The 56,124-nt window shown below is 65.5% G+C and carries 57 protein-coding genes and 1 tRNA gene (2 of these 58 only partly in view); 33 read left to right on the top strand and 25 right to left on the bottom strand.

Translation table 11 applies throughout. The features are described 5' to 3' along the window. The 4 genes from secA to DVS29_RS20200 form a co-directional block, all read left to right on the top strand. Positions 1-507, top strand: partial view of a preprotein translocase subunit SecA gene (secA, locus tag DVS29_RS20215; protein WP_118182257.1) — the end only. It extends 2,301 nt beyond the left edge of the window; the window shows 507 of its 2,808 coding nt (coding positions 2,302-2,808); the start codon falls outside the window, past its left edge; its stop codon occupies positions 505-507. A 202-nt stretch (positions 508-709) separates the two neighbouring features. Continuing rightward, complete coding sequence (argJ, locus tag DVS29_RS20210) at positions 710-1,951, top strand: bifunctional glutamate N-acetyltransferase/amino-acid acetyltransferase ArgJ (RefSeq protein WP_118182256.1); 1,242 nt, start codon at positions 710-712, stop codon at positions 1,949-1,951. Positions 1,952-2,039: 88 nt separating this feature from the next. Next, positions 2,040-2,909, top strand: a complete 870-nt coding sequence (locus tag DVS29_RS20205) for an ATP-binding protein (protein WP_118182255.1) — start codon at positions 2,040-2,042, stop codon at positions 2,907-2,909. Further along, positions 2,906-3,343, top strand: a complete 438-nt coding sequence (locus tag DVS29_RS20200; RefSeq protein WP_118182254.1) for an NUDIX domain-containing protein — start codon at positions 2,906-2,908, stop codon at positions 3,341-3,343. The genes DVS29_RS20205 and DVS29_RS20200 overlap by 4 nt, the downstream gene beginning before the upstream one ends. 80 nt (positions 3,344-3,423) lie before the next feature. On the opposite strand, the gene yacG is transcribed toward DVS29_RS20200, so the two are convergent. The 7 genes from yacG to DVS29_RS20165 form a co-directional block, all read right to left on the bottom strand. After that, the gene (gene yacG, locus DVS29_RS20195; protein ID WP_118182253.1) at positions 3,424-3,624 is read right to left on the bottom strand and encodes a DNA gyrase inhibitor YacG; all 201 of its coding nucleotides are present in this window, start codon (positions 3,622-3,624) and stop codon (positions 3,424-3,426) included. Between the two features lie 42 nt (positions 3,625-3,666). Beyond that, entirely contained in the window at positions 3,667-4,422 is a 756-nt protein-coding gene (zapD, locus tag DVS29_RS20190; RefSeq protein ID WP_118182252.1) for a cell division protein ZapD, read from the bottom strand. A gap of 316 nt (positions 4,423-4,738) precedes the next feature. Continuing rightward, positions 4,739-5,356 carry a dephospho-CoA kinase gene (gene coaE, locus DVS29_RS20185; protein ID WP_118182251.1) on the bottom strand — a complete coding sequence of 206 codons (618 nt, stop codon included), beginning with the start codon at positions 5,354-5,356 and terminating at the stop codon, positions 4,739-4,741. Positions 5,357-5,359: 3 nt separating this feature from the next. After that, the gene (locus DVS29_RS20180) at positions 5,360-6,283 is read right to left on the bottom strand and encodes a prepilin peptidase (RefSeq protein WP_118182250.1); all 924 of its coding nucleotides are present in this window, start codon (positions 6,281-6,283) and stop codon (positions 5,360-5,362) included. A 489-nt stretch (positions 6,284-6,772) separates the two neighbouring features. Beyond that, on the bottom strand, positions 6,773-8,080 hold the full coding sequence (locus DVS29_RS20175) for an HlyC/CorC family transporter (RefSeq protein WP_118182249.1): 1,308 nt from the start codon (positions 8,078-8,080) through the stop codon (positions 6,773-6,775). A gap of 384 nt (positions 8,081-8,464) precedes the next feature. Continuing rightward, positions 8,465-8,541, bottom strand: a tRNA-Pro gene (locus DVS29_RS20170). Positions 8,542-8,573: 32 nt separating this feature from the next. Beyond that, a complete protein-coding gene (locus DVS29_RS20165; protein ID WP_118182248.1) occupies positions 8,574-9,566 on the bottom strand; it encodes a polyprenyl synthetase family protein in 993 nt (330 codons plus the stop codon). 250 nt (positions 9,567-9,816) lie between these two features. On the opposite strand from DVS29_RS20165, the gene rplU reads away from it, so the two are divergent. The 4 genes from rplU (at position 9,817) to proB (ending at position 12,937) form a co-directional block, all read left to right on the top strand. After that, positions 9,817-10,128, top strand: coding sequence for a 50S ribosomal protein L21 (gene rplU, locus DVS29_RS20160; RefSeq protein WP_004194344.1), 312 nt, complete (start codon positions 9,817-9,819; stop codon positions 10,126-10,128). Between the two features lie 26 nt (positions 10,129-10,154). Then, on the top strand, positions 10,155-10,418 hold the full coding sequence (gene rpmA, locus DVS29_RS20155) for a 50S ribosomal protein L27 (protein WP_118182247.1): 264 nt from the start codon (positions 10,155-10,157) through the stop codon (positions 10,416-10,418). A 201-nt stretch (positions 10,419-10,619) separates the two neighbouring features. Then, positions 10,620-11,738 (top strand): Obg family GTPase CgtA, encoded by a 1,119-nt coding sequence (gene cgtA, locus DVS29_RS20150; RefSeq protein WP_118182246.1) that lies wholly within the window; start codon positions 10,620-10,622, stop codon positions 11,736-11,738. An 80-nt stretch (positions 11,739-11,818) separates the two neighbouring features. Next, a complete protein-coding gene (gene proB / locus DVS29_RS20145) occupies positions 11,819-12,937 on the top strand; it encodes a glutamate 5-kinase (RefSeq protein WP_118182245.1) in 1,119 nt (372 codons plus the stop codon). Between the two features lie 107 nt (positions 12,938-13,044). Here proB and DVS29_RS20140 read toward each other — a convergent pair whose 3' ends face one another. Both DVS29_RS20140 and DVS29_RS20135 read right to left on the bottom strand, forming a co-directional pair. Beyond that, on the bottom strand, positions 13,045-13,602 hold the full coding sequence (locus DVS29_RS20140) for a CNP1-like family protein (protein WP_118182292.1): 558 nt from the start codon (positions 13,600-13,602) through the stop codon (positions 13,045-13,047). 107 nt (positions 13,603-13,709) lie between these two features. After that, positions 13,710-14,393 (bottom strand): RNA pyrophosphohydrolase, encoded by a 684-nt coding sequence (locus DVS29_RS20135; protein ID WP_118182244.1) that lies wholly within the window; start codon positions 14,391-14,393, stop codon positions 13,710-13,712. Between the two features lie 231 nt (positions 14,394-14,624). Between DVS29_RS20135 and DVS29_RS20130 the strand changes: the two genes are divergently transcribed. Both DVS29_RS20130 and DVS29_RS20125 read left to right on the top strand, forming a co-directional pair. Beyond that, positions 14,625-16,361, top strand: a complete 1,737-nt coding sequence (locus DVS29_RS20130) for a proline--tRNA ligase (protein WP_118182243.1) — start codon at positions 14,625-14,627, stop codon at positions 16,359-16,361. An 11-nt stretch (positions 16,362-16,372) separates the two neighbouring features. Next, a complete protein-coding gene (locus DVS29_RS20125; RefSeq protein WP_118182242.1) occupies positions 16,373-16,972 on the top strand; it encodes a MarC family protein in 600 nt (199 codons plus the stop codon). A gap of 134 nt (positions 16,973-17,106) precedes the next feature. On the opposite strand, the gene DVS29_RS20120 is transcribed toward DVS29_RS20125, so the two are convergent. Both DVS29_RS20120 and ffh read right to left on the bottom strand, forming a co-directional pair. Further along, a complete protein-coding gene (locus DVS29_RS20120; protein WP_118182241.1) occupies positions 17,107-17,658 on the bottom strand; it encodes a hypoxanthine-guanine phosphoribosyltransferase in 552 nt (183 codons plus the stop codon). Between the two features lie 116 nt (positions 17,659-17,774). Next, positions 17,775-19,142, bottom strand: a complete 1,368-nt coding sequence (ffh, locus tag DVS29_RS20115) for a signal recognition particle protein (protein WP_118182240.1) — start codon at positions 19,140-19,142, stop codon at positions 17,775-17,777. A 79-nt stretch (positions 19,143-19,221) separates the two neighbouring features. On the opposite strand from ffh, the gene DVS29_RS20110 reads away from it, so the two are divergent. The 7 genes from DVS29_RS20110 (at position 19,222) to DVS29_RS20080 (ending at position 27,455) form a co-directional block, all read left to right on the top strand. Then, complete coding sequence (locus DVS29_RS20110; protein ID WP_118182239.1) at positions 19,222-20,157, top strand: cytochrome C assembly family protein; 936 nt, start codon at positions 19,222-19,224, stop codon at positions 20,155-20,157. Between the two features lie 5 nt (positions 20,158-20,162). Beyond that, on the top strand, positions 20,163-20,492 hold the full coding sequence (locus DVS29_RS20105; RefSeq protein WP_118182238.1) for a PP0621 family protein: 330 nt from the start codon (positions 20,163-20,165) through the stop codon (positions 20,490-20,492). After that, entirely contained in the window at positions 20,489-21,091 is a 603-nt protein-coding gene (gene ampD, locus DVS29_RS20100; protein ID WP_118182237.1) for a 1,6-anhydro-N-acetylmuramyl-L-alanine amidase AmpD, read from the top strand. Before DVS29_RS20105 ends, ampD begins: the two co-directional genes overlap by 4 nt. 493 nt (positions 21,092-21,584) lie before the next feature. After that, positions 21,585-24,617: a ribonucleoside-diphosphate reductase subunit alpha gene (locus DVS29_RS20095; RefSeq protein ID WP_118182236.1), complete on the top strand. Its 3,033-nt coding sequence runs from the start codon at positions 21,585-21,587 to the stop codon at positions 24,615-24,617. Between the two features lie 547 nt (positions 24,618-25,164). Further along, positions 25,165-26,436, top strand: coding sequence for a ribonucleotide-diphosphate reductase subunit beta (locus DVS29_RS20090; protein WP_118182291.1), 1,272 nt, complete (start codon positions 25,165-25,167; stop codon positions 26,434-26,436). A 96-nt stretch (positions 26,437-26,532) separates the two neighbouring features. Then, the gene (locus tag DVS29_RS37875) at positions 26,533-26,868 is read left to right on the top strand and encodes a hypothetical protein (RefSeq protein WP_118182235.1); all 336 of its coding nucleotides are present in this window, start codon (positions 26,533-26,535) and stop codon (positions 26,866-26,868) included. Between the two features lie 20 nt (positions 26,869-26,888). Further along, on the top strand, positions 26,889-27,455 hold the full coding sequence (locus tag DVS29_RS20080) for a histone H1-like DNA-binding protein (RefSeq protein ID WP_118182234.1): 567 nt from the start codon (positions 26,889-26,891) through the stop codon (positions 27,453-27,455). Positions 27,456-27,662: 207 nt separating this feature from the next. Here the strand turns inward: DVS29_RS20080 and DVS29_RS20075 are convergent, their stop codons facing one another. The 10 genes from DVS29_RS20075 to DVS29_RS20025 form a co-directional block, all read right to left on the bottom strand. Continuing rightward, positions 27,663-28,142 carry an outer membrane lipoprotein gene (locus DVS29_RS20075; RefSeq protein WP_118182233.1) on the bottom strand — a complete coding sequence of 160 codons (480 nt, stop codon included), beginning with the start codon at positions 28,140-28,142 and terminating at the stop codon, positions 27,663-27,665. A 19-nt stretch (positions 28,143-28,161) separates the two neighbouring features. Beyond that, a complete protein-coding gene (locus tag DVS29_RS20070; RefSeq protein WP_118182232.1) occupies positions 28,162-29,103 on the bottom strand; it encodes a carbohydrate kinase family protein in 942 nt (313 codons plus the stop codon). 193 nt (positions 29,104-29,296) lie between these two features. Beyond that, on the bottom strand, positions 29,297-29,797 hold the full coding sequence (gene tpx / locus DVS29_RS20065; RefSeq protein ID WP_118182231.1) for a thiol peroxidase: 501 nt from the start codon (positions 29,795-29,797) through the stop codon (positions 29,297-29,299). 71 nt (positions 29,798-29,868) lie between these two features. Further along, positions 29,869-31,875 (bottom strand): zinc-ribbon and DUF3426 domain-containing protein, encoded by a 2,007-nt coding sequence (locus tag DVS29_RS38250; protein ID WP_338069335.1) that lies wholly within the window; start codon positions 31,873-31,875, stop codon positions 29,869-29,871. A 45-nt stretch (positions 31,876-31,920) separates the two neighbouring features. After that, the gene (gene prmA / locus DVS29_RS20050) at positions 31,921-32,823 is read right to left on the bottom strand and encodes a 50S ribosomal protein L11 methyltransferase (protein ID WP_118182230.1); all 903 of its coding nucleotides are present in this window, start codon (positions 32,821-32,823) and stop codon (positions 31,921-31,923) included. A gap of 14 nt (positions 32,824-32,837) precedes the next feature. Continuing rightward, a complete protein-coding gene (gene accC, locus DVS29_RS20045) occupies positions 32,838-34,205 on the bottom strand; it encodes an acetyl-CoA carboxylase biotin carboxylase subunit (protein ID WP_118182229.1) in 1,368 nt (455 codons plus the stop codon). A 118-nt stretch (positions 34,206-34,323) separates the two neighbouring features. Further along, positions 34,324-34,794 carry an acetyl-CoA carboxylase biotin carboxyl carrier protein gene (gene accB / locus DVS29_RS20040; RefSeq protein ID WP_118182228.1) on the bottom strand — a complete coding sequence of 157 codons (471 nt, stop codon included), beginning with the start codon at positions 34,792-34,794 and terminating at the stop codon, positions 34,324-34,326. Positions 34,795-34,867: 73 nt separating this feature from the next. Next, positions 34,868-35,323, bottom strand: a complete 456-nt coding sequence (gene aroQ / locus DVS29_RS20035) for a type II 3-dehydroquinate dehydratase (RefSeq protein WP_118182227.1) — start codon at positions 35,321-35,323, stop codon at positions 34,868-34,870. A 193-nt stretch (positions 35,324-35,516) separates the two neighbouring features. After that, positions 35,517-36,065, bottom strand: coding sequence for a TlpA family protein disulfide reductase (locus tag DVS29_RS20030; protein WP_118182226.1), 549 nt, complete (start codon positions 36,063-36,065; stop codon positions 35,517-35,519). An 8-nt stretch (positions 36,066-36,073) separates the two neighbouring features. Then, positions 36,074-36,736: a UDP-N-acetylmuramate--alanine ligase gene (locus tag DVS29_RS20025; RefSeq protein ID WP_118182225.1), complete on the bottom strand. Its 663-nt coding sequence runs from the start codon at positions 36,734-36,736 to the stop codon at positions 36,074-36,076. A gap of 247 nt (positions 36,737-36,983) precedes the next feature. Between DVS29_RS20025 and mpl the strand changes: the two genes are divergently transcribed. The 5 genes from mpl to mtgA all read left to right on the top strand — a co-directional run bounded on the left by mpl (position 36,984) and on the right by mtgA (position 42,891). Continuing rightward, positions 36,984-38,390 carry a UDP-N-acetylmuramate:L-alanyl-gamma-D-glutamyl-meso-diaminopimelate ligase gene (gene mpl / locus DVS29_RS20020; RefSeq protein ID WP_118182224.1) on the top strand — a complete coding sequence of 469 codons (1,407 nt, stop codon included), beginning with the start codon at positions 36,984-36,986 and terminating at the stop codon, positions 38,388-38,390. Continuing rightward, positions 38,387-38,995 carry a YqiA/YcfP family alpha/beta fold hydrolase gene (locus DVS29_RS20015; protein ID WP_118182223.1) on the top strand — a complete coding sequence of 203 codons (609 nt, stop codon included), beginning with the start codon at positions 38,387-38,389 and terminating at the stop codon, positions 38,993-38,995. Before mpl ends, DVS29_RS20015 begins: the two co-directional genes overlap by 4 nt. 119 nt (positions 38,996-39,114) lie before the next feature. Then, a complete protein-coding gene (locus tag DVS29_RS20010; RefSeq protein ID WP_118182222.1) occupies positions 39,115-41,232 on the top strand; it encodes a ribonuclease catalytic domain-containing protein in 2,118 nt (705 codons plus the stop codon). Next, positions 41,229-42,107 carry a shikimate dehydrogenase gene (gene aroE, locus DVS29_RS20005; protein WP_118182221.1) on the top strand — a complete coding sequence of 293 codons (879 nt, stop codon included), beginning with the start codon at positions 41,229-41,231 and terminating at the stop codon, positions 42,105-42,107. The genes DVS29_RS20010 and aroE overlap by 4 nt, the downstream gene beginning before the upstream one ends. A 52-nt stretch (positions 42,108-42,159) precedes the next feature. Beyond that, positions 42,160-42,891 (top strand): monofunctional biosynthetic peptidoglycan transglycosylase, encoded by a 732-nt coding sequence (gene mtgA / locus DVS29_RS20000; protein WP_118182289.1) that lies wholly within the window; start codon positions 42,160-42,162, stop codon positions 42,889-42,891. A gap of 11 nt (positions 42,892-42,902) precedes the next feature. Here mtgA and DVS29_RS36940 read toward each other — a convergent pair whose 3' ends face one another. Next, complete coding sequence (locus DVS29_RS36940; RefSeq protein ID WP_124800667.1) at positions 42,903-43,184, bottom strand: hypothetical protein; 282 nt, start codon at positions 43,182-43,184, stop codon at positions 42,903-42,905. Positions 43,185-43,467: 283 nt separating this feature from the next. Here DVS29_RS36940 and DVS29_RS19995 point away from each other — a divergent pair, with 283 nt between their 5' ends. The 11 genes from DVS29_RS19995 to pyrF all read left to right on the top strand — a co-directional run bounded on the left by DVS29_RS19995 (position 43,468) and on the right by pyrF (position 54,773). Beyond that, positions 43,468-44,397 carry an IclR family transcriptional regulator gene (locus DVS29_RS19995; protein ID WP_118182220.1) on the top strand — a complete coding sequence of 310 codons (930 nt, stop codon included), beginning with the start codon at positions 43,468-43,470 and terminating at the stop codon, positions 44,395-44,397. 11 nt (positions 44,398-44,408) lie between these two features. Then, positions 44,409-45,476 carry a 2-dehydro-3-deoxygalactonokinase gene (locus tag DVS29_RS19990; RefSeq protein ID WP_240655702.1) on the top strand — a complete coding sequence of 356 codons (1,068 nt, stop codon included), beginning with the start codon at positions 44,409-44,411 and terminating at the stop codon, positions 45,474-45,476. Between the two features lie 81 nt (positions 45,477-45,557). Continuing rightward, positions 45,558-46,235, top strand: a complete 678-nt coding sequence (locus tag DVS29_RS19985; RefSeq protein ID WP_118182218.1) for a 2-dehydro-3-deoxy-6-phosphogalactonate aldolase — start codon at positions 45,558-45,560, stop codon at positions 46,233-46,235. Beyond that, on the top strand, positions 46,232-47,011 hold the full coding sequence (locus DVS29_RS19980) for an SDR family oxidoreductase (RefSeq protein ID WP_118182217.1): 780 nt from the start codon (positions 46,232-46,234) through the stop codon (positions 47,009-47,011). The genes DVS29_RS19985 and DVS29_RS19980 overlap by 4 nt, the downstream gene beginning before the upstream one ends. A gap of 147 nt (positions 47,012-47,158) precedes the next feature. Then, a complete protein-coding gene (locus DVS29_RS19975) occupies positions 47,159-48,157 on the top strand; it encodes an arabinose ABC transporter substrate-binding protein (RefSeq protein WP_118182216.1) in 999 nt (332 codons plus the stop codon). A gap of 116 nt (positions 48,158-48,273) precedes the next feature. Further along, complete coding sequence (araG, locus tag DVS29_RS19970; RefSeq protein ID WP_118182288.1) at positions 48,274-49,788, top strand: L-arabinose ABC transporter ATP-binding protein AraG; 1,515 nt, start codon at positions 48,274-48,276, stop codon at positions 49,786-49,788. A gap of 42 nt (positions 49,789-49,830) precedes the next feature. Continuing rightward, positions 49,831-50,847: an L-arabinose ABC transporter permease AraH gene (araH, locus tag DVS29_RS19965; protein WP_118182215.1), complete on the top strand. Its 1,017-nt coding sequence runs from the start codon at positions 49,831-49,833 to the stop codon at positions 50,845-50,847. 92 nt (positions 50,848-50,939) lie between these two features. Beyond that, positions 50,940-51,740 carry an SDR family NAD(P)-dependent oxidoreductase gene (locus DVS29_RS19960; RefSeq protein ID WP_118182214.1) on the top strand — a complete coding sequence of 267 codons (801 nt, stop codon included), beginning with the start codon at positions 50,940-50,942 and terminating at the stop codon, positions 51,738-51,740. Further along, positions 51,737-52,636, top strand: coding sequence for an SMP-30/gluconolactonase/LRE family protein (locus DVS29_RS19955; RefSeq protein ID WP_118182213.1), 900 nt, complete (start codon positions 51,737-51,739; stop codon positions 52,634-52,636). The genes DVS29_RS19960 and DVS29_RS19955 overlap by 4 nt, the downstream gene beginning before the upstream one ends. Before the next feature lie 183 nt (positions 52,637-52,819). Then, positions 52,820-53,872 (top strand): aldose 1-epimerase, encoded by a 1,053-nt coding sequence (locus DVS29_RS19950; protein ID WP_118182212.1) that lies wholly within the window; start codon positions 52,820-52,822, stop codon positions 53,870-53,872. A gap of 85 nt (positions 53,873-53,957) precedes the next feature. Further along, complete coding sequence (gene pyrF / locus DVS29_RS19945) at positions 53,958-54,773, top strand: orotidine-5'-phosphate decarboxylase (RefSeq protein WP_118182211.1); 816 nt, start codon at positions 53,958-53,960, stop codon at positions 54,771-54,773. A gap of 63 nt (positions 54,774-54,836) precedes the next feature. Here the strand turns inward: pyrF and DVS29_RS19940 are convergent, their stop codons facing one another. The 3 genes from DVS29_RS19940 to DVS29_RS19930 all read right to left on the bottom strand — a co-directional run. Continuing rightward, the gene (locus DVS29_RS19940; RefSeq protein WP_240655700.1) at positions 54,837-55,397 is read right to left on the bottom strand and encodes a cupin domain-containing protein; all 561 of its coding nucleotides are present in this window, start codon (positions 55,395-55,397) and stop codon (positions 54,837-54,839) included. A 7-nt stretch (positions 55,398-55,404) separates the two neighbouring features. Further along, complete coding sequence (locus DVS29_RS19935; RefSeq protein WP_118182210.1) at positions 55,405-55,905, bottom strand: CinA family protein; 501 nt, start codon at positions 55,903-55,905, stop codon at positions 55,405-55,407. 88 nt (positions 55,906-55,993) lie between these two features. Then, positions 55,994-56,124, bottom strand: the final stretch of a protein-coding gene (locus DVS29_RS19930; RefSeq protein WP_118182209.1) for a phosphatidylglycerophosphatase A family protein. Its footprint extends 421 nt past the window's final position; only the last 131 of its 552 coding nucleotides appear in the window; its start codon lies beyond the right edge, outside the window; the stop codon is at positions 55,994-55,996.

Genomic DNA, 56,124 nt, shown 5'->3' with positions numbered 1-56,124 from the left:
TCGTTCAGCGCGTGGGAACGCTCGGTGATGCTGCAGACGCTCGATCGCAGCTGGCGCGAACACCTCGCCGCGCTCGACCATCTGCGTCAGGGCATCCACCTGCGCGGCTACGCACAGAAGAACCCGAAGCAGGAGTACAAGCGCGAGGCGTTCGAACTGTTCGCCGCGATGCTCGATGCCGTGAAGCTCGACGTCACGCGCATCGTGATGAACGTGCAGGTCCAGTCGCAGGAGCAGCTCGAGGCGGCGGCCGAGCAGATGGAAGAGCAGGGCAGCCAGCTGGAGCACGTCGAATTCCGCCACGCCGATTACGCCGATGCGGCCGCGGTGGCGACGCCGGTCGCGGTGGATGCGGCGGCGGCGATGGTCGGCGATGCGATGCGCGGCCACGCGGGCGGCGGCGCGGCGGCAGGGCTCGCGAACGACGTGCCGAAGGTCGGCCGCAACGACCCGTGCCCGTGCGGCAGCGGCAAGAAGTACAAGCAGTGTCACGGCAAGATCGCCTGACGGTGCGATAGTGACGGCGGCGCGCGTGAGGCGCGCCGCGTCGTTTCGCACGCGTCTTCATGCGGCTCGAGTCCGCCGCGCCACGAGCGCGCTTCGTCCGCATCCTCTCGCCTGACCGTCCGGCCTGCCAGCCGAACGGTCAGTTTTCATTCCCGGTGCCGGTTCTCCTGCCGGTGTCGCTCATCTCGACAGGTCGCGAACCATGGCTGTCAACTTTCCCTCGATCGATCCCGTCCAACTGCATCCGGTCGCCGGCGTCACGCTCGGCTGGGCCGAAGCGAACATCCGCAAGCCGAACCGCAAGGACGTGCTCGTCATTGCCGTCGACGAAGGCGCGACGGTCGCGGGCGTGTTCACGTCGAACCGCTTCTGCGCGGCGCCCGTCACGGTGTGCCGCGAGCACCTCGAGCGCGTGCGCGGCGGCGGCAAGGGCATCCGGGCGCTGGTCGTGAACACGGGCAACGCGAACGCCGGCACCGGCGAGCCGGGTCTCGCCGCGGCCCGCGAGACCTGCGATGAACTCGCGCGCCTGGCCGGCATCGCGCCCGGGCAGGTGCTGCCGTTCTCGACGGGCGTGATCCTTGAACCGCTGCCGGTCGACCGCCTGAAGGCCGGGCTGCCCGCCGCGCTCGCAAACCTGAAGGCTGCGCACTGGCACGAAGCCGCGCAGTCGATCATGACCACCGACACGCTGCCGAAGGCCGTGTCGCGCCAGGTGACGATCGACGGCCATACGGTCACGCTGTCCGGCATCAGCAAGGGCGCGGGCATGATCAAGCCGAACATGGCGACGATGCTAGGCTTCCTCGCGCTCGATGCGACGGTTGCGCAGCCGGTGCTCGACGAACTCGTGAAGCACGTTGCCGATCGCTCGTTCAACTGCATCACGATCGACGGCGATACATCGACCAACGACTCGTTCATCCTGATCGCATCGGGCAAGTCGAGCCTGCCCGCGATCACGTCCACTTCATCGCCGGCCTATGCGGCGCTGCGCGACGCCGTCACCGAAACCGCGCAGACGCTTGCGCAGCTGATCGTGCGCGACGGCGAGGGCGCGACCAAGTTCATGACGGTGCACGTCGAAGCCGGTTCGAGCGTCGCCGAGTGCCGCCAGATCGCGTACGCGATCGGCCACTCGCCGCTTGTGAAGACCGCGTTCTACGCGTCGGACCCGAACCTCGGCCGTATCCTCGCCGCGATCGGCTATGCGGGCGTGACGGACCTCGACGTGGGCAAGATAGACCTGTATCTGGACGACGTGCTGGTGGCGAAGGCCGGCGGCCGCAATCCGGACTATCAGGAAGAAGACGGGCAGCGCGTGATGAAGAAGAGCGAAATCGGCATTCGCGTGGTGCTGGGCCGCGGCAATGCGAACGCGACGATCTGGACCTGCGACCTGTCGCACGACTACGTCAGCATCAACGCCGACTACCGCTCCTGATCACCGCCGCTGACCGTACACTCCCGAGGATCCGTATCCGCTTCAGCACGTCGCATCAACACCGTCTCACCGCCGTCACTCGAACAACATGGACAAGCTCGAACAGTTTTTGACCCGCGCCGAGGCGCTGCTGGCGCGCCTCGAAGGGATTCTTCCGCCGTCGTCGCCGGACGTCGACTGGTCGGCCGCCGTCGCGTTTCGCTGGCGCAAGCGCCAGGGTCGCGGCTTCCTGCAACCGGTCCCGGCGATCTCCGCGATCGCGCTCGACGATCTCAAGAACATCGATCGCCAGAAAGCGCTGATCGAGCAGAACACGCGTCAGTTCGTGCGCAGCCAGCCGGCCAACAACGTGCTGCTGACGGGCGCGCGCGGCACCGGCAAGTCGTCGCTGATCAAGGCGTGCCTCAACGCGTTCTCGAATGAAGGTCTGCGCCTGATCGAAGTCGACAAGGACGATCTGCACGACCTGGGCGACATCGTCGACCTGATCTCGGCGCGGCCGGAGCGCTTCATCGTGTTCTGCGACGATCTTTCGTTCGAGGAAGGCGAGTCGGGCTACAAGGCGCTGAAGGTGGCGCTCGACGGCTCCGTCGCCGCGCAGTCGGACAACGTGCTGATCTACGCGACGTCGAACCGCCGCCATCTGTTGCCCGAGTACATGAGCGACAACGAGACCTACAAGCACACGGCCGATGGCGAGATCCATCCGGGCGAGGTGGTCGAGGAAAAGATCTCGCTATCCGAGCGCTTCGGCCTGTGGGTCAGCTTCTACCCATTCAAGCAGGACGACTACCTGGCGATCGTCGGCCACTGGCTGCGGCATTTCGGCTGCGGCGACGCCGAGGTCGAGGCAGCGCGCGGCGATGCGCTGGTGTGGGCGCTGGAGCGCGGCTCGCGCTCGGGCCGGGTCGCGTGGCAGTTCGCGCGCGACTGGTCGGGCCGGAAGACCCAGGCATGAACACGAACGTGAACGACGAAGCTGGTGTGGAGCGCAATGCGGCCGGCCGCAAGGTGACCGAAGTGGCGGTCGGCGTGCTGGTGCAGCCCGATGGGCGCTATCTGCTCACGCAGCGCCCGGTGGGCAAACCGTACGAAGGTTACTGGGAATTCCCGGGCGGCAAACTCGAGCCCGGCGAGAGCGTCGAAGCGGCGCTCGCGCGCGAACTGCACGAAGAGCTCGGCATCGACGTGGAAGCGAGCCACCGCTGGCATACGCTCGAACACGATTACCCGCACGCGTACGTGCGGCTCTACTTCTGCAAGGTGACTGCGTGGCGCGGCGATCCGCATGGCCGTGAAGGTCAGGCGCTCGCATGGCAGACGCTGCCGGCCGAGGTGGCGCCGCTATTGCCGGCGACGATCCCGGTGCTGGAGTGGCTCGCGGCGGATTGATCACCGCTCGATACGCACGAAGCGAAGTGAAGGGCGGTGGCGCCGCGCGATACACACTCGCGCGACGCGCAGCCAGCCAGTTAATGCGGACTGCCGCGTTCGGCGCTCGGGGTATCGTCCGATGGCGGTTCGTCATCGGTGCCGCCGATCTTGTACTTCTCGGCCGCCCACGCGCCGAGGTCGATCTGTTTGCAGCGTTCCGAGCAGAACGGCCGGAAGCGTGCTTCAGCGGTCCAACGGACATTCTTGCCGCAGGTCGGACATTTGACGACAGTAGTCATTCGGTCAGACGGATTTCGGTTTCAACAGGTCCAGCGCCGGCGTCACAGGCTGCAGAGCGTCAACTGGAAGGGCACGTCCACGTCGACCGCGCGTGGACGCAGGTCGCCGTCCTGCACCGTGAAGCGCACCCACAGCATGTACTTGTTGGCGCTCGCTTCCGGAATCACCCGCAGTTCGGGCGACACGCGCACCTGCATCAATTGGTACGACTTGCCCGACAGCATCTGCTGATAGCTGCCCTGCATCGCCATTACCTTCGATGCCTGACCCGACTCCCGTGCGAGCCGCAACACGATGGTCGCGGCATCGCGCAACGGCAGGAGCGGCATGACCCACTTGGCGATGTCATGGCGACGCTGGTCCGGATGCGTCTGCTGCCATGCGTAGTACGACGGTAGATCGAACTTGCAGGTTCCCCCCGGAATGATCGCGCGACTGCGAATGCTGGAGAGCCACTCGTTCTCTGCAAGATGCTGGCCAGTCTTGCCCTGCATCTGCGACAGGCCCGCGAGCGTCTGCTCGATCTCGCCGAGCACGGCTTCGAGCGCGTTCTGCTCGATACCCGGGTTGCCGCGAAACGGCGCCAGGGTCTGGCGCTGCCGCTCGAGCTCCTTCATCAGATCCGATTTGAGATCCGCGCGACCGGCGACTTCGGAGATTTCGAACAGTGTCGTCAACGCGACATGATGTTCCCGCGCGTCTTCCTGAGTCAGAAAGAACGTGAAGCGCTCGAACAGGTCCTCGAGGCGCAGCAGCGTCCGGATTCGCTCGTTGAAGGGATACTCGTAAAGGATCAAGCGGGTCGCCTCGGACGTGTTCGGGTAACGGGATTTTGCAGCACATTCTAATGCTGTGCGATTACCACTGGCAATCAATCGCGCCCCGGCACATCGTCGCAAGATGCGCGGTACGCGATGAACGATTCTTTCGTCACGATGCGCCGGGCAGCAACGCGATTCTGCTTTTCACTCTGCACGCGAAACGGGCGCGCACAATCGTGTGCTTTCCATGACACACGTGCGTGAATTGCTTTGAAGCATCGCCGCGATGCGGACCTGGGCGCGTTATGCAAGATGCGGTCCCGAATCAACCGTGCGCGCGGCTGCCGCGTGCTCAGTCCTTCGGCTGTGCCGCGGCCAGAGCCAGATAGTGCTGATGCAACGTGTCGACCTGGGCGGCCAGCGCATCGAGCGACGCCGTATCGTCGTTGACGATCACGTCGTCGGCGGCGGCGAGGCGCGCTTCGCGGCTCGCCTGCTTCGCAATGATCGCGAGCACGTGTTCGCGGGAAAAGCCGTTCCGTCGCATCACGCGGCCGATCTGCGTTTCGACCGTGCAATCAACCGTCAGCACCCGGTCCACGCGCTTCTTCCAGTCGCCCGACTCGACGAGCAGCGGCACCACGATCATCTGATACGGCCCGCTCGCCGCGGCACGCTCGCGCTCGGTCTCCCTGCGGATAACCGGATGCAGGATGGCTTCGAGACGTTTGCGCGCGGTGTCGTCACTGAAGATCAGCGAGCGCATCTTCGCGCGGTCGAGCGAGCCGTCGTCGGCCGCAAACGTCATGCCGAACTCCGCGACGATCGCGGGCATCGCCATGCCGAGCGGCGCCGTAACCCGATGAGCGATCACGTCAGTGTCGATGATCGCGATGCCGTGCGCGGCAAAGCAGTCTGCTACCGTCGATTTGCCGCTGCCGATGCCGCCCGTCAGTCCTACCGAAAACATCCATCAGCTCCCAAGTACGAAGTAAAGCGGCGTTCCGGCGAACAGCGTGACGGCGCCGCCCGCCGCGAGGAACGGCCCGAACGGCAGCGGTTCCTCGAAGCGCATCCTGCCGGACCACGTCGCGAAGAGCCCAACGACCGCGCCCGTGACCGCAGCGATCAGCACGATCTGCGGCAACGCGGCCCAGCCGAGCCACGCGCCGAGCGCGGCGAGCAGCTTGAAGTCGCCGTAGCCCATGCCGTCGATGCCGCGAATCACCTTGAACGCCCAGTGTACGAGCCACAGCACGAGATAGCCCGCGATCGCGCCGAGCATGCCGTCGTGCAGCGTGGTGAAGGTTGCGTCGAGGTTGACGACGAAGCCGGCCCAAAGGAGCGGCAGCGTGAGCGAATCGGGTAGCAGATGGGTGTCGATGTCGATCGCGCTCATCGCAAGCAGCATGGCCGACAGGCAGAACGCCGTGAGCGCGGAGAAGCTCGCGCCGAAGACGAGCAGCGACAGCACCGCGAGCGCCGCGGTCGCGAATTCGATCAGCGGATAGCGCAGGCTGACGCGTGCATGGCACGCCGAGCAGCGGCCGCGCAGCATCAGGTAGCTGAAGATGGGGATGTTTTCCCACGGTCGCAGTTCGTGCCCGCAGTGCGGACACGCACTGCGCGGCAGCCACAGGTTGTAGCGCGCGGGGAGCCCATCGTCGGCGAGCGGCTCACCCGTTGCATCCGCAATGTCCGAACGCCACGAACGCTCCAGCATGATTGGCAGCCGGTGGACCACGACGTTCACGAAGCTGCCGATCACGAGCCCGACCACGATCGCGAAGACGATCTGCACGACGAGCGGCAGCGCGCCGAAGCCTTCGACGGCGCCGGCGGCGCGGCCCCATGGCGCGGCGAACAGCGTGACGGAGGCGGGCAGGAGTGCGGTCATGGTCTAAGGTCGGGGTCCGGCTGCGATGCTACACCACGTTGCCCGGTTCAATGACGGGAAGATATATCGCCACCACGAGTCCGCCGACCAGCGCGCCGGGCACGATGATCACGCGGGCACAGGTTCGCGAGCGCGTTCAGGAACGCTACACCGGCTGTGGTGTAGCGGATCGCGCCGACCGACCATGATCACGGCCGGGTCCTGGCGCAGAAACGCGCGTAACGCGTTCGCGAGCGGCCGCACCGCACCTGCAGCACACCGTCGACGCGTAGCCGGATGCGCCGGCAGTTGCACGGCGGGCGTATTCTGTCGGCGTTTTCTGTGAGGAGAAAGGCCGCAGTGGCGGCGGAAGGCAACGAGCGGACGGGTTGAAAAATCGGAGCATGCATCGGATTCCGGCGCATCCTCACGATGCGCCGTCTGTTCAACACGATGCGTCTATCACCCGTAGCTAGCGGACTTGCCGCCATCCGGCCGGATGACTAACGGTCACGAAGCGAGCAGCTTGCGCACGCCCTTGTCGGCGCCACGCGCGCCCGGTTTGAAGAGCTTGACGGTGCGCACGGCCTGGTCGTCGCTGCGCATCACTTCGAGCCGAACGCCGGTGATCTCCATGCAGACGTCGCCATCGGGAATTTCTTCGAGCAGTTCGAGAATCAGACCGTTGAGCGTTTTCGGGCCATCGGTCGGCAGCGTCAGCTGCAGCCAGCGGTTCAGCTCGCGCAGCGGCATGCTGCCCGCGACGATGCATTCGCCTTCCGCATTCCAGCCGCCGCGAGACGACGCGCTACGTGGGATCGACGTCGTGAATTCGCCGATCAGCTCCTCGAGGATGTCTTCCGGCGTGACGAGTCCTTGCAGCTCGCCGTATTCGTCGACGACGAGCGCCGTGCGGTGGCGCGATTCCTGGAAGTACTGAAGTTGCTGGAACACCGGCGTGCCGCTCGGCACGAAGTACGGTTCCGCGAGCAGCTCACGCAGTGTCTCGCGCTCGAGCTCCTGGTTGTGGAGCGCCGCGAGCGTCTTGCGCACGTGCAGCACGCCGATCACGCGGTCGATGTCGCCCTGGTAGACGATCAGCTTGTTGTGATAGCAGGTTTCGAGCTGGTTCAGGATGCTGTCGAACGGCGCGTCAAGGTCGAGCGCTTCGATGCGCCGGCGCGGGATCATCACGTCGTCGACGGTGATGTTCTCCAGATCGAACAGGTTCAGCAGGATGCTGCGGTGCTTGGTCGGCATGAAGCTGCCGGATTCGAGCACGATGGTGCGCAGCTCTTCGGTGGACAGCCGCTGGTCGCGTCCGCCCTTCGTGTTGATGTGCAACACGCGCAGGATCGCGTTCGCGAACAGGTTGACGAACCAGATCAGCGGCATCGCGACGCGCATCAGCGGCGCGATCAGGAAGCTTGCCGGCAGCGCGATTTTCTCCGGATACGTCGCGCCGACGATCTTCGGCGTGATCTCGGCGAACACGATGATCAGGAACGCGACGACCCCTGTCGCGATCGACAGCACGAGATTGTCATGCCCGAACGTGTGCAGTGCGATCGACGTCGTCAGCACCGGGATGATCGTGTTGAACAGGTTGTTGCCGATCAGGATCACGCTTAGCAGCTCGTCGGTGCGCGCGAGCAGGCCCTGGGTGGTTTTTGCGCCGAGCGCGCCCTGATTCGCGAGGTGTTTCAGGCGATGGCGGTTGAGCGCCATCATCGCGGTCTCGGAGATGGAGAAGAAGCCGGAGCAGATCAGCAGCAACGCGACAGCGCCGATCTGCGCCCATAAGGGAAGTTGTTCCACGCTTCGAAGGCAGAAAGGGACGGGATGGAGGGACTATAGCAGAGGGGCGCAAAGAGGCCGGACGCGGGGGAGGTTGCCGGGGTCCGGGCCTGTAGCGAGCTCGACCTGCCTGAGCGCATGGCCGGTCCGCCGGATTGGGAACGAAATCGGCAACGGTGTCTGCGACGCGGGATGTGAATTCACATTGATTTGCACTACGAATAAAGTGGTCGAAGAACCGATGCCTTTCGGGCTGCTGACGGGCTGCAGCCACGGCAGCGCGACGCGGCGATGGAGCGGGTCGGGCTGAACGGCGGCGGCTTCGAGGACCGCGATGCTGGCGGGGACGTGCAGCGCAGGGACGAAAAAAAACCGCCCACGAAGGACGGCTTTTTTTGCAGATTCTGGTCGGGGTGAGAGGATTCGAACCTCCGGCCTCTACGTCCCGAACGTAGCGCTCTACCAGGCTAAGCTACACCCCGAATTCTGGACTCTTTCGACGTTTCGGTCCTGTTCAGGACTGACGCGTCGTCGAGTAAGAACATAATTCTAGCAGGCTTTCTTTGTAAATGGAATCCGGAAACGAAGAAATTGCAGCAGCGGCTGCCAATGCTTCCTGTTTCGCACACTCCAGCGTGTGATCGAGCGCGCCCGAACGGGTGATCGCGTCGAAGATTTCTTCGAAGCGGTCGGTGCCGCCCTGTTCGATGGCCTCGCGCGCGAGCGCCGACTGTTCCGCCGTGCCGCGCTCGATCAGGTAGATGAGCGGCAGCGTCGGCTTGCCTTCGCGCAGGTCGTCGCCGGCATTCTTGCCCATCGATTCCGGCGTGCCCGTGTAGTCGAGCCAGTCGTCCATGATCTGGAACGCGGTGCCGATGCGCCGGCCATACTCGGCCGCGGCATCTTCGGTGGCGGCATCGGCGCCGGACAGCACCGCGCCGAGCTGCGCGGCCGCCTCGAACAGCTTCGCCGTCTTGTAGCGGATCACCTGCATGTAGCGCGCTTCGTCCACGTCGGCGTCGTGCATGTTGAGCAGCTGCAGCACTTCGCCTTCGGAGATGATGTTTGTCGCTTCGGACAGAATTTCCATCACGCGCATCTTGCCGACGCCAACCATCATCTGGAACGAGCGCGAATACAGGAAGTCGCCCACCAGCACGCTCGCGGCGTTGCCGAACAGCGCGTTGGCGGTCTGGCGGCCGCGCCGCAGATCGGATTCGTCGACGACGTCGTCGTGCAGCAGCGTGGCCGTGTGGATGAACTCGACGACCGCCGCCAGTTCGTGGCGGTGGCCGGTCGTGTCGCCCAATGCACCCGCGATCAGGAGCAGCAGCGCCGGGCGCAGCCGTTTTCCGCCAGCTCCGATGATGTACTCGGAGATCTGGTTGATCAGCATGACTTCCGACGCCAGGCGATGCCGGATGACCCGGTTGACCTGCTGCATGTCGTCGGCGATCGGGGCGAGCAGGTTGGCGGCGTTGGGGGGGGAGGTGGCAGTCGACGGCATGATGGCGAATAGGGGTAGTGCCGCGAATTATAAGGCGAATCGCCGTGGTTCCGCGCCGCGGGGCGTCGGCGGTGTGGCTACGGGGGGCTACGGTCCGGAGCCCGTCAGTCGTCCCGCATCGGCGCGCGGGCCGGTGGCGGGGCCGCGCACGGATAGTGAAGGTGGCTTTGACGCGGTTGCTAACTCTATGTATAATCACGGGTTTCCGCGCGCGGTGCGTCGGAAAAACGAATCCAGAGTGAGGTTTTCAATGTACGCGGTCATAAAAACCGGCGGCAAGCAGTACAAGGTTGCCGTTGGCGAAAAACTTAAAGTAGAACAGATACCGGCTGACATTGACGCAGAAATCACGCTCGACCAGGTTCTCGCAGTGGGCGAAGGCGAATCGATTCAGTTCGGTACGCCGCTGGTCAGTGGGGCTTCCGTCAAGGCCACCGTTGTGTCGCACGGTCGTCACGCCAAAGTGACCATCTTCAAGATGCGTCGCCGGAAGCACTACCAGAAGCACGGCGGCCACCGCCAGAACTACACCGAACTGCGCATCGACGCGATCAACGCGTAAGCGCACGAAGGTCAAGGAGCAATCACATGGCACACAAAAAGGCAGGCGGCTCTTCCCGTAACGGCCGCGACTCCGAGTCGAAACGCCTCGGCGTGAAGGTGTACGGCGGTCAGGCAATCCTGGCTGGCGGCATCATCGTGCGTCAGCGCGGTACGCGCATGCACGCTGGCGATAACGTCGGCATCGGCAAGGATCACACGCTGTTCGCACTGGTCGACGGCCACGTCAAGTTCTCGACGAAGGGCGCTGACAAGAAGCACATGGTCAACGTCGTCCCGGCACAGGTCTGAGCTTAATCAGACACGGGCTTCAGGACCGGAAGAAAGGCCCCGCGAAGTTTGCGGGGCCTTTTTGTTTATATCGCACCGGCGCGTTCCAGGGCGCCTGGTAGCAGGAAATCCCGCCGCGCGCGCCAACCCTGGCCATTCGGATGAATGGCGACGAACGGCGCCGCGCGGCAAAATAGTGATTCGAATGGGACGGAGCAACGCATGAAGTTCATTGACGAAGCGAGGATCGAAGTCATCGCCGGCGACGGGGGCGATGGCAGCGCGTCGATGCGCCGCGAGAAATTCGTCCCGTTCGGCGGCCCCGACGGCGGCGACGGCGGCCGTGGCGGCAGCGTGTATGCGGTGGCCGACCGCAACATCAACACGCTGATCGACTACCGCTACGCGAAGAAGCACCAGGCGCGCAACGGCGAGAACGGCCGCGGCTCGGACTGCTACGGCAAGGGCGGCGACGACATCACGCTGCGTATGCCGGTCGGCACGATCATCTCGGACATGGACACGGGCGAACTGATCGCCGACCTGACCGAACACAACCAGACGGTGCTCGTCGCGAAGGGCGGCGCGGGCGGTCTGGGCAACCTGCATTTCAAGTCCAGCACGAACCGCGCGCCGCGCCAGAAGACCGACGGCAAGCCGGGCGAGCGCCGCATGGTCCGGCTCGAACTGAAGGTGCTGGCCGACGTGGGGCTGCTCGGCATGCCCAACGCGGGCAAGTCGACGTTCATCTCGTCGGTGTCGAACGCGAAGCCGAAGATCGCCGACTATCCGTTCACGACGCTCGCGCCGAATCTCGGCGTCGTTCGTGTGGGTCCCGCGAAGAGCTTCGTGATCGCGGACATCCCCGGTCTGATCGAAGGCGCCGCGGAAGGCGCCGGCCTCGGTCACCAGTTCCTGCGCCATCTGCAGCGCACGGGGCTGCTGCTGCATATCGTCGATCTCGCGCCGTTCGACGAACACGTCGATCCGGTCGCCGAAGCGAAGGCGATCGTCAACGAGCTGCGCAAGTACGACGAACTGCTGTTCGCGAAGCCGCGCTGGCTGGTGCTGAACAAGCTGGACATGGTGCCGGAAGACGAGCGCGCGACCCGCGTTGCCGATTTCCTGAAGCGATTCGAGTGGGACGGTCCGGTGTTCGAGATCTCCGCGCTCACGGGGCAGGGCTGTGAGAACCTGACCTACGCGGTCTACGACTACCTCGTCCAGCATTCGGACGCGCAGCGCGCGGCAGACGAAGAAGATCTCGCCGCCGACGTGCGTTTTCGCGATGAGGTGCCGGGCAGCCCGGAGGCCGGAGAAGCCGGTCCGTCGCAGGAATAGGGCCAGGCACAAGCCTGGCACGAGCGCGGCTCGGCCCGCTGTCACCACACAACCCGCATCACGTTTGGAGAGCGCGCACCATGCGTTCCGTCATCGCAGATTCCAGGCGCCTGGTCGTCAAAGTCGGTTCGAGCCTCGTCACGAACGACGGGCGTGGGCTCGATCATGCCGCGATCGGCCGGTGGGCCGAGCAGATCGCAGCATTACGCAGCGAGGGCAAGGAGGTCGTGCTGGTCAGTTCCGGCGCGATCGCGGAAGGCATGCAGCGACTCGGCTGGACGAAGCGGCCGCGGGAAATCGACGAACTGCAGGCCGCGGCGGCGGTCGGGCAGATGGGGCTCGCGCAGGTCTACGAAAGCCGTTTTTCGGAGCACGGCGTGCAGACCGCGCAGATCCTGCTCACGCATGCCGACCTTGCTGACCGCGAACGTTACCTGAATGCGCGCTCCACGTTGTGGACGCTGCTGCGGCTCGGCGTCGTGCCGATCATCAACGAGAACGACACCGTCGTCACCGACGAAATCAAGTTCGGCGATAACGACACGCTGGGCGCGCTCGTCGCCAACCTGATCGAAGGCGACGCGCTCATCATCCTCACCGACCAGCAGGGCCTCTTCACGGCCGATCCGCGTAAGGACCCGGCGGCGAAACTCGTCGGCGAGGCCGATGCGGGCACACCCGAACTTGAGGCGATGGCGGGCGGCGCGGGCAGCGCGATCGGCCGTGGCGGCATGCTGACGAAAATTCTCGCGGCGAAGCGAGCCGCGCATAGCGGTGCGAACACGGTGATCGCGAGCGGGCGAGAGCCGGACGTGCTGAAGCGGCTCGCCGCTGGCGAAGCGATCGGCACGCAACTGGTGGCGCGTACGGCACGGCTCGCGGCGCGCAAGCAATGGATGACGGACCATCTGCAGGTGCGTGGTCACGTCGTGATCGATAACGGCGCGGTCGAAAAGCTGACGGCGGGCGGCAAGAGTCTGCTATCGATCGGCGTGGTCGAGGTGCGGGGTGCGTTCGCGCGTGGCGAGGTGATCGCGTGCGTGAACACGGATGGCGGCGAGATCGCGCGCGGCATCACGAACTACAGTAGTGCGGAAGCGAAGCTGATCCAGCGCCGGCCGAGCAGCGAGATCGAGTCGGTGCTCGGCTACATGCTCGAGCCCGAGCTGATCCATCGCGACAATCTCGTGCTCGTGTAAGCCGGTGACAGGTGGCGCGGGGGCACACCTGAAGCGCGCCTGAACGACGGAGCATCCGGTGAGCGTGCGCAACACAGCAAACGCACGCGCCGGATGCCCGCCGCAGGTCAGTGGATGAGCATCGACTGGGTGCGGCCCATCTTGATGTTGTCGAGAATCGCCGGCGCCTTCGCAACCGGTATCTTGTTCGCGCAGAAGTAGTCCTGATAGAGCGTGGCCTGATACGCGTTCAGGTTGCCGTTCGCGATGCGGGTCCACTCTGTTGCGACGGTGCGGTCCCAGCCGTTGTGATCCGCATTCAGGCCCGCGTACTGCCGCCACTCGTAGGTATCGCAGCGGATGCCTTCGTAGTTGACGTTGCGCGCGCCGCTCGGGCTCGTCACGACCACGGTGTAGCGCACCACGCCATCGGTGCCCACGGAGAGCGATTTCGAATCGATCGAGAACTGCAGCGGCGTGTTCTGCGAGACCGTGAACGGCAGCAGATTGCCGGCCTGCGGCAGCGGTGGCAGCGTGTCTACCGCGTTCTCTTTCCAGTTGCTGGGTTCGTCGAGCAGGTAGTGGAAGACGCTGGGGTCCTTGTTGGTCGGTTCCGAATTGTGCGCGCAGCCGGCCAGCAGAAAGCCCGCGGCAACGCACGCCGCGACCAGAGCGGTTACTTTCAAATCGATGTCCTCACGAAACAACGCCGCGGCTTTCAGCAAGCCGCGGCGGCACAGGTGGCGCGAAAGCCGCGCCGGTTCAGGAGCATCGGGCCCGTGGGCCCGATGGATCATTCGCGCAGATCCGTCGAGCGGATGACGACGCTTTCGCTTTCCACCGACCCGCAATCGGAGTCGATTGACGTGCGTATCGTCTCTACCGTGACGACGCTGACACCCGCGACAGTCGCGCCGTCCGGGGCTTGCGCCTCAGACTGCACGATGCGCGGATACCGCGGCGCATGTTGATGATGCCCGTTGCCCTGATTGGGGCGCGGGTTGACTCGGCGCAGAAAGCGCGACAACTCGGTCAGCGCCATCTGATACACATCCCGCTTGAACTCGATCACACAGTCGAGCGGCACCCAGTACTCGTTCCAGCGCCACGCATCGAACTCCGGGTGATCGGTTGCGCGAAGGCATATGTCGCAATCGCGTCCGAGCATCCGAAGCAGGAACCAGATCTGCTTCTGGCCGCGGTAATGTCCGCGTACTTCGCGCTTGATGAACTTGTCCGGCACCTCATAACGCAACCAGTCGCGCGTGCGACCGACGATCTTGACGTGCTCTGGAAGCAGGCCGGTTTCCTCGTGCAGTTCCCGGTACATCGCCTGCATGGGGGTCTCACCGTACTTGATGCCCCCTTGCGGAAACTGCCAGGAATGTTCGCGGAGCCGTTTGCCCCAAAACACCTCGTTGTGCGCGTTCAAGAGGATGATGCCGACGTTCGGGCGAAAGCCTTCACGATCCAGCATACAACCACCTTCGAATCCTTTAAAATTGCTTTGATTATAAACAGATAACGGGCCCGACGCACTTGGTCGCACCAGAATGGGTCGATCCCTCGCGGCGGGGCGCCAGCCGGGCTACACTGGCCGGTCCGGCGCGTTCATCGGCGCAGCGCAGCGCCGCACGGAGCCCGCATTCCCCCGTTTTGATCTTTTGGGCGGCTCGTCCCGGGCTGCCGCTTCTGGATAATTTTCTGAATGAAAGCCTCCCGTTTCTTTATCGGTACCCTGAAGGAAGCGCCCGCCGACGCCGAAATCGTCAGCCACAAGCTCATGGTGCGCGCAGGCATGATCCGTCGCATCGCAGGTGGCATCTACAACTACCTGCCGGTCGGCCTGCGTTCCATCCGCAAGGTGGAAGCCATCGTGCGTGAAGAGATGAACCGGGCGGGCGCGATCGAACTGCTGATGCCGTCGGTGCAGCCGGCCGAACTGTGGCAGGAGTCGGGGCGCTGGGTGAAGTACGGTCCCGAGCTGCTGCGCTTCAAGGATCGCAGGCAGAGCGACTTCGTGCTGGGGCCGACGCACGAGGAGGTCGTCACCGACATCGCGCGCAACCAGATCAAGAGCTATCGCCAGATGCCGGTGAACTTCTACCAGGTGCAGACGAAGTTCCGCGACGAGATCCGTCCGCGCTTCGGCGTGATGCGCGGCCGCGAGTTCATCATGAAGGACGCGTACTCGTTCGATAAGGACTTGGACGGTCTGCGCGAAACCTATCGCAAGATGTACGACGCGTACGTGCGCATCTTCACGCGCCTCGGTCTCGAGTTCCGCGCGGTGGCGGCGGACAACGGTTCGATCGGCGGCAGCGGCTCGCACGAATTCCACGTGATCGCCGACACCGGCGAAGACGCGATCGCGTACTGCCCGACGTCGGATTTCGCGGCGAACGTGGAAGCGGCGGAAGCGCTGCCCGTGATCGCCGAACGCGCGGCACCGAAGGAAGAACTCAGGAAGACCTCGACGCCGGGCAAGGCGAAGTGCGAGAGCGTGGCCGAGTACCTGAACATCCCGCTCGAACGCACGATCAAGTCGATCATCCTGGCCACGGAAAACGAAGGCGCCGAACCGACCATCTGGTTGCTGATGCTGCGCGGCGATCACGAGATGAACGAGATCAAGGTCAACAAGCTGCAAGGCCTTGGCGAGTTCCGCTTCGCGACAGAAGACGAGATCGTCGAATGGTTCGGCACGCCGCCGGGCTACCTCGGACCGATCGGCACGAAGAAGCCCATCAAGGTGATCGCGGACCGCACGGTCGCGAACATGAGCGACTTCGTGGTCGGCTCGAACGAAGTCGACTTCCACACTACCGGCGTCAACTGGGGCCGCGATCTGCCGGAGCCGGAAGTGGCGGACATCCGCAACGTGCGCAAGGGCGATGCGTCGCCGGACGGCAAGGGCGTGCTCGACATCTGCCGCGGTATCGAGGTGGGTCACGTGTTCCAGCTCGGCAGCAAGTACTCGGAAGCGATGAACGCGACGTTCCTCGACGAAGCCGGCAAGCCGCAGCCGATGATCATGGGCTGCTACGGCATCGGCATCACGCGTATCCTCGGCGCGGCGATCGAGCAGAACTTCGACGACAAGGGCATCATCTGGCCCGAGTCGATCGCGCCGTTTGAAGTCGTGCTGTGCCCGATGGGCTACGACCGCAGCGAAGCCGTGCGCGAGCAGGCCGACAAACTGTACGAGCAGCTGCTCGCGGCCGGCATCGACGTGATCCTCGACGATCGCGGCGAGCGGCCGGGCGTGATGTTCGCCGACTGGGAGCTGATCGGCGTGCCGCATCGGCTCGTGATCGGCGACCGCGGCCTGAAGGACGGCAAGGTCGAGTACCAGGCCCGCCGCGATACCGAGGCCACGCTGCTGCCGGTGGAGAGTGCGGGCGCCACGGTCATCGAAAAGATCCGCGCGGCGCTCGCGCGCTGAGCGGCCGGACAGTGGAGTACAACTTCCTGTCCGCCACGGTGTTGCTGGTGCTGATCACCGATCCGCTCGGCAACATCCCACTCTTCATCAACTGCCTGCGCGGCGTCGCGCCGCACCGGCGGATCAAGGTGATCCTGCGCGAGGTTGCGATCGCGTTCATGATCCTGCTGGTGTTCATGGTCGCCGGCGACCGCTTCCTGCGGATGATGAGCCTGACCGACCTGTCGCTGCGCATCGGCGGCGGCATCGTGCTGTTCCTGATTGCGCTGCGCATGATCTTCCCGCACCCCGACGGTCCGTTCGGCGGCGATGCGCGCGGCGGCGAGCCGATGATCGTGCCGCTCGCGATCCCCGCGCTCGCCGGGCCGTCCGCGCTCGCGACGGTGATGCTGCTCACGTCGCAGGCGCCGGGCAAGATGTTCGAGTGGATCGGCGCGCTGACTGTCACGATGGTGGTCTGCGCGATCGTGCTGGTGCTCGCGGAACGCATTCAGCAGTGGCTTGGCGAGCGGACGGTGATGGCCTTCGAACGGTTGATGGGGCTCGTGCTCGTCGCGATTTCCGTCGAGATGATGCTGGCGGGCATTCGCGCGTTCGTGCATCAGCTTTGAGGCGGGCCGTGTGCCGCCGCGCTGCACCTGCGCCGCATCGGGCGAATAAAAAAAAGCGACCTTCGAAGGTCGCTTTTTTCGTTCTGGCTGCCATGTCGCAATTCAACGCACTGCAACTAGCGCTCAGCACAACCTCACATCGTTTCGGTCAGCGCGCGGATGGTCGGCAGGTTGCGCCAGTAGCCCTTCGCATCCATTCCGCAGCCGAACACGTACCGGTCCGGCACTGAGAAGCCGCAATAGTCGGGACGCAGCGGCTTCGCCTTCGGAATCTGCTTCTCGCACAGCACCGCGGAGAGAAAGCGTTTCGCGCCCATCGCGAGGATGCGGTCGCGGATCGCGGCCATCGTCTCGCCTTCGTCGAGGATGTCGTCGAGCACCAGCACGACGCGGTCCTTCACCGATTCCGCCGGCGCGACGCGCCATTGCATGTCCGGACCACCCTTCGTCGTGTTGCGGTAACGCGTGAGGTGGATGTAGTCGAACTCGAGCGGGAAATCGAGGTGCGGCAGCAGCATGCCGGTGAACACCGCCGCGCCGCCCATCACCGACAGCACGAGCGGGAAGTCCTCGCTGACGTCGTTGCGGATGGCGGTTGCCATGCGGCCGATCGAGGCGGCGACTTCGCTGGCCGACACGATCTGTTCGGAGTGTTGGAAAACGTGGAGGGCTTCTTCGCGATTCATGACGTCTGGCGGGCGTTGACTGTTTACATATAGAGGGAATAGCGGCACGCGCTACCGCATGATAAACCCGGCATGATAAACCCGCGTCTTCCAGAAGCGGAAGGCGCGGGTTTGCGTCAGCGCATGCCCGGCAGCATGCCCTTCATGCCGCGCATCATCTTGGCCATGTTGCCGCCCTTCAGCTTCTTCATCATCGTGCGCATCTGCTCGTACTGGTTCAGCATCCGGTTCACTTCCTGAACCTGCACGCCCGCGCCCGCGGCAATGCGGCGCTTGCGGGTGGCCTTGATGAGGTCGGGCTTCGCGCGCTCCTGCGGCGTCATCGAATTGATGATGCCTTCCATGCGGCGCATCTGCTTTTCCGCCTGGCCCATGTCGGCGCCGGACGCGGCCTGCTGGAACTGCGCGGGCAGCTTGTCCATCAGCGACGACAGGCCGCCCATGTTCTTCATCTGCGACAGCTGCGCGCGGAAATCGTTGAGGTCGAAGTCGCCGCCTTTCTTCACCTTGTCGGCGAGCTTCTGCGCGGCCTGCACGTCGACGCCGCGCTGCGCTTCCTCGACGAGCGCGAGGATGTCGCCCATGCCGAGGATCCGGTTCGCCATCCGGTCCGGATAGAACACCTCGAGACCGTCGAGCTTTTCCGCGACGCCGACGAACTTGATCGGCTTGCCGGTGACGTGACGCACGGACAGCGCCGCGCCGCCGCGCGAATCGCCGTCGAGCTTGGTGAGCACGACGCCGGTGAGCGGCAGTGCGTCGCTGAACGCCTTCGCGGTGTTGACGGCATCCTGGCCGAGCATCGCATCGACCACGAACAGCGTTTCAGCCGGCTTCAGTTCGGCGTGCAGCGCCGAGATTTCCTGCATCATCGCTTCGTCGATACCGAGACGGCCGGCGGTGTCGACGAGCAGTACGTCGTGATAGTGGCGCTTCGCCCAGTCGACCGCGGCGCGCGCGATCTCGACCGGCTTCTGGTTCGGCTCCGACGGGAAGAAGTCCGCGCCGACCTGCTCGGTCACCGTCTTCAGCTGCGCGATCGCCGCGGGGCGATAGACGTCGCACGAAACGGTCAGCACCTTCTTTTTGTACTTCTCGCGCAGCAGTTTCGCGAGCTTGCCGGTGGTGGTGGTTTTACCCGCGCCCTGCAGGCCCGCCATCAGCACGACCGCGGGCGGCGTGACGGCGAGGTTCAGCTCGGCGGCCTTGCCTTCGTAGTCGCCGCCGATCACCGCGGTGAGTTCGCGCTGCACGACGCCGACCAGCGCCTGACCCGGTGACAGGCTGCCGATCACGTCTTCGCCGAGCGCCTTCTCCTTCACCTTCGAGATGAAGTCGCGCACGACGGGCAGCGCCACGTCCGCTTCGAGCAGCGCGAGGCGGACTTCGCGCAGCATGTCCTGCGTGTTCGCCTCGGTGAGCCGGGCTTCGCCGCGCAGCGTCTTGACGACGCGCGCCATCCGTTGGGTGAGGTTGTCGAGCATGGGGAACGATGAGGAGAACGGCCCTGTGGGCGCCGGGCCTAAGCCGTCGCAAGCCAGGGGCCTGGTGTAAACTTCGAATATGGATATTGTACTGTATGCCCTCACCGCGATCCTGTACGGCGGCCTCGCTGTCGTGGGCTGGCGCGCGCATCGTCAGACGGCGGTGCGGCCGGTGCTCGAGAGCGTGCCGTCGCTGTCGGCCGTAGGGCCCGCCGGCGGTGCGAGCGGCCCGGTGACCGAGGCATCCGGCACGACGGGGCGCGTGCTCCTGTTCGTCGCGCTGCTCGCGCACGGCGCGTTGCTCGACGCCACCATCTTCCCGCAGAACGCGATGGTGTTCGGTTTCGCGTTCGCGCTCTCCGCGATGTTCTGGCTCGGCGCCGGCATCTACTGGATCGAGAGCTTCTTCTTTCCGCTCGACGGCCTGCGCCTGCTCGTGCTGCCGCTCGCGTGCGTCGCGTCGCTGATGCCGCTCGTGTTCGGCGGCGTGCGCGTGCTGTCGTACTCGGCTGCACCGATGTTCAAGCTGCACTTCCTGATCGCGAACGTTGCGTACGGGCTCTTCGCGATCGCGGCGCTGCACGCGGTGCTGATGCTGCTCGTCGAGCGCCGGCTGCACGCGATGCGCGGCGGCGCGGCGCTGCAGCGCGCGGGCGACGCGTCGCGCAACGGCTGGCTCACGGGCTGGCTCGGCACGCTGCCGCCGCTCCTCACGCTCGAAAAACTGCTGTTCCGTCTGATCGGCGCGGGCTTCGTGCTGCTCACGCTGACGCTCGTGTCGGGCATCGTGTTCAGCGAGCAGCTGCAGGACCGCGCGCTGCGGCTCGATCACAAGACGGTGTTCGCGATCCTGTCGTGGGTGATGTTCGGTGCGCTGCTGACGGCCCGCAAGGTCTCGGGCTGGCGTGGCCGCGCGGCGCTGCGCTGGGTGCTCGCGTCGTTCGTCGCGCTGCTGCTCGCGTACGTGGGCAGCCGTTTCGTTCTCGAGGTGCTGCTGCACCGCCCGGTGGTCTGATTCTCATGCGACAGATTTTTCTGCTGATCCTGTTGTTCATCGTCGGCCAGTGGCTCGTGAAGGCGCTGCGTCGCGCGGACGCACGCACGGGCGCCGGCGGTCACGCCGCGTCGCGCAATGGCGGCGCGGATGCGGGCGCGGGCACCGGCAACGGCGCGAACGCGCGCAACCCGCAGCCGCCGCAACTCGCCGAACCGATGATCCGCTGCGCCGAGTGCGGCGTGCACGCGCCGAAGAGCGACTCCGTGATCGTCGCGGGCGAAGCGTTCTGCAGCGCCGATCACGCGCATCGCCACGCGGTGCGCACCGGCACCAATCGCCGCGACGCGCGATGAGCGCGGGTTCCACTTTCCCGGTCGATGCGCGCGGCTGGGTCGAGGGCGCGCGCCACCTGCCGTCGCCGAACTTCGAAGCGCGTCCCGCGGGCGCGATACCCACGCTGATCGTCGTGCACAACATCAGTCTGCCGCCCGGCGAATTCGGCGGCAGCGGCGTCACTGACCTGTTCCTCAATCGTCTCGACTGCGACGCGCATCCGTACTACGACACGCATCTGCGCGGCGTGCGGGTGTCGGCGCACTTCGTGATCCATCGCGACGGCGCGCTCGAGCAGTTCGTCTCGTGCGACGAGCGCGCATGGCATGCGGGCCTGTCGAACTTCTTCGGCCGCGAGCGCTGCAACGACTTCTCGATCGGCATCGAACTCGAAGGCAGCGACGCCACGACGTTCGAAGCGGCGCAATACCGGACGCTCGCATCGCTCGTCGTCGCGTTGCGCGCGCGCTATCCGATCGACGCGGTAGCGGGTCACTCGGACATCGCGCCCGGCCGCAAGACCGATCCCGGTCCGCACTTCGAGTGGCCGCGTCTGCAACGCGACACCCAGCTCGCCGATCAGTATTTCCCCTATCTCTACCCGCAACACGCACGCTGACCCGTCGCGTTCGCGAGCACGTCAGTAGCGCGCGGAGCCAGGCTGGGCCTTGCTTTCCGGCAGGTCCGATCATTGGCTTGGTATGTGAAAAGTCAACCCGCCCCGCCTAAATAAATTAATTTGAGATGCCGGCGAACTCCACTATACTTGGTGCCAAGCAACGGGTTTCACACTAGATATTGTGTTGTACAGGCGGCGCCCCGCTCCATGAGTCTGGCGCCGCGTGCTTTCCAGACGCCGAAAAATCAATGAGTTGCGAGGCCTGCGGAAGTCATCCGAAGGTCACTCGCAAAAGCAGCATCCGGGGAAAAGGACACAAGCAAGTGATCGCGACACATCTGATCGAGACCAACGTCATCGACCCATCGCAGTCGCATCCGGCCATCCCGCCTCGCTTGTCCTCTCCCTGCACCAGATCGCTAGCGCCCGGGGTTGCGCAGCGTATGTACTAACCGCGGATTCTCCGCACATTCCAGGACCAGGAGCTTTGCACATGCAAACGACCGATAACGTGACGCCCCGTTTCGAGGGCTCACTCGCTGGCCACTCGTTCGGTGGTCAGGCCCAGGGCGCGCAGGCGCTCGCGCCGCAGGCGACTTTCGCGGATTACAAGGTGATCCGTCGCAACGGAAGTGTGGTGTCGTTTGAACCGTCGAAGGTCGCGATCGCGATGACCAAGGCGTTCCTCGCAGTGAACGGCGGGCAGGGCGCCGCGTCGGCGCGCGTGCGCGAGCTGGTGGAGCAGCTCACGCAGAGCGTCGTGCGCGCGCTGCTGCGCAGCCGTCCGAACGGCGGCACGTTCCATATCGAAGACATTCAGGATCAGGTCGAACTCGCGCTGATGCGCGGCGGCGAGCACAACGTCGCGCGTGCGTACGTGCTGTATCGCGAGAAGCGCAACCAGGAGCGCGGCCACGGCGAGGAAGGCCAGGCCGCGGCGCCGGGCCTCAACGTGACGGACAACGGCATCACGCGTCCGCTCGACCTGAACGCGCTGCGCGCGCTGATCGAATCCGCGTGCGACAACCTGGGCGACGCGGTCAGCGCTGCGCCGATCGTCGCGGAGACGGTGAAGAACCTGTACGACGGCGTGCCGATGAGCCAGGTCTACGACTCGGCCATTCTCGCAGCCCGCACGATGATCGAGAAGGACCCGGCGTACAGCCAGGCCACCGCGCGCATCCTGCTGCACACCATCCGCCGCGAAATCCTCGAAGAGGAAGTCACGCAGGCGCAGATGTCGGAGCGCTATGCCGAATACTTCCCGCTCTTCATCAAGCGCGGCGTCGAAGCGGAACTGCTCGACGACAAGCTGCTGCAGTTCGACCTGAAGCGTCTCGGCGCCGCGCTCGACGCGGACCGCGACCTGCAGTTCGGCTACCTCGGTCTGCAGACGCTGTACGACCGCTACTTCCTGCACGTCGACGGCACCCGCATCGAAATGCCCCAGGCATTCTTTATGCGTGTCGCGATGGGCCTCTCGCTGAACGAGATCGACCGCGAAACGCGCGCGATCGAGTTCTACCAGGTGCTGTCGAGCTTCGACTTCATGTCGTCCACGCCCACGCTGTTCAACTCGGGCACGCGCCGCTCGCAGCTGTCGTCGTGCTACCTCACCACGGTGGACGACGACCTCGACGGCATCTACGAAGCGCTGAAGGAAAACGCGCTGCTGTCGAAATTCGCCGGCGGTCTCGGCAACGACTGGACCCGCGTGCGCGCGCTCGGCTCGCACATCAAGGGCACCAACGGCAAGTCGCAGGGCGTGGTGCCGTTCCTGAAGGTTGTGAACGACACGGCCGTCGCGGTGAACCAGGGCGGCAAGCGCAAGGGCGCGGTCTGCGCGTACCTGGAATCGTGGCACCTCGACATCGAGGAATTCCTCGAGCTGCGCAAGAACACCGGTGACGACCGTCGCCGCACGCACGACATGAACACGGCGAACTGGATTCCCGACCTGTTCATGAAGCGCGTGATGGAAGGCGGCGACTGGACGCTGTTCTCGCCGTCCACCTGCCCGGACCTGCACGACAAGTTCGGCGCAGAGTTCGAGAAGGCTTACACGGCTTACGAAGACAAGGCCGCGCGCGGCGAGCTGAAGCTGTTCAAGAAGATCCCGGCGGCGCAGCTGTGGCGCAAGATGCTCGGCATGCTGTTCGAAACGGGCCATCCGTGGATCACGTTCAAGGATCCGTGCAATGTGCGCTCGCCGCAGCAGCACGTCGGCGTCGTGCACTCGTCGAACCTGTGCACGGAAATCACGCTGAACACCAGCGACACCGAAATCGCCGTCTGCAACCTGGGCTCGGTGAACCTCGTCGCGCACATGTCGAAGCAGGCCGACGGCTCGTTCGTGCTCGACCACGACAAGCTGAAGCGCACCATCAGCGTCGCGATGCGGATGCTCGACAACGTGATCGACATCAACTACTACGCGGTGCCGAAGGCGCGTAACTCGAACCTGAAGCACCGTCCGGTCGGCATGGGCATCATGGGCTTCCAGGACTGCCTGCACCTGCTGCGCACGCCGTACGCGTCGCAGGAAGCGGTCCAGTTCGCCGATACGTCGATGGAAGCGGTCTGCTACTACGCGTACTACGCGTCGACGGAGCTCGCGGAAGAACGCGGCCGCTACTCGAGCTACCGCGGCTCGCTGTGGGATCGCGGCATCCTCCCGCAGGACACGCTGCAGCTGCTCGCCGATGCGCGCGGCGGCTACGTTGAGGTGGATTCGAGCGCGTCGATGGACTGGACGTCGCTGCGTTCCCGCATCGCAACGTACGGCATGCGCAACTCCAACTGCATCGCGATCGCGCCGACGGCCACGATCTCGAACATCATCGGCGTGTCGGCGTGCATCGAGCCGACCTTCCAGAACCTGTACGTGAAGTCGAACCTGTCGGGCGAGTTCACGGTGGTCAACGACTTCCTTGTGCGCGACCTGAAGGCGCGCGGCCTGTGGGACGAGGTGATGGTCGCCGACCTGAAGTACTTCGACGGCACGCTGTCGCGCATCGACCGGATCCCGGCCGACCTCCGCGCGATCTACGCGACCGCGTTCGAGGTTGACGCCACGTGGCTGGTCGAAGCGGCGTCGCGCCGTCAGAAGTGGATCGACCAGGCGCAGTCGCTCAACATCTACATGGCGGGCGCGTCGGGCAAGAAGCTCGACGAGGTTTACAAGCTCGCATGGCTGCGCGGCCTGAAGACCACGTACTACCTGCGCACGATGGCGGCGACGCACGTCGAGAAGTCGACCGTTGCGCACGGCGCGCTGAACGCGGTGCCGTCGAATGATGGCGGTTCGTCGGGTGGCGCAGCGGGTGGTGGAGCAGGCGCGGGCGGTTTCGGCGCGAGCGGCGGTGCGTCGTCGGGTGGCCTGAATGCGGCCGCGGTGGCGGCGCCTGCGGTTGCTGCGGCACCCGCGGTATCGGCCACGATCGAGACGGCGCCGGAAGCGGATGGTCCGGTGTGCATGATGCGTCCGGGCGATCCTGGCTTCGACGAGTGCGAGGCCTGCCAGTAAGTCGTAGCAGGACGCGGCACGCAACGTGCGACCCGCACAGCGTGCCGCGCGGTGTACTGCACGAGTGTGCCGCATCAAGATAGTCCGAACCGGGTGAGCGCGAAGACGCTCACTCTATATAGAGAGTAGAGAGAACGTCGGGCGAACGGGGGCAGCAAAGCAATACACGGCGGCGGCGAGCGCGACTCGCGCTCCGCCATCGCGAGCCACGCATCGACGCGCATGAGCTCCACGCGAGCGTCGCGAAGCTCAGCGCGCAGTTCCGTACGAAGCGCAGTGCAGAGTGCAGTGAAGCGCGCAGTGCGAAGACCACCGCGGACACATCGGAAGCACATCAAACGATCGGTCCGCGACGCAACGAAGCATCTCGATCGACGCGATTCGATCGCGCGAGATGCAGCGATCGAAGAAGCGATGCACGCATCACGCTGATCAAAGTGTTGTATGTAGGTCGCAACGCGAATCGAAAACAGGATTTTTCGTGTGCGAGCCCTTTTATCGCTCACGAAAAGATGGTACAAACCGTTCTAAATTGATGGTGACATTTATGCTCAACTGGGATGACGAGATCACTGCCGTAACTCCCGCGAGCGGTGCGCAACTGAACACGTTGCGTGATCCCTCGGGTACGGCTGTCGGAACGCAGACCGCAACGCGTCCCGCTCAGTACGCAGCACAACAGGCAGCACAGCAGGCAACCTCGCCGGCACCTTCGGCGCGCGACATCTTCGCGAACGACATCGCCGTCGCTCCCTACGCGAACCAGAACACCGCAGCAGCCGCGCCGGCCGCGAGCAGCGAAGCGCGCGTGAACGTTGCCGACAAGCGCATCATCAACGGCCAGACCGACGTCAACCAGCTCGTGCCGTTCAAGTACAAGTGGGCGTGGGAGAAGTACCTGTCGGGCTGCGCGAATCACTGGATGCCGCAGGAAATCAACATGTCCCGCGACATCGCGCTCTGGAAGGACCCGAACGGTCTGACCGAAGACGAGCGTCGCATCGTCAAGCGCAATCTCGGATTCTTCGTCACGGCGGACTCGCTCGCGGCGAACAACATCGTGCTGGGCACCTACCGCCACATCACGGCGCCCGAATGCCGCCAGTTCCTGCTGCGCCAGGCGTTCGAAGAGGCGATCCACACGCACGCTTACCAGTACATCGTCGAATCGCTCGGCCTGGACGAAGGCGAGATCTTCAACGCGTACCACGAGGTGTCGTCGATCCGCGCGAAGGACGAGTTCCTGATTCCGTTCATCCACACGCTGACCGACCCGGCCTTCAAGACCGGCACGCTCGAAGCGGACCAGAAACTGCTCAAGTCGCTGATCGTGTTCGCGTGCGTGATGGAAGGTCTGTTCTTTTACGTCGGGTTTACGCAGATTCTCGCGCTCGGCCGCCAGAACAAGATGACTGGCGCCGCGGAACAGTACCAATACATCCTGCGCGACGAGTCGATGCACTGCAATTTCGGCATCGACCTGATCAACCAGATCAAGCTGGAAAACCCGCATCTGTGGACGGCCGAGTTCCGTGCCGAGATCCGTGAGATCTTCAAGCACGCGGTCGACCTCGAATATCGTTACGCCGAAGACACGATGCCGCGCGGCGTGCTCGGTCTCAATGCGTCGATGTTCAAGAGCTACCTGCGCTTCATCTGCAACCGTCGCTGCCAGCAGATCGGCCTCGACCCGTTGTACCCGAACGAGGAAAACCCGTTCCCGTGGATGAGCGAGATGATCGACCTGAAGAAGGAACGCAACTTCTTCGAGACGCGGGTCATCGAATATCAGACTGGCGGCGCACTCTCCTGGGAATGACCCTGAGTCGAGTGCCTCGCGCAACAAGTTGATGGGGATGCTGGCAGCGCGCACGCGGCGCGCGCCGGCGAAGATGATGAGGAGCAGGAACGCCTGATGCAAAGCCCGCCCAGTGAGCTACGCGCCTTCGCGGCTCACTTTGACCACCGGCACTTTGCGAACCCTTCAGTGGGATGGGCAAACTTCCCCCCGGAGAAAGGCGCTGGTCCATCGGCCAGCGGCCTGATCAAACGATTGCCGGCGTCGGTATCCGACGCCGACCGTACCTGGCGCGCGGTGCCCACTGGCACGGCGCGCCTTACCGTATTCATTAGCGTAAGCGCGCATCGACTGCGTACGCCGATGAATAGCCCGCTTCGTAGCGACCGCCTTGATAAGCGTCCGCGGGAAGCGGGTTTTGACGAAGGGTGTTGTTTGAACTTACTCATCTGAAAAACCTGAAGGAGAAAATGATGGCAACTGCCAAGAAGGCTGCTAAGAAAGCCGCTGTGAAGAAGGTCGCTGCGAAGAAGGCTGCTCCGGCGAAGAAGGCCGCTGCGAAGAAAGTCGCGGTGAAGAAGGTTGCGGCGAAGAAGGTCGCAGTGAAGAAGGTCGCGGCGAAGAAGGTTGCAGCGAAGAAGGCACCGGCGAAGAAGGCTGCTGCAAAGAAAGTCGCGGTGAAGAAGGTCGCGGCGAAGAAGGTTGCAGCCAAGAAGGCGCCGGCGAAGAAGGCAGCAGTCAAGAAAGTCGCGGTGAAGAAGGTCGCGGCGAAGAAGGCTGCACCGGCCAAGAAGGCCGCGGCGAAGAAGACCGCAGCCAAGAAGGCTGCGAAGAAAGCGCCTGCGAAGAAGGCTGCCGCCAAGAAGCCTGCTCCTGCCAAGAAGGCTGCGCCTGCGAAGAAGGCTGCCGCGAAGAAGGCCGCCGCTGCTGCTGCGCCTGCTGCCGCTGCGCCCGCTGCGTCGACCGCACCTGCTGCAACGGTGAAGACCGCGTTGAACCCGGCTGCTGCATGGCCGTTCCCGACCGGTAGCCGTCCGTAATAAAACGACTACCCAGGCCAGATAACTGGCGCGCTATGTACGCGCCGGCCGACTGAGGAACGGGGCTCAGTCATGAATCCCGTCGCCGCTTCGCGGCCGACGGGATTTTTTTCGCCCATAAAAAAACGCATGCACAGGGGAGCGCATGCGTTCGAGGAAACCGCGGCGCCCAGCTGACGCCGCGATACAGGGGAAAGAGAAACGAGGCTAGTGCGTGACCCGCGTCACGCCGCCGCTGGACAGCAGACGGACGCGATCGCCCGCCTGGAAGATTTCGCCGGTGGCGCTCTGCGTGATCGCGCGCAGATCGCCGTTGTCCAGGCGCACCGTGACCTCGAGGCCGTCGCGCATCGCGACGCCGTTCTCGACCGCATTGCCCGCCACCGCGCCCGCGATACCGCCGATGATGCCGGTCACGATCGAGCCGCGGCCGCCGCCGATCGCGCTGCCGGCCACCGCGCCGATCGCGCCGCCGCCGATCGCGCCGAGGCCGCTCGGCTGGCCGTTGTTCGAGCTGATCTTCACCGCGCGCACGCTTTCGACGGTGCCCATGCGGACCGTTTCCTCGCGCTGCGCCTGCGACGCCGTGTAGACGTCCGCCGAACTGCTGTTGTACGCGCACCCCGACATGGCGAGCGTGCCGGCGATCAGGCCGGCCACCACCATGCGACTCATGGTCGATTGCATTGTCAGACTCCCACTCAATTTATTGCGGCAGGTCGTGACCGAATGCCTGCCTGAATCGTTCGTTGATTTCCGCGCGCGTCGGCGCGTAGTTCTGCGGCCCTTGATGTTCGATCTTCAGCGCGCCCATCAGGCTCGCGAGACGGCCGGTGGCCGCCCAGCCGAAGCCCTTTTCGATGCCGTACAGAAGGCCGCCACGGAACGCGTCGCCGCAGCCGGTCGGGTCGAGCACCTGCTGCGCCTTGACCGCCGGAATGTCTTCGATGCTGCCCGAATGATGGATCTGCGCGCCGTGCTCGCCGCGGGTGACGATCAGCGCATCGACCCGCGATGCGATTTCGTCGATCGACCAGCCCGTCTTGTTGCTGACGAGCGCGGCCTCGTAGTCGTTGACCGCCACGTAAGTGGCAAGTTCAATCATGCGGCGCAGCGACTCGCCGCCGAAGAGCGGCAGCCCCTGGCCCGGATCGAAGATGAACGGAATGCCGGCGGCGGCGAACTGTTCGGAGTGCTGGATCATGCCGTCGAAGCCGTCCGGCGCGACGATGCCGAGCTTGATGTCTTTTGCATCCTCGACGCGCGTCACGTGCGACTGCATCATCGCGCCCGGGTGGAACGCGGCGAGCTGGTTGTTTTCCAGGTCGGTCGTGATCATCGCCTGCGCCGAGTACATGTCGGGCATCACGCGGACCATGTCGGTCGCGATGCCGAGCGCGGCGAAGCGCTCCATATAGAGCTGCCCGTCGATCGCGCCGAGCGTGCCCATCGGGCGCGCGTCGCCGCCGAGCAGATGCAGCGAATAGGCGATGTTGCCGGCACAGCCGCCGAATTCGCGGCGCATCGTCGGCACGAGGAAGCTCACGTTCAGGATGTGCACCTGCTCGGGCAGGATGTGCTCCCGGAAACGGCCTTCGAACTTCATGATGTTGTCGTAGGCGAGCGAACCGCTGATCAGCGTGGCCAAGATCGATCTTCCCAGTAGTAATCGGACAGGACCCGGCTTTTCTCGAGCCGAGCCGTGACTCGTGGTCGTAGTGCGATACCGGCAGGTGGCAGACCTGCATAACGCGCGGGGGGCTAACCGGCAGGCATCGCAACGACCGATGATACGAAAGCGCCGCGCACGAAGCGCGGCGCGGAGCGTGATGCGGAACGGCTTACTTCAGTGCGGCGAGCGCGGCGTCGTAGTTCGGTTCGTTCTTGATCTCGCCGACGAGCTCCGAGTGCACGACCTTGTTGTTCTCGTCGAGCACGACGACAGCGCGCGCCGTCAGACCGGTGAGCGGGCCGCTCGTCACGTCGACGCCGTAGGCCTTCGCGAACTCGCGGCCGCGGAACGTCGATGCCGTGACGACATTCGCGATACCTTCCGTCGAGCAGAAGCGCGACGCCGCGAACGGCAGGTCGCCCGAAATCACGATGACCGCGGTGTTGTTCAGGCTCGCGGCGGCTTCGTTGAACTTGCGCGTCGACGTCGCGCAGGTCGGCGTGTCGAGGCTCGGGACGATGTTGAGAACCTTGCGCTTGCCGGCGAACGCGGCGAGCGTGAGGGGTTGCAGATCCTTGCCGATCAGCGAGAACTCGGGGGCGCTTTGACCCACCGACAGAAACGTGCCGCCTACTTCGATCGGATTGCCGCCCAGCGTGACTTGACTCATTGTGTGCTCCGAAGATTCGTCAGAGATTGACGTGATAGTCGTCCGCCGGATGGCGGACGTTCGAGTGCCGACTACGGGTAGAAGATCTGTGCGAGGAAGTTCGACGCCACTGCGGTGCCGAGGTCGAGACGCACGATCATGGTCTGGCTGGAGTGCGCCGGCAAGCCGGCGCCGATTGGGGTACCGGGCCTGACATAGTCCTGCGGCAACAGCACGCGCCGCACGACAATGTTGTTGTGCTCGTCGAGCAGCGTCAGCTCGACGGCGGGATACGCGAGCGCGACGCTGAAGCGGTTGCGTAGCGGCATTCTCAGCTCGAGCTTGTGCGGATTGTTCTCCACTTCGCGCAGATCCGACGGCTCGACGACGAGCCCATCGATATCGCGCGGCGGCGCCACCGTGCAGCCGAGCTGTTCGCACGCCTGCGCGAACAGCGGCTGCGACGCCGGCCAGTAGACCATCACCGATTCGCGCTGCCACCACGCAACCTGCGCGATCAGCAGCACGACCAGCAACACGGCGATCATCGCGCCGAGCACGGTCCAGCCGGTCGACCGGGCGCCGTGCCTGCGTGTCTCGCGGATCACGGCGAAGTGTTCGCCGCCGTCATCCGCGAGCGGCGCCGCGAACGGCTGGCCATAGGGCCTGGCGGCGGGCGGCGGCTCGGTGAAGGGATCACTGAGCGGATCATTGAACGGGTCGGCAGCCGGCTCGCGGTGCGCGTCACGGTACGACTCGCCGAACGGCTCGCCGAATGGCGGTTCGCTTTGCGCCTGGGTGGACGGACCGACATAGGGCTCGCCGGCCTCGGGGCCGAAACGCGGCTCGCGCGGTTCGCGCAGTTCGCTTTCGCGATCGATCGACGTTCGCGCAGCGTGACCGGCGAACGACGGTTCCGCCGCATCCGCCTGCACGGCGTGCGGCGCAGCTGCAGGCGCTGGTGACGGCGGCGCTGGCGGCGGCACCTCGCGCTCGACCGGCTTCCATTCGTGCGGCGGCGGCAACTCGCGCTCGAGCGCCGGCGCGGGCATGAAACCCGGCTCCACGTGATCGGGCGGCAGCGTCGATTCGGGGTGGGGCTGCGCGTGTGGCTCCGGGTGCGCTTCCGCGTACGGCTCCGGATGCGCGTGCGGTTCGAACGCCGCGCGCTGCATTTCCTGCTTCGGACGGCGCATCGGCGCGACGGCCGGCGCGAAGGTCGTGTACGGCAGATCGGCCCGGCTGTAGCGCAGCTTTTCGTCGAACTGAACATCCGGCGGAGGCGCCCACGGATCCCACGACGGCGACGCGAAGTCCGGCGGCGTGCCCGGCATGTCCGGCCCTGCGCCCGCGGGTCGCGAGACCTGGCCGTGCGTGTCGTGCGGCGCATTGAACGGCGGCGTTGCCGCGTGCTCGCCCCATGCGGGTGTCGCGACACCGGCATGTTTGCCGAGTGCTTCGTCGGACGGCTCATGTGCCGCTTGGCTCGACGCGTCCGGCGGATTGCTGAACGCGTCGCGATGCAGCGGTTGTGCGTTCAGCGAGTCGTTGAAATGTTCGCGTGCCGGTTCAGGTTCCGAAGGCGCGGAAGGCTCCGACGGTTCCGCAGCGTGAATGACGCCGAACGGCGCGGCATCGTGCTCGACGGGCGGCGCCGACATTTCGTGCGCGGGCGTGACGTGCGCGCCGGGTTCGGCGGGCGAATCGCGATGTACCGTTTCCCGCGATTCATCGTCACCGGCCGCTTCATGCGAAGTGGCGCCAGCATCGAATGGCGCAGTGGGTTCCGCGCTCGCGGAATGCGACGGCGGCGCCGGCGTGTCGAGGTATTCGGTGGAAGCTGCGGCCGGTGTGGATGGCGCAACCGGTGTGGCCTGCGCCGGCAGTTCGACGCCTGCTGTCAGCGCGGCAGCGGTTTCGGCCGATACCGGAATGGCCGAGCGAAAGTCTCCGCTGGCGGGCAGCTCGTACAGGCTGCCCGATGCGTCGAAGACTTCCTGGCAATGTCCGCACCGTACGAGTCCGCGCCGCGCGGATAGATGCGCCGGCAGCAGACGGAAGACGGTTTCGCAGAACGGGCAACGCGTTGCAAGAAGCATGTCGGGCAGGGCAGCCGATGGCCGAAGATGGTTATACGCCCTATTCTAAATGCTTTCGCGGCGCGTTCCGGCAAGACAGACCCAGCCTTCGTGCTCGCGCCAGACCGCGATATCGATCCAGCGTTCGTACACGCGCGCGACTTCGTCGGCCTGGCGCGCGAGGATGCCGGAAAGCGCAATGCTGCCGCCCGGTTTCACCTTCGACGACAGCATCGACGACATCAGTTTCAGCGGATTCGACAGGATGTTGGCGACGACGATGTCGAACTCGCCGGCAGGGCAGTCGGCCGGCAAGCCGTACGTGACGTCGGCGTGATTGCGCGCACTGTTCTGGCGGGCGGATTCGACGGCCTGCGGATCGATGTCGATACCCGTGACGGAACCCGCGCCGCACTTCTTCGCGAGAATCGCGAGAATGCCGGAGCCGCAGCCGTAGTCGAGCACGCTGACGCCCGGCTGCACGTTCTGCTCGAGCCATTCCATGCACAGACGCGTGGTGGGATGGCTGCCGGTGCCGAATGCGAGGCCTGGATCGAGTTCGAGGATCAGCGCATCAGGATCCGGCGCGTCGTGCCACGACGGCACGACCCAGATCCGCTCGCCGATCTGGATCGGATCGAACTGCGATTGCGTGAGACGCACCCAGTCCTGCTCTTCGACCTCGCGCAGCGCAAACTGCGGCGTCGCTGCGAGGCCCAGCTCGTTCGCGGCCGCGACGAGCAGCAGCGCGGGGTCGTGTTCCGGCGCGATCAGCGCGATCACGCGCGAATGCTGCCACGCGGTGCGGTCCGGCGTGAGACCGGGCTCGCCGAAGAGCGGCTGTTCGTCGGGCGTGTCCGCATCGGCGTCTTCCACCGATACCGACAGCGCGCCCAGTTCGAGCAGCGCGTCCGACAATGCCTCGGCGCGTTCCCGCTCCAGCTCGACGACCAGTTCCCGGTAACTCATGACGGCGGTGTTCCTCAGGCTTCTTCCGGCGCTGCCTGCTGACGCGCGGCGAGCCGGTTTTCGAGGTAATGGATGCTCGTGCCGCCTTCGACGAACTTCGCGTCGAGCATCAGTTCGCGATGCAGCGGGATGTTGGTCGAGATGCCTTCCACCACCATCTCCGACAGCGCGATGCGCATCCGGCGGATGGCCTGGTCGCGCGTCGCGCCGTAGGCGATCAGCTTGCCGATCATCGAATCGTAGTTCGGCGGCACGAAGTAGCCGTTGTACGCGTGCGAGTCGACGCGGATGCCGGGACCGCCGGGCATGTGCCACGACGTGAGACGACCCGGCGACGGCGTGAACTTGAACGGATCTTCGGCGTTGATCCGGCATTCGATCGCATGTCCCTTGAACTGGATGTCGCGCTGGCGGAACGCGAGCTTCTCGCCGGCCGCGATGCGGATCTGTTCCTGCACGATGTCGATGCCGGTGATGAGTTCCGTGACCGGGTGCTCGACCTGCACGCGCGTGTTCATTTCGATGAAGTAGAACTCGCCGTTTTCGTACAGGAACTCGAACGTACCCGCGCCGAGGTAGCCCATCTTCTTGCACGCGTCCGCACAGCGATCGCCGATGCGATCGATCAGCCGCCGCGCGATGCCCGGCGCCGGCGCTTCCTCGATCACCTTCTGGTGACGGCGCTGCATCGAGCAGTCGCGCTCGCCGAGCCAGACCGCGTTGCGGAACGAATCCGCGAGCACCTGGATCTCGATGTGCCGCGGGTTCTCCAGGTACTTCTCCATGTAGACCTGCGGATTGCCGAACGCACGGCCGGCTTCCTCGCGGGTCATGTTGACCGCATTCACAAGCGCGGCTTCGGTGTGCACGACGCGCATGCCGCGGCCGCCGCCGCCGCCCGCCGCCTTGATGATCACCGGGTAGCCGACTGCGCGCGCAATCTTCACGATCTCCTTCGGATCGTCGGGCAATGCGCCTTCCGAACCGGGCACGCACGGCACGCCGGTCTTGATCATCGTCTGCTTCGCGGTGACCTTGTCGCCCATCATCCGGATCGTTTCCGGACGCGGACCGATGAACACGAAACCGGACTGCTCGACGCGTTCGGCGAAATCGGCGTTCTCGGACAGGAAGCCGTAGCCGGGGTGAATCGCTTCGGCGTCCGTGACTTCGGCCGCGCTGATCAGCGCCGGCATGTTCAGGTAGCTCAGGTTCGACGGCGCCGGTCCGATACAGACGGCTTCGTCGGCGAGCTTCACATACTTCGCTTCCTTGTCGGCTTCGGAATAGACGACGACGGTCTTGACGCCGAGCTCGCGGCACGCGCGCTGGATACGGAGCGCGATTTCGCCGCGATTGGCAATGAGGATTTTTTCAAACATGGCGAGTTTTCAACTCATCAAGGGGTGCCGCGCTTCGAGCGGGTCGGGCGGCAACCGCGGAGGATCGGTGGCGCACGCAGCGGAGGGCGTGCGCTTCAGGGGCGTCGCGCGCTGCCGATCAGCCGACCACGAAGAGCGGCTGGCCGTATTCGACCGCCTGACCGTTCTCGACCAGGATTTCCTTGACCACACCGGTCGCGTCCGACTCGATTTCGTTGAGCAGCTTCATCGCTTCGATGATGCACAGCGTCTGCCCGTCCTTCACGCTGTCGCCGACCTGCACGAACGGATCCGCGCCCGGCGACGGCGAGCGGTAGAACGTGCCCACCATCGGCGACGTCACCACGTGACCCTGCGGCGCGGCTGCGGCCGGTGCGGCGGCAGCGGCTGCCGGCGCTTCGTGTCCGGCGAGCGGCGCGGGCGCGGCGACGGGGAGCGGCGCGCCGTATGCGGCAGCCGGCGGCTGCACGTAGACGGGCGCCGCGTTCTTGACGATGCGGACCTTGCCTTCACCCTCGGTGACTTCGAGTTCCGAAATGCCGGACTCGGAAACGAGGTCGATCAGAGTTTTGAGCTTACGAAGATCCATTGGGCTTCCCCTTTTCAATGCGTGAAGTGCCGGTGCAAGCGATCACGACCGGCGCTGTATTGGTGTGTCGGAGTCAGCCGGCCGCGGCGCGTGCCGGCAGCCGGTCGAGCGCATATTCGAGCGCGTACAGATAGCCCTTCCAGCCGAGGCCGCAGATGACGCCTTCGGCCTGGTCGGAGAAATACGAGTGATGCCGGAACGGTTCACGACGATGCACGTTCGAGAGATGGATCTCGACGAACGGGATGCCGACACCCGCCAGTGCGTCCCGGATCGCCACGCTGGTATGCGTGTACGCCGCGGGATTGATCAGGATGAAATCGACGTTTTCCGACCGCGCCGCCTGGATGCGGTCGACCAGCGCGCCTTCGTGATTGCTCTGGAAGGTGGCCAGTTCGACGCCGCTGTCGGCTGCACGGTCGGCGAGCGCCTGGTCGATCTGCGGGAGCGTCACACGGCCATACACCTCGGGTTCCCGGGTGCCGAGAAGATTGAGGTTGGGGCCGTGCAGAACCAGCAGTTTTGCCATGGTCGCTTCTGTTTCCGTAAAGTTGGGCGCACTTTAGCGCCGATTAGAGAAACTTGTCTAGTTTCGCCGGCCAAAACCGCCGCGCGAACCGGTGCTTGGGAAGGCGGTGGGCGCGCATCTTCGCATAATTTCAGTCAATCTGCCAGTTATGGCGCGGATGTGGTGCTAAAAGCCGGCAGGCAAAACTCTGGTTTCAGAGTGAATCGAGCGTCTGTTTGAGCTCGTCCGGCTTGATCTGACCTAATTTTGTCGAGCGAATCTGACCTTTCGCGTCGATCACGACGGTGAACGGCAGCGCGCCGGCGTTGTTGCCGAACTCGCGCGCAAGATCCGCGCCGCCAAAGCCCGCCACGTACACCGGGTAGTCGACCTTCACTTTCTGCAGGAAGGTTTTCACGTTCTGGGTGGAGTCGACGCCAAGTCCGACGAACTGGACTCCTTTCTTCGCATACTCGCGTTGCAGTGCCGACAGCTCGGGCATTTCTTCTACGCACGGTCCGCACCAGGACGCCCAGAAGTTGACCACGACCACGTGTCCTTTGTACGAGGAAAGCGATTGTGGCTTGCCGTCCGCGTTGGTGACGGCGGCGGCCCACAGGTGATCGACCGCCGCTCCATGCGGCGCGGTCGCGGCGTGCGCGATTTCGCTCGGGTCGCCATGCGACCACTGGCTGGCGATCACGCCGCCGGCGGTGGCGACGATGGCCACGGCGACGAGCGCAAAGAGTCGGGTTGTCTTCATGATGAAACTCAGTTGGTCGGGGCGGCGTTGCCGCTGCCGTCGAGGAGCGCCTGCACGGTCTGCGCGTTCGCGCGCGCCTGGCGGCCGCGCGCGTCGACGCGCACGGCGCCGCGCAGATCGTCGGTGTCGTAGAGCGCGATGTGAATGCCGACCGAGTCGATCAGATCGGCATCCGCGGCGCTCGCCACCGGGCGATGCAGGAAGCTGAGCGTTTCGACGTAGCCGCGGCCCGCGAAGTGACGGGTCTCGGACACGTCGTACTGGACGTTCGCGTTCAGCAGGTAGATCACGACTTCCTTCGGGTTGTCGCAAAAGGTTTGCAGATGCACGTCGGAATGTTCGCCTGCCGTGCCGCCCAGCACCGCGCCCGTCAGATACGGGTTGAACGGCGCGAGCCGCTGCATCCAGTCGAGCGCGATTTCGCGCAGGCGGCGCAGCACGGCAGGCTGGCTGTCGCCCTGGAAGATCGACTGGTACTCGCGGATTTCTTCCTCGATCTGGTCGTTATCCGGCAGCCATTCGCCCGCCACGCGCGTCTCGCCGACGATCTGCCGCGCAGCCTTGCGCTTGGCCGTCGAATAGTCGAGGCCGTCTTCGGCGATCATCCGCGCGGCCGCGATCGCGATTTCCTCGCGCACCCGCTGCGGGTCGAAATGTGATTTGCGAACCATCCGCCCATCATACTAGAGATTGCAAACGCTCCTTTTCACTGGGGGCGGGGCCGTCCGGCCGCACCGCGCCGTGCTTTCGGGGGCCGTTCCGGGATGCCGCGAAGCGTCCGCCGACGGCCTGTCCGGGGCGGTCGGTCGGGTACAATAGCGACCTTTGGCAGCCGGCTCCGACGCAGTTCGAGCCTGCCGGCGCACCGCCCACCCCGCTTACTCACGCATCACTTCGCCCGCGCGGCGCGACAGGCTTATGCACATCCACATCCTCGGTATCTGCGGTACGTTCATGGGCGGTCTTGCGGTGCTCGCGCGCAGCGCGGGGCACACGGTCACCGGCTGCGACGCCGGGGTCTATCCGCCGATGAGCACGCAGCTCGAGGCACAGGGCATCAAGCTGATCGAAGGCTATGGAGAAGAGCAGGTCGACCTGAAGCCGGACCTGTTCGTGATCGGCAACGTGGTGACGCGCGGCAATCCGCTGATGGAAGCGATCCTCGATCGCGGGTTGCCGTACACATCGGGTCCGCAGTGGCTCGGCGAGCACGTGCTGTCGGACAAATGGGTGCTCGCGGTCGCGGGCACGCACGGCAAGACCACCACCACGTCGATGCTCGCGTGGTTGCTGGAAGATGCCGGCATGAACCCGGGCTTTCTGATCGGCGGCGTGCCGCTCAACTTCGGCGTGTCGGCACGGCTCACCGATTCGAGCTTCTTCGTGATCGAAGCCGACGAGTACGACACCGCGTTCTTCGACAAGCGCTCGAAGTTCGTCCACTACCGGCCGCGCACCGCGATCCTCAACAACCTCGAATTCGATCACGCCGACATCTTCGCCGATCTCGCCGCGATCGAAACGCAGTTTCACCACCTCGTTCGCACCGTGCCGCGTGTCGGCCGCGTGTTGTCCAACGGCCGCGAGGCCTCGCTCGACCGCGTGCTCGCACGCGGCTGCTGGAGCGAAGTGGAGCGCTTCGGCGTGGAAGGCGGCTGGGAAGCGCTGCCTGCCGAAGACGGCGTGCCGATCGATCAGCGCTTTGCCGTTTATCACGGCGGCCAGCGCGCGGGCGTGGTCGACTGGCAGGTGCAGGGCGAGCACAACCGGATGAACGCGATCGCCGCGATCGCCGCCGCGCGTCATATCGGCGTGCCGCCGGCGCAGGCCGCGCAGTCGCTCGCGGGCTTTCGCAACGTGAAGCGGCGGATGGAAGTGCGCGGCAGCGTCGACGGCGTGACGGTGTACGACGACTTCGCGCACCATCCCACCGCGATCGAGACGACGGTCGCAGGGCTCAGAACTCGAGTTGGCCGCGAGCACACGCGCATTCTCGCGGTGCTCGAGCCGCGCTCGAACACGATGAAGCTCGGCACGATGAAAGCGCAGTTGCCGCTGAGCCTGGCGGACGCCGATCTCGTGTTCGGCTATGGCGCGCCGTCGGGCAAGGACGCGCTCGGCTGGAATCTCGCCGAAGCGCTCGAACCGCTCGGCGCGAAAGCGCAGGCGTTCGACAACCTCGACGCGCTCGTCAAAGCCGTCACGGCCGCCACGCGCCCCGGCGATCAGGTGCTGGTGATGAGCAACGGCGGCTTCGGCGGCGTGCACCAGAAGCTGCTCGACGCGCTGGCGGCGCGTACCGAGCCGTCGCGGAGCGACGCGTGATCCTCTATCTGCACGGTTTTCGCTCGTCGCCGCAGTCGTTCAAGGCGCGCGTCTTCGCCGCGCGGCTCGTGGAACTCGGCCGCAGCGACGAATGGTGCTGCCCGATGCTGCCGGTGTCGCCGCTGGAAACCGTGGCGCTGGCCGAACGGCTCGTGGAACAAGCGGGCGTGGGCGATCGTTTAGTCGTGGTCGGCAGCTCGCTCGGCGGCTACTTCGCCACGCATCTCGCGGAAAAGCACGGCTGGCCCGCGGTGCTGCTGAATCCGGCCGTCGTGCCGCAGCGCGACCTGAGCCACTATCTCGGCGAGCAGCCGCTGTGGCATGGCGGCGGCAGCATCGTCGTCGAGCCGCGGCATCTGGACGAACTGCGCGCGCTGGCGGTTCCGGCAGTCACGCGACCCGAACGCTATTATCTGATTGCCGCGACCGGGGACGAGGTGCTCGATTACCGCGAGATGCTCGCGCATTACCCCGGCGCAAACACGAAGCTGATCGAAGGCAGCGATCACGCGATCAGCGAATTCCCGCAGTACGTCGACGAGGTGCTCGCGTTCTGCGACACTCACGCGCCCGGCCACGCGCCGGCTCCGCGAGATGCGGCGTAAAGCTTGCTGACCACGCATCGTCCGTCAGCGGATGGCGCCGTACGGCGCCGCCACGAACATTCATCATTGGTTGCCTGTAGAAGCGCAGCGCAACCGGTCGAAGCGAAAGAGAGTACGCAGTGAACGTTTTCTTTGAGGAATCGGGTAGTTTCAAGGCGGGCAGCGTGCTGTCGCGCCAGGGCGATGCATTCCAGGTCGAACTGCCGGGCGGCCGGCGCGCGAAGGTGCGCTCGAAAGACGTGCTGATCGAGTTCGACAAGCCCGCCGCCGGCGAGCTGATGCAGCAGGCCGACGCGGCCGCGCAGGAGATCGATCTCGACTTTCTGTGGGAGTGCGCGCCGGAAGACGAATTTCCGTTCGCGACGCTCGGCGCCGAGTATTTCGGCGAGACCTTCGGCCCGGTCGAGCGCGCGGCGCTCGTGCTGCGCATGCATGGCTCGCCCGTGTATTTCCGCCGCAAGGGCCGCGGGCAATATCAGCGCGCGCCGGAAGAGCAACTGAAGATGGCGCTCGCGTCGCTCGAACGCAAACGCCAGCAGGCGCTGGTGCAGGCCGGCTACGAAGACGAACTGAAGGCGGGTCGCCTGCCGGACGCGTTCGCCGGCAAGTCGCTGGGTCTTTTGACGAAGCCGGACAAGAACGGCATCGAATACAAGGCGCTCGAAGCCGCCGCCGCCGCGAAGGGCATTTCGATGGCGCGTCTGATGCTCGACGTTGGCGGCGTGCCGTCGGCGCGCGCGCTGCACGAGGCGCGCTTCCTGTCCGAATACTTCCCGCACGGTACCGGTTTTCCGGCCGTCACGACGGGCCCGCTGCCGGAAGATCTGCCGCAGGCCGACGTCGAAGCGTTCTCGATCGACGACATCACCACCACTGAAATCGACGACGCGTTCTCCGTCGAGCATCTGTCCGATGGCCGCGTGCGGATCGGCGTGCACATCGCGGCGCCGGCGCTCGGCATCCAGCGCGGCGACGCGGTCGATGCGATCGCGCGCGCGCGTCTGTCCACGGTCTACATGCCGGGCGACAAGATCACGATGCTGCCCGACGACGTGGTGGACGTATTCACGCTGAAGGAAGGCGGGCTGCGTCCGGCGCTGTCGCTCTACATCATCGTGAACCGCGAGACGCAGGACATCGTCGCGACCGAGACGCGCGCCGAGCTCGTCTACGTGAAGAGCAATCTGCGCCACAACACGCTCGACGAAGTGGTGACCGAAGACGCGCTCGCCGCGGGCACCGGCGAGTATCCGCACAAGGACGACATCGCGGTGCTGTGGCCGTTCGCACAGGCGCTGTTCGAGAAGCGCCAGCAGGCGCGCGCCGGCTATGGCCTGAAGCGCGAAGTGCAGCGCAATACGGACTTCAACTTCTACGTGGAAGGCGAGCACGTGACGATCACGCCGCGCCGCCGCGGCTCGCCGCTCGATCTGATCGTCGCGGAGCTGGCGATTCTCGCGAACTCGTCGTGGGGCGCGTTCCTGCACGATCACGGCGTGCCGGGCATCTACCGGTCGCAGCGCGCGTTCGGTACGCCGACCGGCCCGAAGCGCACGCGCATGCAGACGAGCGCCGCGCCGCACGAAGGCCTCGGCGTCGCGCAGTACGCGTGGAGCACGTCGCCGCTGCGCCGCTACGTCGACCTCGTCAACCAGTGGCAGCTGATCGCGTGCGTGCAGCATGGCGTGACCGCGAAGCTCGCCGCGCCGTTCAAGCCGAAAGATGCGGACCTGTACTCGGTCGTGCAGGGTTTCGACGAAACCTACACCGCCTATGCCGATCACCAGCGCCGTATGGAGTACTTCTGGTGTCTGCGCTGGCTCATGCAGGAAAAGCGCGGCGAAGTGATCGCGTCGGTGGTGAAGGGCGAGCTCGTGCGCCTCGAGGAAGTGCCGCTGCTGCTGCACGTGCCCGCGCTCGGCGTGCACGCGCGCGGCACGCGGATCGTGCTCGAAGTGATGGGCGTCGACGAGCTGACCATCGAGGCATCGGTGCGGCCGCTGCGCGTGCTCGATGCGCCGGTGGTGAGCGCGGGCGCGGAAGCGGATGAAGCCGACGAGGCCGACGAGGCCGACGAAGAGCTGCTTGAAGCCGCGGACGAGTCTGCTGAAAGCGAAGCCGAAGCGCAGGCGGAAGACGAATCGTCCACCGCTTCCGGCGACGGCACGGGCACTGGCAATGAATCCTCTGCCGGCGACGGCGCAACCAACGACCCCGTCACGGAGCCTGGCCAGTGAACGCATCTCCCGTCGCAGAGAACTCGCCGCGCGATCCGCGTGACCGTTACGCGGTGGTCGGCAATCCGATCGCGCACAGCCGTTCGCCGTTCATTCACGCGCGCTTCGCGGAACAGACCGGCGAGCCGATCGAATACGACCGCATCCTCGCACCGGTGGACAGTTTCGTTGCGACCGTGCGGGAATTCATCGACGGTGGCGGGCGCGGGCTCAACGTGACGGTGCCGTTCAAGATCGAGGCGCATCGCTTCGCAACGATGCTGTCGCCGCGCGCGTCCGCCGCGGGTGCGGTGAACACGCTGCGCTTCGACGCGGACGGCATCTATGGCGACAACACGGATGGCGTAGGCCTGGTGCGCGACATCGAGAAGAACCTCGGCGTGCTGCTGTCGGGCGCGCGCATTCTCCTGCTCGGCGCGGGCGGCGCGGCGCGCGGCGTCGTGCTGCCGATGCTCGAGCGCAGCCCGCATACGCTGACCATCGTGAACCGCACGTCGTCGAAAGCGGAGGAACTGGTGGCGCGCTTCGCTTCGGCGGCGAACGAGGCGCAATGCCAGCTGATGGGCGGCAGCGCGCGCGATATCGAATTGCAGCAGTACGACGTGATTGTCAACGCGACGGCGGGGAGCCTCGCCGGCGCGCTGCCCGAGTGCGACGACCGCGCGTTCGGCTCGGGTTCGCTCGCGTATGACATGATGTACAGCGCGCAGCCCACCGTGTTCATGCGGCACGCGGCAACGCTCGGCGCGCGTACCGCGGACGGCCTCGGCATGCTCGTCGAACAGGCCGCCGAGTCGTTTCACGTATGGCGTGGCGTGCGGCCCGACACCGCGCCGGTGCTCGCCGAACTGCGTCCGATGCTCAGCGCGGCTTGATCGAACCAATGAGCGCCCACGCGAACCCCGCGACGCGAGCCAGCCGATGCCGATGACGCCGGTCAGCATCAATCGGCATCGCGCGCGGCCCGGCATGATCCGCTGGGCGTTCTACGTCGCGTGCGTGCTCGCGGTCGCATGGATCGCGACGCAGGTTTTCTACTTCGCGCAGATCGCGGTCTGGAACTTCGTCAATCCGCAATCGACGGCCTTCATGCGCTCCGATGCATGGCGCCTTTCGCAGGACCGGCCCGATCTGTCGATCCAGCACACGTGGGTGCCGTACGACCAGATTTCGCGCAACCTGAAGCGCGCGATCATCGCGTCCGAAGACGCGAACTTCGTCAACAACAACGGCTACGAAACCGACGCGATCCTGCAGGCGTGGGAGAAAAACAAGGCGCGCGGCAAGATCGTCGCGGGCGGCTCCACGATCACGCAGCAGCTCGCGCGCAACCTGTTTCTGTCGCGCGAAAAGAGCTACATCCGCAAGGGGCAGGAGCTGATCATCACGTGGATGCTCGAGACGCTGATGGACAAGGAGCGGATCTACGAGATCTACCTGAACTCCGTCGAGTGGGGTAACGGCGTGTACGGCGCGGATGCCGCCGCGCATTACTACTACCGCACGTCGGCATCGAAGCTGACTGCTTGGCAGTCCGCGCGGCTCGCGGTGATGCTGCCGCGTCCGAAGTACTTCGACGAACATCGCGGCTCCGCGTATCTCGCGCAGCGCGCGGGCGTGATCGCGCGACGCATGGGCGCGGCGGAGTTGCCGCAGTAGTTACGCAGTAGTTACGCAGTAGTCTCGCAGTAGTCATTTTCGCGGCTCGATCGCTCCGGAATCGCCTCGATTTCCACAGCGGCTGCCCGTTGCCACGGCAATCCCTGCTGCGACCATTCCCGCCTCAAACCAATCCCTTCCTGTTGCCCGCAGGCCCGCTCGCGGCCAGCCATCGGCGCGTCCATGCGCAACGCATCGGCACGCGCAGTGCCAGGGAATTCCCAAAATATGAGCACGCCAGTCACATATTGGATATTTGAGATAACCCGACCTACAATCCGGTCAACCAGCACGCATCGGCCTCGACAGGCGTCCCCTACGGGCGTCCCCGACAGGCCGTGAAACGTGCGACAGGCGATCCGCCGACCGGGCGCCGTCGTTGCCGCGAGCCCCCAGGCCGCGCAGCCCGCAGCCGGAAAATAAACAGGAGACATCGAGCCATGCAGACCACCGCCACGCGCACCGCCACGCGCCGAAGCCGGACTCGCGCCGGTCACATCGACGGCCGACCGCAGCAGGGCCACGCGTCTTCCCTTTTCCCGTCGTTCCGTTAAGCCGCACACGGCCAGGCTCGCCATGAACAAAGCGATGCAGTCCCCCGTCGACGCGGAAGAGGCGCGAGTCTCGCAGCCGCGCGTCCGCAACGGCGCTCCCGCACAGCCCGTGAATCACGACCAGATCGCGTTGCCGAGCACGCTGCTCGACATCACGCCGCAGCAGGCCGGCACGCAGACGCTACTGCGCGGTCTTGCGATCCTCGAAGCGGCCGCAGCCGGCGTGCGCGACCTGCGCACCTTCGGCGCGGCGCTCGGCACGACCCGCAGCACGACGCACCGGCTCGTCAGCAGCCTCGTCCAGGCGCGCTATCTGCGCCAGGTGCAGGGCGGCTATCTGCTCGGGCCGAAGCTGATCGAGCTCGGCACAATCGCGCTCGAACAGATGCCGCTGACGGCGGTTGCGCGTCCGCATCTGGAGTCGCTCGCGGAAGCGACGCTCGACACGATCCACCTCGGCGTGCGCGACGGCGACGACGTGCTCTACATCGACAAGATTCCCGGCACGCGCGGCCTTGAAATGCGCTCGCGCGTCGGTCACCGGATGCCGCTCGCGTCGACCGGCATCGGCAAGGCGATGATGCTCGACCTGAAGCCGGACGCGTGGCAGTCGCTGTTCGACGCATCGCGGCGCGCGCTTGCCAGCATGAGCTTCAAGCCCGACAACCGTCCCGATGCGCCCACCTTCATGCAGCGCATGACGAACTACGCGACGGGCGGCTACACGTTCGATCTTGAGGAAAACGAAGCATCGATCCGCTGCGTCGCGGCGCCGGTGCGCGATGCGTCGGGCGCGATCGTCGCGGCGCTGTCGGTGGCCAGCACGATTCCGTATATGTCGCTCGAAAGAATGGATGAACTGATTCCGGTCGTGCAGAAGAAGGCCCGCGCGATTTCCGAAGAACTCGGCTGGCGCGCGCCGCAACCGGCCACGCGCAGGATCAAACGATGAGCGATCAACGCATGACCGGCGGTGCCGCAGCCGTGAACCCGTCGGGTGCGGAGGCGGGGTTGGCAAACGCCGCGCTGATCGCGCTCGACTGGGGCACGACGTCGCTGCGCGCGTATCTGTTCGACGCGACGGGCAGCGTGCTCACGACGCGCGCGTCGTCGGCCGGCATCATGAATCTGCCGAAGCCCGCCGCGGAAGGCGGCTTCGATGCGGCGTTCGACGAAGCGTGCGGCGCGTGGCTCGATGCGCGCCCGGACCTGCCGGTGATCGCAGCGGGGATGGTTGGCAGTGCGCAGGGCTGGGCCGAGGCGCCGTACGTCGACGCACCCGCGAGCGCCGATGCGCTGACGGCCGGCATCGTGCGGGTGAACACCGCGCGCGGCGTGACGCTTTCGATCGTGCCCGGCGTGCTGGAGCGCGGCGCGTTGCCGAACGTGATGCGCGGCGAGGAGACGCAGATTTTCGGTGCGCTTTCGGTGGATGCCGAAGCCGCGCGACACGCATCGACGGATCCTGCTGGCGCGCTGATCGGCCTGCCCGGCACGCACGCGAAGTGGGTCGTGGTGCGGGGCGCGCGGATCGAGCGCTTCCATACGTTCATGACCGGTGAAGTGTTCGCGGCGCTGCGCGATCACACGATTCTCGGCCGCACGATGCGCTCGCCTGACCAGTCCGACATGGACGCGTTCGTGCGCGGTATCGATACCGTGCGGGATCAGGGCGCGGCCGGCGTGCTCGCGACGATCTTCAGCACGCGCACGCTGGGACTGACTGGACAACTGACGGCCGAGCAGCAGCCGGACTATCTGTCGGGACTGCTGATCGGACATGAACTGGCGGGACTGGACGCGCTGCTCGTGCAGCAGGGCTCGGCGCTGGCCGGCAAGACGCTGCGCCTGATCGGCAACGATGCGTTGTGCGAGCGCTACCGGGTCGCGCTCGCGCGCTTCGGCTGCACGGACGCGCAGCTGGTCCGGCAGGCAACGGAACATGGTTTGTGGCGTATCGCGATCGAAGCGGGGCTCGTCGGGGCACCGGCGGAAAGGCCGGCGCAGGCAGCCGCGGACGCGGAACGTTGAGCTGTTAGCGCATTCGCGCGCAGCTAGAGGCAACCGCGGGCAACCGCACGCAACGACACGCCGAACGTAGACGAGGACGACATGGAAGCTCACATCAATCTGCCTGCACCGTACTTCCCGCACACCGGGCTGGTGGCGGCCTTCGAGGTCTGCCCGCTGATCGCGATCATGCGCGGCGTGACGCCGGCGGACGCGGCGGACCATGGCCGCGCGCTGTACGAAGCGGGTTTCCGGATCATCGAGGTGCCGCTCAATTCGCCGCAGCCGTTCGACAGCATCGCGGCGATCCGCGCGGCGCTGCCGGTCGACGCGATCGTCGGAGCGGGCACGGTGCTGCAGGCGCGTCACGTGAACGACGTGAAGGCGGCGGGCGGCGAGCTGATCGTGATGCCGCACAGCGATCCGGAAGTCGTGATCGCCGCGAAGAAGCATCTGCTCGCGTGCGCGCCGGGCGTCGCGACGCCGAACGAAGCGTTCGTCGCGCTGAAGCATGGCGCGGACGTGCTGAAGATGTTCCCGGCCGAGCAGCTCGGTCCGCACGTGGTGAAGGCATGGCGCGCGGTGATCGCGAAAGAAGTGCCGCTGGTGCCGGTGGGCGGCGTGACGCCCGACAACATGGGGCCGTTCCTGACCGCGGGCGCGAACGGCTTCGGCCTCGGTTCGGCGTTGTACAAGCCGGGCCAGAGTGCGGCCGCGACGTCCGCGAACGCGAAGGCCTTCATCAAGGGCCTACGGATCGCGAAGGGCGAAAAAGCATGAACCGTCTTGCCGGCAAGGTCGCTCTCGTCACCGGCGCCGGTCGCGGCATCGGCGCGGCGATCGCGCGGGCCTTTGCGCGCGAGGGCGCGGCCGTCGTGCTGGCGGAGCTGGATGGCGAGACCGCCGAGCGCACAGCGAACGAGATCGCCGCGACGGTCGACGGTGCGCGCGTACTCGCGGTGCCGACCGACGTGACGCAGCCGGCATCGGTGGAACGTGCGGTGAAGACGGCGGAAGACCGCTTCGGCGCACTCGGTGTGCTCGTGAACAACGCGGGCATAAACGTGTTCTGCGATCCGCTGACGATGACCGACGCCGACTGGCGCCGCTGCTTCGCGGTGGATCTCGACGGCGTGTGGCACGGCTGCCGCGCGGCGTTGCCGGGCATGGTCGAACGTGGCGCGGGCAGCATCATCAATATCGCGTCGACGCACTCGTTCAAGATCATTCCGGGCTGCTTTCCGTACCCGGTCGCGAAGCACGGCGTGATCGGTCTCACGCGCGCGCTCGGCATCGAATACGCGCCGCGCAACGTGCGCGTGAACGCGATCGCGCCGGGCTACATCGAGACCAACCTCACGCGCGAGTGGTGGGACAACCAGCCGGATCCGGCGGCCGCCCGTCAGGCGACGCTGGATCTGCAGCCGATGAAGCGGATCGGCCAGCCGGAAGAAGTGGCGATGACGGCGGTGTTCCTCGCATCGGACGAGGCGACCTTCATCAACGCGAGCTGCATCACGGTGGATGGCGGGCGCTCGGCGCTGTACCACGACTGAAGCAGTACGAATGAATTAGAAGCAACGAATCGACCAACGAATCGGCAAACGAATCAGCAGCATCGGGCGAAGCACTGGCCGCGTGTTTCGCCTCGACAAGAAGAGCGGCCGCCACCTTCGTTATTTCAGTGTCAGGAGACAAGCACCATGAAACGCAGAATTTTTCTCACGCTGGCCGCTGCGGCGACGGCAATCCTGTTCAATGCGCCTGTCGCTCAGGCCGCTGACCAGGTGAAGATCGGCTTCCTCGTGAAGCAGCCGGAAGAGCCGTGGTTCCAGGACGAATGGAAATTCGCGGAAACGGCAGCGAAGGCGAAGGGCTTCACGCTCGTGAAGATCGGCGCGCCGTCGGGTGAAAAGGTGATGAGCGCGATCGACAACCTCGCTGCGCAAAAGGCCCAGGGATTCATCATCTGCACGCCGGACGTGAAGCTCGGACCGGGCATCGTGGCGAAGGCGAAGGCTGACGGCCTGAAGATGATGACGGTCGACGACCGCCTCGTCGACGGTGCGGGCAAGCCGATCGAGTCGGTGCCGCACATGGGCATCTCGGCGTACAACATCGGCAAGCAGGTGGGCGACGGCATCGCGGCTGAAATCAAGAAGCGCGGCTGGGACATGAAGGACGTCGGCGCGATCGACGTGACCTACGAGCAGCTGCCGACCGCACATGACCGCACCAGCGGCGCGACCGATGCGCTCGTCGCTGCCGGCTTCCCGAAGGCGAACGTGATCGCGGCTCCGCAGGCGAAGACCGACACGGAAAACGCATTCAACGCGGCTAACATCGCGCTCACGAAGAACCCGCAGTTCAAGCACTGGGTGGCGTACGGCCTGAACGACGAAGCCGTGCTCGGCGCGGTGCGCGCAGCGGAAGGCCGCGGCTTCAAGGCCGACAACATGATCGGCATCGGCATCGGCGGTTCGGACTCGGCACTGAACGAGTTCAAGAAGCCGAACCCGACGGGCTTCTACGGCACCGTGATCATCAGCCCGAAGCGTCACGGCGAAGAAACGTCGGACCTGATGTACGCGTGGATCACGCAGGGCAAGGAGCCGCCGCTCCTGACGCTCACGACCGGCATGCTGGCGACGCGTGACAACGTGAACCAGGTGCGCGAGCAGATGGGTCTCGCGTCGAAGTAAGTTCGACCGCGCAGGACGGCGGTGCCGATCGGCGCGCCGGATGAATCGATCATCCGGCGCGCCGTGCCACGGTGACCGCCGGTGAGGCAAACGCAGAGATTGGGGTGGAGGGCGAAGTGTCAGCGACGCTACGTTTTGACAATATCGGCAAGGTGTTTCCAGGCGTGCGTGCGCTGGACGGCGTGTCGTTCGAGGTAAACGTCGGCCAGGTGCACGGCCTGATGGGCGAGAACGGCGCGGGCAAGTCGACGCTGCTGAAGATTCTCGGCGGCGAATATCAGCCGGACTCGGGCCGCATCATGATCGACGGCAACGAGGTGCATTTTTCGAGCGCGGCCGCGTCGATCGGCGCCGGGATCGCGGTGATTCACCAGGAACTGCAGTACGTGCCCGATCTGACAGTCACGGAAAACCTGCTGCTCGGCGCATTGCCGAACCGCCTGGGCTGGGTCAACAAGCGCGAGGCGCGCCGCTTCGTGCGCGAACGGCTCGCGGCGATGGGCGTCGATCTCGATCCCAACGCGAAGCTCGGCAAGCTCTCTATCGCGCAGCGCCAGATGGTGGAAATCTGCAAGGCGCTCCTGCGCAACGCGCGCGTGATCGCGCTCGACGAACCGACGAGCTCGCTGTCGCACCGCGAAACGGAAGTGCTGTTCAAGCTCGTGCACGATCTGCGCGCCGACAATCGCGCGCTGATCTACATCTCGCACCGGATGGACGAGATCTATCAGCTGTGCGACGCGTGCACGATCTTCCGCGACGGCCGCAAGGTCGCGTCGCATCCGTCGCTCGTCGACGTGAAGCGCGACACGATCGTGAGCGAGATGGTGGGCCGCGAGATTTCGGACATCTACAACTACCAGCCGCGCAAGGCGGGCGAAGTGCGCCTCGCGGTGCGCAACGTCGAAGGCCATCCGCTGAAGGCGCCCGCGAGCTTCGAGGTGCGCAAGGGCGAGATCGTCGGCTTCTTCGGTCTGGTTGGCGCGGGCCGCAGCGAGCTGATGCACCTGATCTACGGCACGCGCAAGAAGAAGGGCGGCGAGATTTCGCTCGACGGCGCGTCGATCAAGGTGCGCAGCGCGGGCGAGGCGATCAGCCGCGGCATCGTGCTGTGTCCCGAAGACCGCAAGGAAGAAGGCATCGTCGCGATGGCGACGGTGTCGGAGAACATCAATATCAGCTGCCGCCGGCACTATCTGCGCGCGGGGCTGTTCTTGAACCGCAAGAAGGAAGCGGAGACGGCCGACAGCTTCATCAAGCTGCTGAAGATCAAGACGCCGAGCCGCCGCCAGAAGATCCGCTTTCTGTCGGGCGGCAACCAGCAGAAGGCGATTCTGTCGCGCTGGCTCGCCGAGCCGGACCTGAAGGTCGTGATTCTCGACGAACCGACGCGCGGCATCGACGTCGGCGCGAAGCACGAGATCTACAACGTGATTTACCAGCTCGCGGAACGCGGCTGCGCGATCGTGATGATTTCGTCGGAACTGCCGGAAGTGCTCGGCGTCTCCGATCGCATCGTCGTGATGCGGCAGGGACGTATTTCCGGCGAACTGAAACGCAGCGAGGCGAACGAGCAGTCGGTGCTGGGCCTCGCGTTGCCCGAATCGAGTACGACCGCTGAGGCGGCCTGATCCACACAGCCTGTACCCGTCGACAACGGGGGGAGTGACGAAATGCAAGCCAGAGAAAACCTCGCGCAGCAAGCCGCGAAGAGCGCGGCGGAGGCGCTGATTCCGCAAAGCAACGACAAGCAGAAGTGGTGGCAGCAGATCACCGAGTACAGCCTGATCGTGATCTTCGCGATCATGTTCATCACGATGTCGCTGACGGTCGACCACTTCTTCTCGATCGAGAACATGCTCGGCCTCGCGCTGTCGATCTCGCAGATCGGCATGGTCGCGTGCACGATGATGTTCTGTCTCGCGTCGCGCGACTTCGACCTGTCGGTCGGCTCGACCGTCGCGTTCGCCGGCGTGATGTGCGCGATGGTGCTGAACGCGACCAACAACACGGCCATCGCCATCATCGCGGCGGTGGTGGCGGGCGGCGTGATCGGCTTCGTCAACGGCGCGGTGATCGCGTATCTGCGCATCAACGCGCTGATCACGACGCTCGCGACGATGGAAATCGTGCGCGGCCTCGGCTTCATCGTGTCGCACGGCCAGGCGGTGGGCGTGTCGTCGGATACCTTCATCGCGCTCGGCAGCCTGTCGTTCTTCGGCGTGTCGCTGCCGATCTGGGTCACGCTGCTCTGCTTCATCGTGTTCGGCGTGATGCTGAACCAGACGGTGTACGGGCGCAACACGCTCGCGATCGGCGGCAATCCGGAGGCGTCGCGCCTGGCCGGTATCAACGTGGAACGCACCCGCGTGCTGATCTTCCTGATCCAGGGCGCGGTCACGGCGCTCGCGGGCGTGATCCTCGCTTCGCGGATCACGTCGGGCCAGCCGAACGCGGCCGAAGGCTTCGAGCTGAACGTGATCTCGGCGTGCGTGCTGGGCGGCGTGTCGCTGATGGGCGGCCGCGCGACGATCTCGGGTGTGGTGATCGGCGTGCTGATCATGGGCACGGTCGAGAACGTGATGAACCTGCTCAACATCGACGCGTTCTACCAGTATCTCGTGCGCGGCGCGATCCTGCTCGCCGCGGTGCTGCTCGACCAGTTGAAGAACCGCGGCGCACGCGACTGAGTCTGACCTGATCGATTGCGCGCGACCGGGCTGGAGCCTATTTCGCCAACTCTGGCTCCGGTCGCAGCCTGTGACGAAACAAGGAGCTTGCGATGTCGTTTCCAGCCAATCCGAACGCCGCGCACGGGCACGATGCCTACGCGCGGTATCCGAGCCTGACCGACCGCACCGTGCTGATCTCGGGCGGCGCGACCGGCATCGGCGCATCGTTCGTCGAGCATTTCGCGGCGCAGGGCGCACGTGTCGCGTTCTTCGATATCGACACGAGCGCCGGCGAGGCGCTGGCCGATGAACTCGGCGACGCGCGCCACAAGCCGCTCTTCGTGCCGTGCGACCTCACGGATCTCGATGCGCTGAAGAAAGGCGTCGCGGACGTGAAAGCCGCGCTCGGCCCGGTGCAGGTGCTCGTTAACAACGCGGCGAACGACGTGCGCCACGCGATCGAGGACGTCACGCCCGAGTCGTTCGAAAAAGGCATCGCGGTCAACATCCGGCACCAGTTCTTCGTCGCGCAGGCGGTGATCGAAGACATGAAGGCTGCGCGCGCCGGCGCGATCATCAACCTCGGCTCGATCAGCTGGATGCTGAAGCAGGGCAATTTCCCCGTCTACACGATGTCGAAAGCCGCGGTGCAGGGTCTGACGCGCGGCCTCGCGCGCGATCTCGGTCCGTTCAACATCCGCGTGAACACGCTGGTGCCGGGCTGGGTGATGACCGAGAAGCAGCGCCGGTTGTGGCTCGACGACGTGGGCCGGCAGCGCTTGAAGGAAGGGCAGTGCATCGACGCGGAGCTGATGCCCGCGGACCTCGCGCGCATGGCGCTGTTCCTTGCCGCGGACGATAGCAGGATGATCACCGCGCAGGACATCATCGTCGACGGAGGCTGGGCATGAGCCGGAATTCCGATGCAACGCTGCTGATCGATGCGCAGTGCGCGCTCGGCGAAGGCGCGACGTGGTGCGCGCGCACGGGCCGTTTCTACTGGGTCGATATCGAAGGCAAACGCCTGTGGCGTTATGACCCGCGTGTGCAGCAAAGCCACGCGTGGGAGATGCCCGAGCGGCTCGCGACCTTTGCGCTTTGCGCCGATCCGACCTACCTTTTACTCGGTCTTGCCTCGCAACTGGCGTTCTTCAATCTCGAGACCGGCGACGTGCGGCGCATCGTCGACGTCGAACCGGGCCTGAACACGCGCACCAACGACGGCCGTTGCGACCGTCAGGGGCGCTTCGTGTTCGGCACGAAAGATGAAGGCGCGCCCGTGCGGCCGATCGGCGGCTTCTACCGGCTCAATCGCGATCTGTCGCTGGAACGGCTGCCGCTGCCGGCGCCGGCGATCGCGAACAGCATCGGGTTCAGCCCGGACGGCGCGACGATGGTCTACTGCGATTCGCCGACGCGCGAGATTCGCGTGTGCGATTACGGTGTCGACGACGCAGGCCGTATCGCGAACGATCGTGTGTTCACGCGATTGACGGACGCGCGCGGCGAGCCCGACGGTTCGACCGTCGATGCGGACGGCGGCGTGTGGAACGCGCAGTGGGGCGGCCGGCGCGTGGTGCGCTACGGGCCGGACGGCGTCGAAACGGAACGCGTGCAGGTGCCGACTGCGCAGCCGAGCTGCGTGGCGTTTGGCGGCCCGGAACTCGACACGCTGTACGTGACGAGCGCGCGCGTTGATCTCGATGCGGCGGCGCTCGCGGACGATCCGCACGCGGGCGGTGTGTTCGTTGCCGCGACGGCACGGCGTGGTCTGGCTGAGGCGCTTTTTGAAGGCACGCCGCGCTGATGCGCTCGAGTGCGGCGCATGAATCCGTAGACCGATGCAGGAAGCAGTGAGCAGTACGCAGTACGCGACAACGATACAGAGGCGTCGACCGGAAGCCGGCATGTTCAGCGGTTTCGGATTGCCGCCGATACAGCGTCCGCCGGCCAGGACGGCAGCGGCGCCAGCCTCTCGAAGGAGCCTGATATGACTGCCGCGAATTCTGCCGTACCTTCGCCGTCGCAGACGCGACGCGCCCGGCTCGAAGCCGCCGTGCACCCTCCGGTGAGACCGGGGCCCAGCACGTCCGCCGTGGCGATCGGTGCGTCGAGCATCAGCGAAGTGGCCTGCGTCACGCTCGCCAACGCACATCTGCGACTCGACCTCGCGCCGGCGCTGGGCGGCGGTATCACGCGCTTCGACTGGCGCGGCGAGCATGGCCCGGTGCCGATCTTCCGGCGCTGCCGCAACGTATCGCTGGATACCGATCCGAACGAACTCGCGTGCTATCCGCTGCTGCCGTATTCGAACCGGATCGGCGGCGGACGCTTCGAGTTTCGCGGCCGCTCGATCGCGGTGCCGCTCAACCGTCCGGCTGAGCCGCTGCCGCTGCATGGCGATGGCTGGCTCGCGCGCTGGAAGGTCGACGAGGCCGAGAAGGAGTCGGTGCGGTTGACGCTCGATCATCGCGACGGCAAACCCTACGCATTCCGCGCGACGCAGCGCTATACGATCGACGACGCGACGCTCACCGTGGCGCTCGACATCGAGAACACGGGCCGCGATGCATTGCCGTTCGGCCTCGGGCTGCATCCGTTTCTCGTGCGCGATGCGGACACGCGCTTGTCCGCCGCGGCGGGTGGTCTGTGGCTCTCGGGCGACGACTGGCTGCCCACCCGCCATGTGTCCGCGCCGCCCGCGTGGCAGTTCGGCGTTGCGTATCCGTTGCCCGATGCGATGGTGAATCATGCGTTCACCGGCTGGAGCGGACAGGCCGCGGTGGTGTGGCCGAAGCGCCGCCTGTCGCTGACCATTGCGTCGAGCGCGGATCACTACATCCTGTACACGCCGCCGCAGCAGGACTTCTTCTGCTTCGAGCCGGTCGATCATCCGATCAATGCGCTGAATCTCGAAGGCGGCGGCGCCGAGCATGGCATGACGGTGCTCGCGCGCGGCGAGCGGCTGTCGCGCGAATTCCGCTTCACGGTGGAGCGCACGGGGATGCGCGCGATGGCGGGCGGGCGCGGCGCGCGGCGGTAGAGGGGGCTTGGGCCGAGGTACGCGGGTACGGCGGGTACAATACGCGCGCGCCATCTTTCGTCACCGTCGTGCTGCGAGTCTTCCCATGTCCTCTTTCATCCAGACGCTCAACGATGCCTGGCAACGCACGCAGTCGCTGCTGTGCGTCGGCCTCGACCCCGAACCCAGCAAGTTTCCCGCCGTGCTCGCGAATCGCGCCGACGCGATCTTCGAGTTCTGCCGGCAGATCGTCGATGCGACCGCGCCCTATGCTTCCGCGTTCAAGCCGCAGATCGCGTACTTCGCCGCGCATCGCGCGGAAGATCAGCTCGAACAGCTGATCGCGCACGTCCATACCGCGCATCCAGGCCTGCCGGTGATTCTCGATGCAAAGCGCGGCGATATCGGCAGCACGGCCGAGCAATACGCGCGCGAAGCATTCGAGCGCTATCGTGCCGATGCGGTGACGGTGAACCCGTACATGGGCTTCGACTCGATCGAGCCGTATCTCGCGCATGCGGGCAAAGGCGTGATCGTGCTGTGCCGCACGTCGAATCCGGGCGGCTCCGATCTGCAGTTCCTCGATGTGGGCGGCCGTCCGCTGTATCAGACGGTGGCGCAGCTCGCCGCGGACAAGTGGAACGCGAGCGGTCAGCTGGGTCTCGTCGTCGGTGCGACGTTCCCGAAGGAAATCGAAATCGTGCGTGGGATCGTCGGCGACATGCCGCTCCTGATTCCCGGCATCGGCGCGCAGGGCGGCGACGTCGAAGCGACCGTGAAAGCGGGCCGCACGGCGAACGGCACGGGGATGATGATCAACTCGTCGCGCGCGATCCTGTACGCGGGCAAGGGCGAGGACTTCGCGCAGGCGGCGGCGCGCGCCGCGGAAGAGACGCGCGACAGGATCAACGCGTATCGATGAAGCGTGACGGGTGGCGCGAGCGCGTTGCTTGCGTCACTGGTTGTTTGGTCGTGAAGCGTGGCTCTAGCTGCCGGATGGTTTGATCGGCCCGAGCCGCGCGATCAGTTCGCGATGCGCCGGATACCGCGCGAGCAGCGCGTCCACATCCGCCAGTTCGAACTCGCTGAACTCGAACCCCGGCGCCACCGTGCAGCCGACAAGCGCATACGTTGCCGGGTCTGCACACTCCGCCGCGAACCACGCGCCGGCTTCCACCACCGCCTGAAAGGCCGCATCGTGGTCGACGAGCGCATCGCCGAGACGATGCGTGGTGACGCTGCCATCCTCGTTCAGCACGTACACGTTCAGCGCCGCGCCCGCGTAAAAATGCCAGATCTCGTCCGAACGGATGCGATGCCACGCGGAATGCGCGCCGTCGCAGAGCAGGTAGTAGATCGCTGTCGATGCCGCGTAATCGCGAGCGCCGCTACTGGCTGACGATTCGCGCGATACGCGCTGCTGTGCGCGATACGTTTCGCGGTAGTAGCCACCTTCCGGATGCGGCTGCAACTCGAAGCGGCGGATCAGCGCATCGCGCGCTTCTTCTGTATTCGACGAGGCGGAGGCGCGTTGCATCGCTTGCATGCCCAGCTCAATGCTCGCGTTGCTCGAGCATCGCGAGCACGCCGCGCAGCGCATGCGCGGCCGCCTGAGTGCGGATCTTCTCGCGATCGCCCTTGAACACGATCGTCTCGACCTTCGTCTGCAGCCGGTTGCTCCAGCTGAACGACACCATGCCGACCGGCTTCGTTTCCGTTCCGCCGCCGGGCCCCGCGACGCCGGTGATCGCCACCGAGATCTGCGCGCGACTGTTGCGCAGCGCACCCTCGGCCATCGCGCGGGCCACCGGTTCGCTGACCGCGCCGTAGCGTTCGATCAAGTCGGATGGCACGCCGATCATCTCGGTCTTCGCCTGGTTCGAGTAGGTGACGAAGCCGCGTTCGAACCAGCCGCTGCTGCCGGAAATATCCGTGATGGCCGTCGCGACCATGCCGCCGGTGCAGGACTCGGCGGTCGCGAGCATCAGACGTTCGTCGCGCAACTTGTTGCCGACGCGGATCGCGAGCTGGTGAACGACGGAATCGGTAGCCATGCGTAATGTCTGTGGAAAAGAAGCCGGCGCGAAGCGTGCGCCGCGTGGCGGCGCCGGTGCGGCCGGCGTGTGTTGCTCAGTAAGTTGCTCAGTAGGCCATGCGCCAGAGCGCGATCACGAGCAGCGTGAAGAACGCGGCGACCAGGTCGTCGAACATGATGCCAAAGCCGCCTTTCAGTTGCCGGTCGAAATAGCGGATGGGCGGCGGCTTCACCATGT

The organism is Paraburkholderia phosphatilytica (assembly GCF_003443895.1).
GTDB lineage: Bacteria > Pseudomonadota > Gammaproteobacteria > Burkholderiales > Burkholderiaceae > Paraburkholderia > Paraburkholderia phosphatilytica.
The sequence above is the reverse complement of the archived record's forward strand: the minus strand, read 5'-3'. Positions and strand labels throughout refer to the sequence as shown.

Excerpts from the sequence above, each read along its gene's own strand:
- argJ (WP_118182256.1), top strand. The coding sequence starts at position 710 with ATGGCTGTCAACTTTCCCTCGATCGATCCCGTCCAACTGCATCCGGTC.
- DVS29_RS20205 (WP_118182255.1), top strand. The coding sequence starts at position 2,040 with ATGGACAAGCTCGAACAGTTTTTGACCCGCGCCGAGGCGCTGCTGGCG.
- DVS29_RS20200 (WP_118182254.1), top strand. The coding sequence starts at position 2,906 with ATGAACACGAACGTGAACGACGAAGCTGGTGTGGAGCGCAATGCGGCC.
- yacG (WP_118182253.1), bottom strand. The coding sequence starts at position 3,624 with ATGACTACTGTCGTCAAATGTCCGACCTGCGGCAAGAATGTCCGTTGG.
- coaE (WP_118182251.1), bottom strand. The coding sequence starts at position 5,356 with ATGTTTTCGGTAGGACTGACGGGCGGCATCGGCAGCGGCAAATCGACG.
- DVS29_RS20180 (WP_118182250.1), bottom strand. The coding sequence starts at position 6,283 with ATGACCGCACTCCTGCCCGCCTCCGTCACGCTGTTCGCCGCGCCATGG.
- DVS29_RS20165 (WP_118182248.1), bottom strand. The coding sequence starts at position 9,566 with ATGCCGTCGACTGCCACCTCCCCCCCCAACGCCGCCAACCTGCTCGCC.
- rplU (WP_004194344.1), top strand. The coding sequence starts at position 9,817 with ATGTACGCGGTCATAAAAACCGGCGGCAAGCAGTACAAGGTTGCCGTT.
- rpmA (WP_118182247.1), top strand. The coding sequence starts at position 10,155 with ATGGCACACAAAAAGGCAGGCGGCTCTTCCCGTAACGGCCGCGACTCC.
- cgtA (WP_118182246.1), top strand. The coding sequence starts at position 10,620 with ATGAAGTTCATTGACGAAGCGAGGATCGAAGTCATCGCCGGCGACGGG.
- proB (WP_118182245.1), top strand. The coding sequence starts at position 11,819 with ATGCGTTCCGTCATCGCAGATTCCAGGCGCCTGGTCGTCAAAGTCGGT.
- DVS29_RS20135 (WP_118182244.1), bottom strand. The coding sequence starts at position 14,393 with ATGCTGGATCGTGAAGGCTTTCGCCCGAACGTCGGCATCATCCTCTTG.
- DVS29_RS20130 (WP_118182243.1), top strand. The coding sequence starts at position 14,625 with ATGAAAGCCTCCCGTTTCTTTATCGGTACCCTGAAGGAAGCGCCCGCC.
- DVS29_RS20120 (WP_118182241.1), bottom strand. The coding sequence starts at position 17,658 with ATGAATCGCGAAGAAGCCCTCCACGTTTTCCAACACTCCGAACAGATC.
- ffh (WP_118182240.1), bottom strand. The coding sequence starts at position 19,142 with ATGCTCGACAACCTCACCCAACGGATGGCGCGCGTCGTCAAGACGCTG.
- DVS29_RS20110 (WP_118182239.1), top strand. The coding sequence starts at position 19,222 with ATGGATATTGTACTGTATGCCCTCACCGCGATCCTGTACGGCGGCCTC.
- DVS29_RS20105 (WP_118182238.1), top strand. The coding sequence starts at position 20,163 with ATGCGACAGATTTTTCTGCTGATCCTGTTGTTCATCGTCGGCCAGTGG.
- ampD (WP_118182237.1), top strand. The coding sequence starts at position 20,489 with ATGAGCGCGGGTTCCACTTTCCCGGTCGATGCGCGCGGCTGGGTCGAG.
- DVS29_RS20095 (WP_118182236.1), top strand. The coding sequence starts at position 21,585 with ATGCAAACGACCGATAACGTGACGCCCCGTTTCGAGGGCTCACTCGCT.
- DVS29_RS20090 (WP_118182291.1), top strand. The coding sequence starts at position 25,165 with ATGCTCAACTGGGATGACGAGATCACTGCCGTAACTCCCGCGAGCGGT.
- DVS29_RS37875 (WP_118182235.1), top strand. The coding sequence starts at position 26,533 with ATGCAAAGCCCGCCCAGTGAGCTACGCGCCTTCGCGGCTCACTTTGAC.
- DVS29_RS20080 (WP_118182234.1), top strand. The coding sequence starts at position 26,889 with ATGGCAACTGCCAAGAAGGCTGCTAAGAAAGCCGCTGTGAAGAAGGTC.
- DVS29_RS20075 (WP_118182233.1), bottom strand. The coding sequence starts at position 28,142 with ATGCAATCGACCATGAGTCGCATGGTGGTGGCCGGCCTGATCGCCGGC.
- tpx (WP_118182231.1), bottom strand. The coding sequence starts at position 29,797 with ATGAGTCAAGTCACGCTGGGCGGCAATCCGATCGAAGTAGGCGGCACG.
- DVS29_RS38250 (WP_338069335.1), bottom strand. The coding sequence starts at position 31,875 with ATGCTTCTTGCAACGCGTTGCCCGTTCTGCGAAACCGTCTTCCGTCTG.
- prmA (WP_118182230.1), bottom strand. The coding sequence starts at position 32,823 with ATGAGTTACCGGGAACTGGTCGTCGAGCTGGAGCGGGAACGCGCCGAG.
- accC (WP_118182229.1), bottom strand. The coding sequence starts at position 34,205 with ATGTTTGAAAAAATCCTCATTGCCAATCGCGGCGAAATCGCGCTCCGT.
- accB (WP_118182228.1), bottom strand. The coding sequence starts at position 34,794 with ATGGATCTTCGTAAGCTCAAAACTCTGATCGACCTCGTTTCCGAGTCC.
- aroQ (WP_118182227.1), bottom strand. The coding sequence starts at position 35,323 with ATGGCAAAACTGCTGGTTCTGCACGGCCCCAACCTCAATCTTCTCGGC.
- DVS29_RS20030 (WP_118182226.1), bottom strand. The coding sequence starts at position 36,065 with ATGAAGACAACCCGACTCTTTGCGCTCGTCGCCGTGGCCATCGTCGCC.
- DVS29_RS20025 (WP_118182225.1), bottom strand. The coding sequence starts at position 36,736 with ATGGTTCGCAAATCACATTTCGACCCGCAGCGGGTGCGCGAGGAAATC.
- mpl (WP_118182224.1), top strand. The coding sequence starts at position 36,984 with ATGCACATCCACATCCTCGGTATCTGCGGTACGTTCATGGGCGGTCTT.
- mtgA (WP_118182289.1), top strand. The coding sequence starts at position 42,160 with ATGACGCCGGTCAGCATCAATCGGCATCGCGCGCGGCCCGGCATGATC.
- DVS29_RS19995 (WP_118182220.1), top strand. The coding sequence starts at position 43,468 with ATGAACAAAGCGATGCAGTCCCCCGTCGACGCGGAAGAGGCGCGAGTC.
- DVS29_RS19990 (WP_240655702.1), top strand. The coding sequence starts at position 44,409 with ATGACCGGCGGTGCCGCAGCCGTGAACCCGTCGGGTGCGGAGGCGGGG.
- DVS29_RS19985 (WP_118182218.1), top strand. The coding sequence starts at position 45,558 with ATGGAAGCTCACATCAATCTGCCTGCACCGTACTTCCCGCACACCGGG.
- DVS29_RS19980 (WP_118182217.1), top strand. The coding sequence starts at position 46,232 with ATGAACCGTCTTGCCGGCAAGGTCGCTCTCGTCACCGGCGCCGGTCGC.
- DVS29_RS19975 (WP_118182216.1), top strand. The coding sequence starts at position 47,159 with ATGAAACGCAGAATTTTTCTCACGCTGGCCGCTGCGGCGACGGCAATC.
- araH (WP_118182215.1), top strand. The coding sequence starts at position 49,831 with ATGCAAGCCAGAGAAAACCTCGCGCAGCAAGCCGCGAAGAGCGCGGCG.
- DVS29_RS19960 (WP_118182214.1), top strand. The coding sequence starts at position 50,940 with ATGTCGTTTCCAGCCAATCCGAACGCCGCGCACGGGCACGATGCCTAC.
- DVS29_RS19955 (WP_118182213.1), top strand. The coding sequence starts at position 51,737 with ATGAGCCGGAATTCCGATGCAACGCTGCTGATCGATGCGCAGTGCGCG.
- DVS29_RS19950 (WP_118182212.1), top strand. The coding sequence starts at position 52,820 with ATGACTGCCGCGAATTCTGCCGTACCTTCGCCGTCGCAGACGCGACGC.
- pyrF (WP_118182211.1), top strand. The coding sequence starts at position 53,958 with ATGTCCTCTTTCATCCAGACGCTCAACGATGCCTGGCAACGCACGCAG.
- DVS29_RS19940 (WP_240655700.1), bottom strand. The coding sequence starts at position 55,397 with ATGCAAGCGATGCAACGCGCCTCCGCCTCGTCGAATACAGAAGAAGCG.
- DVS29_RS19935 (WP_118182210.1), bottom strand. The coding sequence starts at position 55,905 with ATGGCTACCGATTCCGTCGTTCACCAGCTCGCGATCCGCGTCGGCAAC.